This is a genomic window from Rhodococcus sp. IEGM 1408, from assembly GCF_033142235.1.
Lineage (GTDB): Bacteria > Actinomycetota > Actinomycetes > Mycobacteriales > Mycobacteriaceae > Dietzia.
This window is the reverse complement of record NZ_JAWLRW010000005.1, coordinates 57,672-114,373: the sequence shown is the minus strand read 5'-3', so window position 1 is coordinate 114,373 and position 56,702 is coordinate 57,672. Positions and strand designations below refer to the sequence as shown.

General features: G+C 71.4%; 52 protein-coding genes (2 of these 52 cut by a window edge). 37 read left to right on the top strand and 15 right to left on the bottom strand.

Annotated features, from left to right (window positions below):
* Together R4P08_RS09795 and R4P08_RS09790 are read left to right on the top strand one after the other, a co-directional pair.
* Positions 1–255 carry the end of a TlpA disulfide reductase family protein gene (locus R4P08_RS09795; RefSeq protein WP_317813813.1) on the top strand. 345 nt of this gene lie to the left of the window's left edge, so the window shows 255 of its 600 coding nt (coding positions 346–600); its start codon lies off the left edge, out of view; its stop codon occupies positions 253–255.
* Positions 252–1,115, top strand: a complete 864-nt coding sequence (locus R4P08_RS09790; protein ID WP_317813624.1) for a cytochrome c biogenesis CcdA family protein — start codon at positions 252–254, stop codon at positions 1,113–1,115. Before R4P08_RS09795 ends, R4P08_RS09790 begins: the two co-directional genes overlap by 4 nt.
* Positions 1,116–1,135: 20 nt before the next feature.
* On the opposite strand, the gene R4P08_RS09785 is transcribed toward R4P08_RS09790, so the two are convergent.
* Entirely contained in the window at positions 1,136–2,518 is a 1,383-nt protein-coding gene (locus tag R4P08_RS09785) for an HNH endonuclease signature motif containing protein (RefSeq protein ID WP_317813623.1), read from the bottom strand.
* 142 nt (positions 2,519–2,660) lie between these two features.
* On the opposite strand from R4P08_RS09785, the gene R4P08_RS09780 reads away from it, so the two are divergent.
* The 3 genes from R4P08_RS09780 to R4P08_RS09770 all read left to right on the top strand — a co-directional run bounded on the left by R4P08_RS09780 (position 2,661) and on the right by R4P08_RS09770 (position 5,844).
* Entirely contained in the window at positions 2,661–3,275 is a 615-nt protein-coding gene (locus R4P08_RS09780; protein WP_317813622.1) for a hypothetical protein, read from the top strand.
* Positions 3,161–3,922, top strand: coding sequence for a DUF3558 family protein (locus R4P08_RS09775; protein ID WP_317813621.1), 762 nt, complete (start codon positions 3,161–3,163; stop codon positions 3,920–3,922). Before R4P08_RS09780 ends, R4P08_RS09775 begins: the two co-directional genes overlap by 115 nt.
* A gap of 110 nt (positions 3,923–4,032) precedes the next feature.
* Positions 4,033–5,844: a WXG100 family type VII secretion target gene (locus R4P08_RS09770; RefSeq protein ID WP_317813620.1), complete on the top strand. Its 1,812-nt coding sequence runs from the start codon at positions 4,033–4,035 to the stop codon at positions 5,842–5,844.
* Here R4P08_RS09770 and R4P08_RS09765 read toward each other — a convergent pair.
* Both R4P08_RS09765 and R4P08_RS09760 read right to left on the bottom strand, forming a co-directional pair.
* The gene (locus R4P08_RS09765) at positions 5,816–6,274 is read right to left on the bottom strand and encodes a DUF6653 family protein (protein WP_317813619.1); all 459 of its coding nucleotides are present in this window, start codon (positions 6,272–6,274) and stop codon (positions 5,816–5,818) included. The genes R4P08_RS09770 and R4P08_RS09765 overlap by 29 nt on opposite strands.
* 388 nt (positions 6,275–6,662) lie before the next feature.
* Positions 6,663–7,625, bottom strand: a complete 963-nt coding sequence (locus R4P08_RS09760) for a WXG100 family type VII secretion target (RefSeq protein WP_317813618.1) — start codon at positions 7,623–7,625, stop codon at positions 6,663–6,665.
* Positions 7,626–7,830: 205 nt separating this feature from the next.
* On the opposite strand from R4P08_RS09760, the gene R4P08_RS09755 reads away from it, so the two are divergent.
* Together R4P08_RS09755 and cynS are read left to right on the top strand one after the other, a co-directional pair.
* The gene (locus R4P08_RS09755; RefSeq protein WP_317813617.1) at positions 7,831–8,685 is read left to right on the top strand and encodes a formate/nitrite transporter family protein; all 855 of its coding nucleotides are present in this window, start codon (positions 7,831–7,833) and stop codon (positions 8,683–8,685) included.
* A 54-nt stretch (positions 8,686–8,739) separates the two neighbouring features.
* Positions 8,740–9,189, top strand: a complete 450-nt coding sequence (gene cynS, locus R4P08_RS09750) for a cyanase (RefSeq protein WP_317813616.1) — start codon at positions 8,740–8,742, stop codon at positions 9,187–9,189.
* 122 nt (positions 9,190–9,311) lie between these two features.
* Here cynS and R4P08_RS09745 read toward each other — a convergent pair whose 3' ends face one another.
* Complete coding sequence (locus tag R4P08_RS09745; RefSeq protein WP_317813615.1) at positions 9,312–9,821, bottom strand: SRPBCC family protein; 510 nt, start codon at positions 9,819–9,821, stop codon at positions 9,312–9,314.
* 244 nt (positions 9,822–10,065) lie between these two features.
* Here R4P08_RS09745 and R4P08_RS09740 point away from each other — a divergent pair, with 244 nt between their 5' ends.
* From R4P08_RS09740 to R4P08_RS09715, 6 genes are all read left to right on the top strand, one after another.
* Positions 10,066–11,781 (top strand): cytochrome c biogenesis protein ResB, encoded by a 1,716-nt coding sequence (locus tag R4P08_RS09740; protein WP_317813614.1) that lies wholly within the window; start codon positions 10,066–10,068, stop codon positions 11,779–11,781.
* 59 nt (positions 11,782–11,840) lie between these two features.
* On the top strand, positions 11,841–12,887 hold the full coding sequence (gene ccsB / locus R4P08_RS09735) for a c-type cytochrome biogenesis protein CcsB (protein WP_317813812.1): 1,047 nt from the start codon (positions 11,841–11,843) through the stop codon (positions 12,885–12,887).
* Between the two features lie 160 nt (positions 12,888–13,047).
* Positions 13,048–14,307 (top strand): XdhC family protein, encoded by a 1,260-nt coding sequence (locus R4P08_RS09730; RefSeq protein ID WP_317813613.1) that lies wholly within the window; start codon positions 13,048–13,050, stop codon positions 14,305–14,307.
* 324 nt (positions 14,308–14,631) lie between these two features.
* Positions 14,632–15,678 (top strand): isopenicillin N synthase family dioxygenase, encoded by a 1,047-nt coding sequence (locus R4P08_RS09725; RefSeq protein ID WP_317813612.1) that lies wholly within the window; start codon positions 14,632–14,634, stop codon positions 15,676–15,678.
* On the top strand, positions 15,675–16,490 hold the full coding sequence (locus R4P08_RS09720) for an alpha/beta fold hydrolase (RefSeq protein ID WP_317813611.1): 816 nt from the start codon (positions 15,675–15,677) through the stop codon (positions 16,488–16,490). Before R4P08_RS09725 ends, R4P08_RS09720 begins: the two co-directional genes overlap by 4 nt.
* Positions 16,491–16,683: 193 nt before the next feature.
* Positions 16,684–18,279, top strand: coding sequence for an NAD(P)/FAD-dependent oxidoreductase (locus R4P08_RS09715; protein WP_317813610.1), 1,596 nt, complete (start codon positions 16,684–16,686; stop codon positions 18,277–18,279).
* A 14-nt stretch (positions 18,280–18,293) separates the two neighbouring features.
* On the opposite strand, the gene R4P08_RS09710 is transcribed toward R4P08_RS09715, so the two are convergent.
* Positions 18,294–19,874, bottom strand: a complete 1,581-nt coding sequence (locus tag R4P08_RS09710) for an HNH endonuclease signature motif containing protein (RefSeq protein ID WP_317813609.1) — start codon at positions 19,872–19,874, stop codon at positions 18,294–18,296.
* A gap of 492 nt (positions 19,875–20,366) precedes the next feature.
* The gene (locus tag R4P08_RS09705; protein ID WP_317813608.1) at positions 20,367–21,065 is read right to left on the bottom strand and encodes an XRE family transcriptional regulator; all 699 of its coding nucleotides are present in this window, start codon (positions 21,063–21,065) and stop codon (positions 20,367–20,369) included.
* A gap of 198 nt (positions 21,066–21,263) precedes the next feature.
* On the opposite strand from R4P08_RS09705, the gene R4P08_RS09700 reads away from it, so the two are divergent.
* The 14 genes from R4P08_RS09700 to R4P08_RS09635 all read left to right on the top strand — a co-directional run bounded on the left by R4P08_RS09700 (position 21,264) and on the right by R4P08_RS09635 (position 38,147).
* Positions 21,264–22,619 (top strand): cytosine deaminase, encoded by a 1,356-nt coding sequence (locus tag R4P08_RS09700; protein WP_317813607.1) that lies wholly within the window; start codon positions 21,264–21,266, stop codon positions 22,617–22,619.
* Positions 22,616–23,395, top strand: coding sequence for an ABC transporter ATP-binding protein (locus tag R4P08_RS09695; protein ID WP_317813606.1), 780 nt, complete (start codon positions 22,616–22,618; stop codon positions 23,393–23,395). Before R4P08_RS09700 ends, R4P08_RS09695 begins: the two co-directional genes overlap by 4 nt.
* Before the next feature lie 191 nt (positions 23,396–23,586).
* Complete coding sequence (locus tag R4P08_RS09690) at positions 23,587–24,357, top strand: ABC transporter permease (RefSeq protein WP_317813811.1); 771 nt, start codon at positions 23,587–23,589, stop codon at positions 24,355–24,357.
* Positions 24,358–24,556: 199 nt separating this feature from the next.
* The gene (locus tag R4P08_RS09685) at positions 24,557–25,729 is read left to right on the top strand and encodes an ABC transporter substrate-binding protein (RefSeq protein WP_317813605.1); all 1,173 of its coding nucleotides are present in this window, start codon (positions 24,557–24,559) and stop codon (positions 25,727–25,729) included.
* A complete protein-coding gene (locus R4P08_RS09680; protein ID WP_317813604.1) occupies positions 25,726–26,091 on the top strand; it encodes a nucleoside deaminase in 366 nt (121 codons plus the stop codon). Before R4P08_RS09685 ends, R4P08_RS09680 begins: the two co-directional genes overlap by 4 nt.
* A gap of 178 nt (positions 26,092–26,269) precedes the next feature.
* Positions 26,270–27,463, top strand: a complete 1,194-nt coding sequence (locus R4P08_RS09675) for an ABC transporter substrate-binding protein (RefSeq protein WP_317813603.1) — start codon at positions 26,270–26,272, stop codon at positions 27,461–27,463.
* A gap of 93 nt (positions 27,464–27,556) precedes the next feature.
* Positions 27,557–28,891: an FAD-binding oxidoreductase gene (locus R4P08_RS09670; RefSeq protein ID WP_317813810.1), complete on the top strand. Its 1,335-nt coding sequence runs from the start codon at positions 27,557–27,559 to the stop codon at positions 28,889–28,891.
* Positions 28,879–29,691 carry a creatininase family protein gene (locus tag R4P08_RS09665; RefSeq protein ID WP_317813602.1) on the top strand — a complete coding sequence of 271 codons (813 nt, stop codon included), beginning with the start codon at positions 28,879–28,881 and terminating at the stop codon, positions 29,689–29,691. The genes R4P08_RS09670 and R4P08_RS09665 overlap by 13 nt, the downstream gene beginning before the upstream one ends.
* The gene (locus tag R4P08_RS09660; RefSeq protein ID WP_317813601.1) at positions 29,688–30,311 is read left to right on the top strand and encodes a pyridoxamine 5'-phosphate oxidase family protein; all 624 of its coding nucleotides are present in this window, start codon (positions 29,688–29,690) and stop codon (positions 30,309–30,311) included. Before R4P08_RS09665 ends, R4P08_RS09660 begins: the two co-directional genes overlap by 4 nt.
* Before the next feature lie 73 nt (positions 30,312–30,384).
* Complete coding sequence (locus tag R4P08_RS09655) at positions 30,385–31,830, top strand: amidohydrolase family protein (protein WP_317813600.1); 1,446 nt, start codon at positions 30,385–30,387, stop codon at positions 31,828–31,830.
* A complete protein-coding gene (locus R4P08_RS09650) occupies positions 31,827–33,209 on the top strand; it encodes an 8-oxoguanine deaminase (protein ID WP_317813599.1) in 1,383 nt (460 codons plus the stop codon). The genes R4P08_RS09655 and R4P08_RS09650 overlap by 4 nt, the downstream gene beginning before the upstream one ends.
* A gap of 5 nt (positions 33,210–33,214) precedes the next feature.
* Entirely contained in the window at positions 33,215–34,099 is an 885-nt protein-coding gene (locus R4P08_RS09645) for an FAD binding domain-containing protein (protein WP_317813598.1), read from the top strand.
* Positions 34,096–36,780 carry a molybdopterin-dependent oxidoreductase gene (locus R4P08_RS09640; protein WP_317813596.1) on the top strand — a complete coding sequence of 895 codons (2,685 nt, stop codon included), beginning with the start codon at positions 34,096–34,098 and terminating at the stop codon, positions 36,778–36,780. Before R4P08_RS09645 ends, R4P08_RS09640 begins: the two co-directional genes overlap by 4 nt.
* Positions 36,777–38,147: an amidohydrolase family protein gene (locus R4P08_RS09635; RefSeq protein ID WP_317813595.1), complete on the top strand. Its 1,371-nt coding sequence runs from the start codon at positions 36,777–36,779 to the stop codon at positions 38,145–38,147. Before R4P08_RS09640 ends, R4P08_RS09635 begins: the two co-directional genes overlap by 4 nt.
* Positions 38,148–38,226: 79 nt before the next feature.
* On the opposite strand, the gene uraH is transcribed toward R4P08_RS09635, so the two are convergent.
* From uraH to R4P08_RS09595, 8 genes are all read right to left on the bottom strand, one after another.
* Complete coding sequence (uraH, locus tag R4P08_RS09630; RefSeq protein WP_317813594.1) at positions 38,227–38,550, bottom strand: hydroxyisourate hydrolase; 324 nt, start codon at positions 38,548–38,550, stop codon at positions 38,227–38,229.
* The gene (locus R4P08_RS09625) at positions 38,550–39,086 is read right to left on the bottom strand and encodes a 2-oxo-4-hydroxy-4-carboxy-5-ureidoimidazoline decarboxylase (RefSeq protein ID WP_317813593.1); all 537 of its coding nucleotides are present in this window, start codon (positions 39,084–39,086) and stop codon (positions 38,550–38,552) included. The genes uraH and R4P08_RS09625 overlap by 1 nt, the downstream gene beginning before the upstream one ends.
* Positions 39,087–39,136: 50 nt before the next feature.
* A complete protein-coding gene (locus R4P08_RS09620; protein WP_317813592.1) occupies positions 39,137–40,747 on the bottom strand; it encodes a GMC family oxidoreductase in 1,611 nt (536 codons plus the stop codon).
* Entirely contained in the window at positions 40,747–41,361 is a 615-nt protein-coding gene (locus R4P08_RS09615; RefSeq protein WP_317813591.1) for a thiamine pyrophosphate-dependent enzyme, read from the bottom strand. Before R4P08_RS09615 ends, R4P08_RS09620 begins: the two co-directional genes overlap by 1 nt.
* A gap of 53 nt (positions 41,362–41,414) precedes the next feature.
* Positions 41,415–41,915 carry a thiamine pyrophosphate-binding protein gene (locus R4P08_RS09610; RefSeq protein WP_317813590.1) on the bottom strand — a complete coding sequence of 167 codons (501 nt, stop codon included), beginning with the start codon at positions 41,913–41,915 and terminating at the stop codon, positions 41,415–41,417.
* A gap of 121 nt (positions 41,916–42,036) precedes the next feature.
* Entirely contained in the window at positions 42,037–43,545 is a 1,509-nt protein-coding gene (locus tag R4P08_RS09605) for an aldehyde dehydrogenase family protein (RefSeq protein WP_317813589.1), read from the bottom strand.
* Between the two features lie 68 nt (positions 43,546–43,613).
* The gene (locus tag R4P08_RS09600; protein WP_317813588.1) at positions 43,614–44,990 is read right to left on the bottom strand and encodes an amidohydrolase; all 1,377 of its coding nucleotides are present in this window, start codon (positions 44,988–44,990) and stop codon (positions 43,614–43,616) included.
* 109 nt (positions 44,991–45,099) lie between these two features.
* Positions 45,100–45,696 (bottom strand): helix-turn-helix domain-containing protein, encoded by a 597-nt coding sequence (locus R4P08_RS09595; RefSeq protein ID WP_317813587.1) that lies wholly within the window; start codon positions 45,694–45,696, stop codon positions 45,100–45,102.
* Positions 45,697–45,827: 131 nt separating this feature from the next.
* On the opposite strand from R4P08_RS09595, the gene R4P08_RS09590 reads away from it, so the two are divergent.
* Positions 45,828–46,907 carry an aromatic ring-hydroxylating dioxygenase subunit alpha gene (locus R4P08_RS09590; protein WP_317813586.1) on the top strand — a complete coding sequence of 360 codons (1,080 nt, stop codon included), beginning with the start codon at positions 45,828–45,830 and terminating at the stop codon, positions 46,905–46,907.
* On the top strand, positions 46,904–47,896 hold the full coding sequence (locus R4P08_RS09585) for a PDR/VanB family oxidoreductase (protein WP_317813585.1): 993 nt from the start codon (positions 46,904–46,906) through the stop codon (positions 47,894–47,896). The genes R4P08_RS09590 and R4P08_RS09585 overlap by 4 nt, the downstream gene beginning before the upstream one ends.
* A 95-nt stretch (positions 47,897–47,991) precedes the next feature.
* Here the strand turns inward: R4P08_RS09585 and R4P08_RS09580 are convergent, their stop codons facing one another.
* A complete protein-coding gene (locus R4P08_RS09580) occupies positions 47,992–49,533 on the bottom strand; it encodes an NCS1 family nucleobase:cation symporter-1 (RefSeq protein ID WP_317813584.1) in 1,542 nt (513 codons plus the stop codon).
* A 164-nt stretch (positions 49,534–49,697) separates the two neighbouring features.
* On the opposite strand from R4P08_RS09580, the gene R4P08_RS09575 reads away from it, so the two are divergent.
* The 8 genes from R4P08_RS09575 to ureC all read left to right on the top strand — a co-directional run.
* Positions 49,698–50,444: a GntR family transcriptional regulator gene (locus R4P08_RS09575; RefSeq protein WP_317813583.1), complete on the top strand. Its 747-nt coding sequence runs from the start codon at positions 49,698–49,700 to the stop codon at positions 50,442–50,444.
* 62 nt (positions 50,445–50,506) lie between these two features.
* Complete coding sequence (locus tag R4P08_RS09570; protein ID WP_317813582.1) at positions 50,507–51,253, top strand: aspartate/glutamate racemase family protein; 747 nt, start codon at positions 50,507–50,509, stop codon at positions 51,251–51,253.
* A complete protein-coding gene (locus R4P08_RS09565) occupies positions 51,250–52,665 on the top strand; it encodes a DUF6986 family protein (RefSeq protein WP_317813581.1) in 1,416 nt (471 codons plus the stop codon). The genes R4P08_RS09570 and R4P08_RS09565 overlap by 4 nt, the downstream gene beginning before the upstream one ends.
* The gene (allB, locus tag R4P08_RS09560; protein WP_317813580.1) at positions 52,662–54,101 is read left to right on the top strand and encodes an allantoinase AllB; all 1,440 of its coding nucleotides are present in this window, start codon (positions 52,662–52,664) and stop codon (positions 54,099–54,101) included. The genes R4P08_RS09565 and allB overlap by 4 nt, the downstream gene beginning before the upstream one ends.
* 43 nt (positions 54,102–54,144) lie before the next feature.
* Positions 54,145–55,191: an allantoicase gene (gene alc, locus R4P08_RS09555; RefSeq protein WP_317813579.1), complete on the top strand. Its 1,047-nt coding sequence runs from the start codon at positions 54,145–54,147 to the stop codon at positions 55,189–55,191.
* Between the two features lie 144 nt (positions 55,192–55,335).
* Positions 55,336–55,671 (top strand): urease subunit gamma, encoded by a 336-nt coding sequence (locus R4P08_RS09550; protein ID WP_317813578.1) that lies wholly within the window; start codon positions 55,336–55,338, stop codon positions 55,669–55,671.
* The gene (locus R4P08_RS09545) at positions 55,668–56,597 is read left to right on the top strand and encodes a hypothetical protein (RefSeq protein ID WP_317813577.1); all 930 of its coding nucleotides are present in this window, start codon (positions 55,668–55,670) and stop codon (positions 56,595–56,597) included. The genes R4P08_RS09550 and R4P08_RS09545 overlap by 4 nt, the downstream gene beginning before the upstream one ends.
* A gap of 23 nt (positions 56,598–56,620) precedes the next feature.
* A protein-coding gene (gene ureC / locus R4P08_RS09540) for an urease subunit alpha (RefSeq protein ID WP_317813576.1) crosses the window boundary here: on the top strand, positions 56,621–56,702 show its 5' end (the start). The gene runs 2,165 nt beyond the window's last position; only the first 82 of its 2,247 coding nucleotides appear in the window; the start codon lies at positions 56,621–56,623; its stop codon lies off the right edge, out of view.

The window sequence follows — 56,702 nt, the reverse complement described above, 5'->3', positions numbered from 1 at the left end:
ATCAATCTGCGCGACCCCAACCGGCAGAAGCCCGTCGACTTCGTCAAGGACAACGGAATCACGTTCCCCTCGATCTGGGACCCGAGTAACGCCGCTGTGGCCGCGCTCCGGGGCTTCCCGACGTCCGTTGTGCCGGCGACGATCATCCTGGACAAGCAGCACCGGGTGGCCGCGGTGTACCTGGCCGAGATCACCGACGACAAGCTGAGCGAGACCGTCACCGCACTCCTCGCCGAGGAGGTCGAACCGGTGTGAGCCCGGACCTGATTCTGCTCGCGCAGGGTGGTGTGGGCGAGACCTTTCAGCAGACCGTCGCCAGCGGCCCGATCCTGCTTGCCCTGGGCGCCTGCGTGCTGGCCGGGCTCGTGTCGTTCGCCTCGCCGTGCGTGATCCCGCTGGTGCCCGGTTACCTGGCGTACCTGGCCAGCGTGGTGGGGGCCGAGCGCCCCCCGGCGACCGCGGCCGCCGCGGAGCGCCAGCGGGCCGCCACCTCGACCCTGACCCTGGAGGAGCGCCGCACCCGCCGGTCGTCTCGGACCCGGGTGGTGATGGCGTCGCTGCTGTTCGTCGCCGGGTTCACCGTGGTCTTTGTGCTGCTCAGTGCCATGGTGCTGGGCACCGTGCAGTACCTGGCCCCGCAGCAGGAGCTGCTGCAGCGGCTCGGCGGCGTGGTGACGATCCTCATGGGACTCGTCTTCATCGGCCTGGTGCCCACGCTGCAGCGGGATACGCGTCTCCAGCCCAGGTCCATCTCGACGTGGGTCGGCGCCCCGATGCTGGGCGCCGTGTTCGCGCTGGGCTGGACGCCGTGCCTCGGCCCGACGCTGGCCGCCGCCCTGTCGGTGGCCGCCGGGACGGGTGTCGACGCGGCCCGGGGCGTGCTGCTGATCGTGGCGTACTGCCTGGGGCTGGGGCTGCCGTTCGTCGCGGTGGCCTTCGGCTCCACCTGGGCGATGCGGACCGTCGGGTGGCTGCAGAAGCACACCCGCGCTATCCAGGTCTTCGGCGGCGTCATGCTGATCATCGTGGGTCTGCTGCTGCTCTCGGGCGCGTGGGCGTTGTTCATCGACTGGATCCGCGACTTCGCGATTTCGGACACCACCCTCCCCATCTGATCCCGACTGCGCGCGCGGGGTCATGCCGCCGTCTCCCGGGGGCGATCGTCTGTACGGCCGTCGCGCGACCGCACCGTGATGGCGTGATCGAGGTCGCGGAGCAGAGCGAACGGCAGGATCGGCGCCTCGAGCGGGGTCAGCGGTGGCGGTCCGGGTTTGGGCGGCGGGGGCTTCTCGGCCCGCGGTGTGCCCGAGGGTGGAACCCATCGGACCCCTTGCGGCGCGCGGCGGTCGGGGACGGTGCTCCAGCCGGTGTCGTGGATCATGGCATGACAGTCCCCGCTGGCCAGCGCGAGTTCATTGATGTTGGTCAGCCCCCCGGCTGACCAGGGTTTTCCGGCGTGGTGGGCCTCGGTGTGGCGGGCGTCTTGATCGCAGTCCGGGTGGGTGCAGCCGCCGTAGGCCGCGAACAGGGCCAGGCGCTGGTAGCGCGAGGCCGTTCTCCGACTGCGGAACAGCCGCAGGTCCATCTCGTCGTCACACAGCGCCAGGAACCAGTGGTTGCCGCGCGCCATCGCCAACGCCTGGGGGACGGGGACGCGGATGCCGCCGTCGGTCTGCCCGCACCCGGCCAGGGTGGCGAGCTGGTCGAGATCCATACGCACCACGATCGCGGCCGGCGCCCCGGTCTTGCGGGCGTCGGCGGACAGGCCCAGTTGCAGCGCGTGCACCACCGCGTCGTGCATCCGCTGGCCGTCGGTGCGCGTGTCCTTGCTGTCCGGGTCGGGCCACAGCCGCCCGGGCTGGCCCCAGCGGGCGTGAACCTCGCGCATCAGGGCGGCGAGCTGCGGGTCCATGGTCATGTTGGCCGTGGCCATGAGGTCCAACCCTTGGCCACTGCAGGAGACTGATCGGCGTCGGGCCCGCTCGTCGGCACCTCGTTCTGTGCGGCCCGGATCCAACGCGTCGAGAAGCTGGTGCGCCTCTTCCTGCAGTTGTTTGGTCGTCGCCCGTTCGGCGGCGGAGAGAAGCTGCTGTTCCAGGCGGCTGCGTACCTCGTAGTCGCACTCATCAGGCAGCGAATCGAGTGCTTTGCCGATGATCCGCAGATGCCCTGCCGAGACCTTGCCCTCCGCACTCGCGCGCATGCGGGCGCTGTCGGCTATTCCGGCGTCGTCGAGCCGACCGCGGGCCTCTCCGGGGGACAGGCCCATCCCGCCGGTGAACATCTGGCGGTCGTTGATGAAACCCATCTCGCGGGCCGTCCCGGCCTGCCGCGCCGCCGCCACGACACGCGCCTGCGTGGCACGGATCCGCCGCTGGGCCTGTTCCAGCGCCACGAGCTCGGCATGCAGTTGCGCCGGCGACGACTCGGCCCAGTCTCGCCGGAGGTGCTGCTCCAACGCGACGAGGATGCTCGTCAACTCGCTGCCCGCCGTCGGGGCGCTCCGGGTCTCGCTCATGTGTTCGATTAGATCATCTGGGTACGACATTGAATGTTCGCGCTGGTCAGCGGGTGAAATCACCCGGAGGCCCGTCGCTGCCAGAGGTGCGCGCAACCCGCAATCGCCACCGAAACCTCGCCGTAGTGTCGATACTCGCAACATGATCCGAAACCCACGTTCGGCCAAGGTGTTCGGTGCGCTCGCGGCCGTCGCGTTCCTGGTGAGCGCGTGCGGCGGTCCGGCCGCCGAGGATGAGCCAGCCGCCACCGCCACCGCCACCACCCACACCTCGACCAGCACTTCTCCCTCCCCGTCCGCGACCACCTCTCCGACTGCCCCCACCTCGACCGCACCTCCGGTGGCGACGTCCGCGTTGGCGGCTGAAACGACCTGGGCCGCCGCAGTTGTGGGCGAGGGGGCCGAATGCGGACCGCGTGGGGCGGTGGCCGCATTCGCCGATGGCTCGACGGCGTACTGCGCGCGTTTGCAGTACACCGATGGCGCAGCGTGGTCGCGCGATCCGAATCTGGCCCCCAATCCGTCGGTGGAGGAGGCCATGCGCCAGGCGGGCCCGCAGATTGGCGACCAGTGCATCGGGGCGGACATTGGGCGTACCGCCGTCGACGCGTACGGAAACGCGATCCTCTGCGACAACTACCAATGGGTGTTGAACGTCGGGCAGGAACCCCGGCACCCATGGGTGGAGGAGCAGGTCAAGTGGACGGAGTGCCTCGAGGAGTTCACGGAGACCGAGTGCCAGGAGATGCTCAACTGATTTCGATCGGGCGGAACCAACCGGAGGCGAGGGCCGTCATACAGATCGTGGGGACATTCAGAGGAGTAGCTGCCGCGATCGCGGCATGCTTGGTGCTGTCAGGGTGCGCATCGGGTCAGGTGGGTGGCGAGACGACGACGACAAGCCCAGCCGCCTCTGAAACCCCGAGCAATCCCTGGGATCTTCCGATCGAGCAACGGCCTGCCCTCTTTGACCCGTGTGCGGAGATCCCGATCGGAGCCGTCGAAGCGGCGGTCGGCGCGCCACTGGAGTGGGTCGAGGATCTTGAAAACAGTCAGCCCGGTGGTCTTAAGACGTGCGGATGGGAAAACGGCGAAGTCAATTTCGGGCTGCTGTCCACTTGGAAGTCGCGAGATGAGTACCTCGCCGATCCGGCATTCAGGCTGAAGGATGCGCAAGCCGAGATAGGCGGAAGGACTGGGCTTCGACTTGCGGAGAAGGTCGACGCGTTCGATAGCACCTGTCTCCTGTTGTTCTTCACCTCGCAGGGGACTGTGTGGGTGAACTTAGACCTGGTCACAGGTCTCAACCAGTACAAGGGTCGGCAGCAGGCGAGCGCGTGTGACGCGCTCGATGAAGCAGCGTTGCCAATTGTGCAGTTCATTCCAGAGGGAGAATTTTTGTGACCGTTCACTTGGATTCTGATGCGGCGAGAAAATGCATTGCCTCTTGCGACCGCTTTGTCGACGCCCTTCGAGACTCCTTGGAGGTCGGACGGTACGAGTCGCAGGAATCGATGCCAGGTGCTTTCGATACCGCCCGCCAGATCGGGACCGTCTATTCATTGTTCGTTGGCGAGGATCTCCGCACCCTGCTGAATGGTTACGTGGATCAGGCAAAGGCCATGTCCATTCTGTTCGCCGCCGCGGGCGGGCTGATCGAGGCACAGGATGAGGCGGTGGCGGCTGCGCTGGGAAAGGCCGCCCAGGAACCGGCTGCACTCCAGAGTCTGGGCCTGCTGGGCTCGCTGGGGTCGATGTCGGCGATGCTCGACGCCGCCGATGGACAGAGTTCGCCCGGCGGGTACGACCGAGTGGGCCCCGAGGAGGTGTCCGGTGCCCCGTTGGCGCGGATGGTGTCCGGGGCGCAGGCGTTGGAGCCGGGCCAGTTCGCACAGGTGAGCAGGCGAGTCAGCACCGTGGCCGCAGAACTGCAGGCCGCTGCCTCCAATCTTCAGACGGGGCTCGGGAACGCCCTGGGCAGCCAGTGGCAGGGCGAATTCGCCACCCAGGCCAGCACCTCGGTGGGATCGTTCACCTCCTCCGTCACGGACCTCGCAACCGTTCTCGAGCAGGTCGCGACCAAGGCAGGCATCGCCGAGAACGGCTTCAGCACAACGCGGTCGCGGATCACCGAGGAGTCCGCCACGTTCCAGGCAACGCAGGTGAACACCCCGGGCTTCGGCCAGGTGTACGGCCCGCCGACGCGCGAGTCGGTCGCCGCAATGGCCACAGCTCAGGCAGCCGCCGAGGAGCAGGCCCGGGCGATCGTCAACACCGTCTACAGCCCAGCCGTGATGGACGCCAACCTCGCCGACCTGGACATCCCCACCCCGTATCGCGTCGTGTCGACGTCGGCGCTGGGCGGTGCGAGCGGGCTCGACCTGGTCTCGGCGTGGAACGTGGATGGCGTGGTGCGGCCAGCGGTCGCGGGAACGCCGAGCGAGGCGGCGATCGCCGCAGCCGGCGGCGGACGGAACGCGGGAGCCGGGACCGATGCGGTCGGCGGTGCTGTTGGACCAGGGGCGACGACGACGACCTTGCCAGTCGCCCGGACCGATGCCGCCACCGAGCAAGCCCTCCTGACTTCGCGGGGCGGAGGGGTCGACGGCGGGGGAGCAGGAGCGGCGTCGGCAGGGCACGCCAGCGCGGGCGGAGTCAACGCCGGCGGTCTGAACGCCACAACGACTGCGGCAGGCTCCCCGTTCCTCCCCGGCACCGCCGCCAATGGCCAACCGGCCGGAGCGGGAGCAGGCGCGGGCGCGGGCGGGACCCGGGGGATCCGCAACGGCAACAGCAACGGCAATCGCAACCGGGGCCGCGGGTTTGGCTCAGCGGCTGGCGTACTCGGCGGCGGTGGCGCAGCCGCGACAGGAGCTGGGGCCGCTCGGATGGGCGGCGCCGGAACGCTCGCGGGCTTCGGAACCCCGGGCGGCCCGGGAGCCGGCGGACCGATCTCGGGTGCGCCAGGATCGGGCGGCCTATCGGGGGGCGCAGGCTCTGCGGGCGGTCCGGCGGGGGCGTTCTCGTCGTCGTCGACTGGAGGTGCCCAGGCAGGTCGCGCGGGGATGATGCCGATGGGGGTGATGGGCGCGGCGGGCGCCGGGCAGAACGACGGGCGGCGCGGGCACACGCCGGCCAGTTATCTGACCAATGCCACCAATGCCTCGGCGATCGTCGGGAACCCGGTGAAGGTCGCCCCTGCGGTTCTGGGCAGGACCACGCCAGCCGAGGATGTGACGGCGGAACCAGACCGCAAGGCGGACGACCCATCTCCGGGACGGGTGATCGGACGGGGGTTCACCGGAGGTGGTGCGGCCCCTCGGTAGGACCCGTCCGACGCGTTTCGCGCGCGAAACGGTCCGCCCACAGTTTCCACTGCCACAACGTGAGCGCCCCGAAGGTCCCGGTGCCGGCAACCGCGCCGAACTTCCTGCGCTGATAACCGGCCACCATGGCTCCCACGAGCGACATGCTGGCGATGCCCGTCAGGGCCAGGACCACCGGCTCGGTCCGGGGGTCCCGAATCCAGGACTCCTCGCCTAGGATCGCGCGGGTCGCGAACGACGACACGTCGTGAGCCGGCGGAGTCATCACCGGGTTGACCGCAAACCACGCGCCGATGGGCACGTACAACCACCACCTCCGGGTCCACAGGGGGACCAGCAGCAGCGGTGCGGTCAGGAGCCTCGACCAGGCACTGAACGGATGAGCGTGCCGCCGGAACATGCGCGCGTAGGTGTCGTCCCCGGAGGTCACGAGTCCAGCCTGCCACCTTGTCCTCGCCCTTGTCGTCTCCCTTGTCGTCGCCCTTGTCCTCGAGCCGTACCCGCGTCGGGCAGTGCCCTCAGGTTGCCGTGCGTCGATCATCTGCGGAGCCGAGGGTGGTGACCCGAACGTCCACGGGCTCAGCGCCACAGCGCCGGGCTAGTCACCGAAGATGGCCACCCACAGAAGGCCGACGACCATGACCGCGCTATAGAGATAGATCCGGAACATGATCGTCGGATCATTCTCTCTGCTCCTGCGTAGCTCCCGCTTGTACGCGGCCCAACTTATCTCCCGCTTCCAGGTGCGGCGTCGTTCCGGATCCTCAGGATGCGTCATCAGTGATCAACCTCTTCCTCTGTGTTGTCTGTCCGTGTCATCACTCTGCGAATCGGCCATGGGCGAGCTCGGCGGTCCGCTGGCCGAGATAGCTTCCGACGGCGGCCCCGATCCCTGCACCCAGAATCACCCCGGCGGGGCCCAGGACCGTACCCATCGCAGCGCCCATCGCCATTCCTCCCACCGCGCCGCCCGCCAGAGTCCCGGTGGTTTCGACTGCCGCTTCGACGGCAGTCGCTTCGCCCCTCGCGTACCCCTCGACGCCGTCGTACACCGTGAGCCCCGTCCCCAGCGGGCCCGCGAGTCGTCCGAGCGTCCTGAGGCCGCCCGCCGCGCCCCGGCCGAAGTCGTCGGGCGCCGGGTTGAGCTTGTGTCGCCCCCGCGTCTCGGGGTCGAGTTCATCAGCGAGTGACGGATAGCCCTCGACCATGGCCACGGTCGCCGCGGTCACGGCGACTCCCGGCCACGGATCATCCGGCCCGGGAATCGGGGCCCTGTCGACTTCTGGCGGTATGGCCTGGTGGAACCGACTAGCGATGTCGTCGATGCTGGCGCCGTAGTGCTGGTCCAGGGATCGCACGGTATCCAGAGCCATGCCGAGCGCCTCGACATGACCGTCGACGACGTCCTGGGTGAGGTCGTCACGGCCGGGGGCGGGCCCCACGGAGTCCTCGCCCACCACGAGCCCGGCGGCCTCGGCGTCGGCGATCCGGTCCCGGACCGCCTGAACGGCAGGACCGAGGGCAGCGGCGGCGCGGTGGAGGGCATCGGCGAGATCCTGGAGACCGTCTTCGAGCTTGGCGAGGTGCGCCTTCTCGCCTGCGGCAGCATCCAGGACGGCGTCCGCGGCGATGCCGTCCCAGCCCTCGTCCAGCGCTTCGCGGCCCTCGGACAGGGTCGTCCGCGCCTCCGCGGCGATCGCACGGCGCTCGGCCACGGCGGAGCTCGCCGTCGTCACGCCCCCGGCTTCCCACCGTCTGACCCGGCCGATCGTGTAGCTCACGCCGATTCCCCTCTCCCGCGCCGTCACACTGTCTGACGGCCCGCCGGCCCGTTCGGTTCCACCCGAGTCCGCGACCCGTCTCACCGCGCGGCCGGCCTGCAGTGAGCGCTCGGTTACGGACCTGCGCTGCCCAGTAACGGCCGCGTCACATAGGGCGTTCACACTCGGGTCAGTACGCACCCGCCGCATAGCTGGAGGCAACAAAGTGTCCTACGTACAACCTCAGGACTTCACCCGCGCGATGATCGATGCCGGGGCCAAGAAGATCCGCATGTCGACCCGAGACACCCTCATCCGAGCCTTCATGGCGGGGGCGATCCTGGCCCTGGCCGCTGCGTTCGCCGTCACCGTCACCGTCCAGACCGGGAGCGCGCTCCTCGGGGCGGTGCTCTTCCCCGTCGGGTTCATCCTGCTGTACCTGCTCGGCTTCGACCTGCTGACCGGGGTGTTCACCCTGGTGCCGCTCGCGCTGCTCGACAAGCGGGAAGGGGCCACGGTCCGGGGAATGCTGCGCAACTGGGGCCTGGTCTTCCTCGGCAACTTCGGCGGCGCCCTCACGGTCGCATTCCTCATGGCGTTCATCGCCACCTACGGCTTCAGCGTCACCCCGGACGCGGTCGGCCAGCGGCTCGGCGAGATCGGCGAGGCCCGCACCCTGGGGTACGCCGAGCACGGGGCGGCCGGGATGGTGACCCTGTTCTTCCGCGGCGTGCTGTGCAACTGGATGGTCTCCACGGGCGTGGTCGCGGCGATGATGTCCACGAGCGTGACCGGCAAGGCGCTGACCATGTGGATGCCCGTGATGCTGTTCTTCTACATGGGCTTCGAGCACTCGGTGGTCAACATGTTCCTGTTCCCGACCGGATTGATGCTCGGCGGTGACTTCTCGTTGGGCGACTACCTGGTGTGGAACGAGATCCCGACCGTCATCGGCAACCTCGTCGGGGGACTGTGCTTCGTGGGCCTGACCCTGTACGTAACCCACGCCCGCACCAAGGCACAGCGACCGCTACCGGAGGGCGCAGGCGTGACGGCCGAGCGCGAGCCCGCCGCGGTCTGAGCCCGAGCCCGCTCCGTCTGAGCCCGAGCCCGCTCCATCGAAAGAGGAACGCCGATGACCCCCATCATGTCCAAGCGCGACGCCGCTTCGCACGTCGACTCCGCCCGAATCCGCCAGGGTCGCACCTGGTCGGAGCTGGCAGATCACCTCGGCGCCCCGCTGGTGTGGACCACCGCGGCCCTGCTCGGCCAACACCCGATGACCGCCGAACAGGCTCGGTCGGTGTGTGACCTCCTCGGGTTGGACGACGCCGTGGCGGAGAGCCTCGCGCTGCAGCCGAGTCGCGGCACCCCGGCCGAGGACATGGCGGACCCCACGATCTACCGGCTCACCGAGGCGCTGGCGGTGTACGGGCCGGCCCTCAAGGCCCTGATCCACGAGGAGTTCGGCGACGGGATCATGAGCGCGATCAACTTCACGGTCGACTTCAAGCGGCGGCCGGATCCCGACGGCGACCGGGTCGTCATCACGCTCGACGGGAAGTTCCTCGACTACCGCTGGTGAGGAGAACTACCGCTGGTGAGGAGAACCCCCGCTGGTGAGGAGTGAGAACCAGTAGAACGACGACGACGACGACGAGGCGGGCAGCGGCCGCACCACGGGCAGCCGCTCCCGATTCGCCCGGTTCAGCGGGGCGCGCCCGGATACCTCTCGGCCGCTAGCTTGCTGAGTCTGCGCAGGAAGTGGCGGAACAGCAGGTTCATCACCGGCCTGACCGCGGCGATCGACAGATTGGTCGCCGCGTTCCCGTGCAGCGCGAGGGTCCACGTGAGGTGACAGCCGCCGTCGGTGGGCACGACGTCGTAGGCCTCGGCGAAGGCGCGGACGGCGCTCATGGAGCAGGTGTCAAAGCGGAAGGCCATGTGACGCTCGGGTTCCCACGCCAGGAACTCCTCCTCGCCGACGAGGCCGCCGAGCATGTGCACGGTGCGGGTGGTGCCCACGCCGTAGGGCGGCTCGCTGGTCCAGATCACCTTGGTGATCACGCCTGCCCACCGTGGCCACGAGTCGGCGTCGGCGAAGATCTCGAACAACTGCCGTGGCGAGGCGGGGATCGCCACGCTGTTGGAGAAACGGAATCTGGCGGTGTCGGTGTAGGAGATCTCAACTGGCTCGCAGGGATGCATGGTGGCCATCGCCGCTCCTTTGACTCAACTGAACAAATGTCGGCGTCCCGACTGATCGGAAGTCGGTGTCCCGACGCCACGAGGGTAGAACACGTTCTCGATGATCGCGCGAGATCGAGGTGCGCGCCCCTCACAGAAACCGCTCAGGACGGCCCGACTAGCCTGGTTCCACACCAGCGCCGCACCGGGTGGGCACCGGGTTCGCAACCCTGTCCTCGCCAGGTCGGCACGCCGCGACCCGCAGATGGACCCCATGCCAGAGCCCAGAACCGCCGACGCCCGCTCCGCTGCCCGATCCCCAGTGGGCGCCGTCATCGCTTTCCTCCGCAACTCCTGGCGCACCCTCACCGCCATGCGTACGGCGCTGATCCTGCTGTTCCTGCTGGCCGTCGCCGCGATCCCGGGGGCGCTCCTGCCGCAGCGCAGCCTGAACCAGGGCAACGTCAACGAGTACATCGCCTCGAACGGCTGGCTGGGCGAGACCTACGACAAGCTGCAGCTGTTCGACGTGTTCTCCAGCTGGTGGTTCACCGCCATCTACGTGCTGCTGTTCGTCTCGCTGGTCGGCTGCCTCACCCCGCGCTGCTTCGAACTGGTCCGCCAGCTCCGCACGCCGCCGCCGCTCACGCCCCGCAATCTGAGCCGCCTGCCCCACCACGCCGCGTACCGCACCACGGCCACGCCCGAGCAGGCCGCGGACCAGATCCACAAGGCGCTCAGGGGCCGGGTCCGGCGCAACAACGGCGACGGCCGCGTCCCCGGCGCCATCGAGCTCTCCTCCGAGCGCGGCTACAGCCGTGAGGTGGGCAACATCGTCTTCCACTTCGGACTGCTGGCGCTGCTGATCTTCTTCGCGGCCGGCAAGTTCGTCTACGCCGAGGGCATGCGGGTGATCATCGCCAACGCCGAGTCGCCGGCGTTCTGCAACACCACCCCCAGCGCCTACGACGCGTTCCGCGCGGGCCTGCTGGTCGACGGCACGGATCTCGAGCAGTTCTGCATCAAGGTCTCCGACTTCCGCGCGGACTACCTGCCCAACGGCCAGGCCGAGATGTTCACCTCCAACGTGCGCTTCACCGAGGAGGTCACCACCACGGACCCGGACACCTGGCAGCCGTACGAGATGCGGGTCAACCACCCGCTGCGGGTCGGCGGCACCCGCGTCTACCTGCAGGGACACGGCTTCGCGCCCACGTTCACGGTCACCTACCCGAACGGCGAGACCCGCACGGACACCCAGCAGTGGCAGCCCACCGAGCTCCAGACCTTCTTGTCGTCGGGGATCGTGCGCTTCGACCCGCCGGCCGGCCTGTACCCGGAGCTGGCCGAGCGGCGCGAGAACCAGATCGCCGTCCAGGGGCTGTTCGCGCCCACCGCGTCGTTCGACGGCACCATCCTGAGCTCGCGTTTCCCGCGGATGGACGACCCGGCCGTGGCGATCGACGTCTACCAGGGCGACGCCGGGCTGGACACGGGCCGCCCGCAGTCGGTTTTCTCGCTGGATTCCGACCTCATCGAGTCGGGCGTCCTCGAACGCCAGGCCCGCGTCAACCTCTTCCCCGGCGAATCCACCACCCTTCCCGACGGCACACAGGTCCGGTTCGACGGCGCCGAGGAGTTCGTCAACATCCAGGTCTCCGAGGACCCCACGCAGATCTGGGTGGGCGTCTCGGCCGCGGTGATGATGGCCGGGCTGGTGCTGAGCCTGATGGTGCGGCGTCGCCGGATCTGGGCGCGCGTGACAGTCGACGACGACGGGGTGACCCGCGTCGACCTGGGAGGCCTCGCCAAGACGGACCGATCGGGCTGGGGTTCGGAGTTCGACGACCTCCGGAACCGGCTGGTCGCTGCGCCGGCCGTCACACCCGTCTTGCCCGACGGTGCTTTGCACGAACGTGCCGAGTCGGGCCACACTTCACCTAGTCGCGGCACGACCGGCGACGACCCGCGGAAGGACGACACCCGGTGATCACACTGACTCTCGCGCAGAGCCTGCCTCTCGCGCAGGGAATGACCCTCGCCCAGGGCATGCCCGTCAACGAGACGCTCTCGGGCTACAGCGACCTGGCATTTCGCACGGCGTTCGGCCTCTACGTATTGGCGCTGCTGGCGTCGATGATCTACTACGCGGGCTTCCGCGTGGCCAAGCTCTCGGAGCGCGAGCTGGTGGGGGTCGGCGTGCCGGGATCGTCCGCGGCCGGGTCCCCAGCGGCCGGGTCCCCAGCGGCAGGGTTCACACCGGCCGGGTCGACCGGCGCCGAACTGACCGAGTCCACCTCGCTCACCGACACCGGCGACGAGGACCGCGCCTCGGCGGGCAGTCTGCGGTGGGCGCGGATCGCGCAGTTGTTCGTGATGGTCGCGTTCGTGTTCCAGGCCGCGGCGCTGGTGCTGCGCGGGATCGCCACGGACCGCTTCCCGTGGGGCAACATGTACGAGTTCATCCTGGCCAGCACGCTGCTGGCCGTGGGCGCCGGGCTGGTGTTCCTGCGTAAGCCTGCGCTGAAGGTGGCGTGGCCGTTCGTGCTGGTGCCGGTGCTGGCGCTGCTGTTCTTCGGCGGGACGCACCTGTACTCCGAGGCCGCTCCCGTGGTGCCGGCGCTGCGCTCGTACTGGCTGCCGATCCACGTGTCGATCATCTCGCTGGGCTCGGGGATCTTCCTGATCGCCGGCGTCGCCTCGATCATGTACCTGCTGCGGGTGTGGCAGCCGCAGGGCGCCGAGCACGGCTATGGCGCGGGACTGGCACGCCCGCTGCCGCACGCCGACACCCTCGACCGCCTGGCGTACCGCACCACGGTGATCGCCTTCCCGATCTTCGGCGTGGGCGTCCTGCTCGGTGCGGTGTGGGCCGAGAGCGCGTGGGGCCGCTTCTGGGGCTGGGATCCCAAGGAGACCGCGTCGTTCGTCTCCTGGGTTCTGTACGCCGGTTACCTGCACGCCCGCGCGACCAGCGGCTGGGGCGCCAAGAAGGCGGCGTGGATCAACCTCGCCGGGTTCGCGGTGCTGATCTTCAACCTGTTCTTCATCAACATCGTCGTCTCGGGCCTGCACTCCTACGCGGGCTTGAACTAGCCGCGGCGCTGTCCGCCTCGACGACCGCCACTCCGCCTACTGCCTCACCCTGCCCCGTCGCTGCTGCCACCGCTGACCTGGTACGACTGGCGAGCCACCCGTAACAGCCAGCGCGGCCCGCCGAAACACCGGCGAAACGTGGCGCCGTGATGCTGTCCGCATGGACATCGTCGCGGAGACACTGGTGGGGTGGCGAGCTGCCGGGCAGTGCTGCGCGCTCGCCCGGGTGCTCGGTACCGGGCGGTCGGCGCCGCTGGCCCCGGGGTCGGCGATGGCCGTGTCCGACACCGGGGAGCTGATCGGCGGCGTCTCTGGCGGGTGCGTAGACGCCGCCGTGTATTCCATCTGCCAGGAGGTCATCGCCGACGGGCGGCCGACCACCGCCGTCTTCGGCCCCGACGGCCACGAGCTCTTCTCCGTCGGACCCACGTGCGGCGGCACCATCGAAGTCCTGGTGGAACCCATCGGAGTCGTGCCCGGCCTCGCGGGTGCTGCCTCTGACCTCAACGGCCCCATCGGTGTCGACGCGCGCCTCTGCGGCGTGGCGCCCCATCCGATCGACCGGGTCGTCGCGGCCCGGCAACAAGGCCGGGCGGTGGTGGTGGCCACCGTCGTGGACGGCCCGTGCGCTGGCGAGTGGGCAGTGTGGGACGGAGACGACGACGAGGTGCCGCAGTGGGCCCGCGGGCCGGTGGCCGAGGCCGTGGCGCGCACCGGCGGAATCGCAGCAACCCCCGCGGACACCGCCACCGACCCCGACCCCGCCACCGACCCGACCGCCGCCACCGCCGCCGCCGCCACCGCCGCCGCCGACCCCGCCGCCGACCCCGACCCCGCCGCCACCACTGCTAACACCGCCGTCCTGGAGGTCCCTGTCGCGGGGGCGCCGGCCCGGGTGTTCGTGCAGGCGCTCACCCCGCCGCGCCTGCTGGTGTTCGGTGCGACGGCGTTCGCGGAGGCACTGGTCCCGCTCGGCGCCCTGCTCGGCTATCAGGTGACGGTGTGCGATGCCCGGCCCGTCTTCGCCCGCCCGGAGCGGTTCCCCGCGGCCGCGGAGGTGGTGCGGTGCTGGCCGCACGAGTTCCTCCGGCGGACCCCGGTGGATTCCTCGACCGCGATCTGCGTGCTGACGCATGACCCCCGTTTCGATGTTCCGCTGCTGGTGGAGGCGCTCCGGACCAATGCCGGGTACATCGGGGCGATGGGCAGCAGGCGCACCCACACGGAGCGGGTGCAGAGCCTGCGCGCGGAGGGGTTGGCCGAGGCCGACCTGCAGCGGTTGTCGTCACCGATCGGGCTCGATCTGGGGGCGCGCACCGCGGCGGGGACCGCGCTGTCGATCGCGGCCGAGCTGGTCGCCCACCACCGGGGAGGAACTGGCGCGCGGTTGAGGGACTCAGCTGTCGCAATCCACCGCTGAGGTCCTGGCACGGACGTGGTCCACAACCCGGACTCGGGAGTCCGGGTCGGGTTCCTCGCTCCGCGCGGGGTTGGGATGCCTCCGCGGATGCGATGTCGTCGTCGTCGTGGTCGTCGTCCGTCCTGTCGCCGTCCGTCCCGTCCCAGCCTTAACACGCGGGTCACACACCGGTGACGGTGGCGGAACCGCCTGTCGATACAACAGAGTCGATACACAAGTAGTGCACCGACAGCGGCGCGCCCCGGCCAGACCCCGGGCGGGCGTCGGCGCCCGGCACCCCGGCCCCCGTCACCTCGGCCGGCACCTGAAGCCTCAGGAGTCTTCATGACTACTCGCCCCCAGTTCCGAGTCCCGACCGTCGACATCTCGCCCTATGTCGGCGACGGGTCGCCGGGAGACCGCGCACGCGTCGCCCGAGAGATCGACGCGGCCTGCTCGGCCGTCGGGTTCATCCAGATCGTCGGCCACGGGGTGTCGACTACCGCCATCGACGGCCTCACCTCCGCCATCGACGACTTCTTCGCCCTGCCCGCGGACACCAAGACGGCCTATCGCGTCAGTGGCGCCAACCGTGGGTACAGCCCGCCCAAGAGCGAATCGCTCAGTCTCAGCCTGGGCGTGGAATCCGCCGACCGGATGAACGACTTCTTCGAGGCGTACAACGTGGGCGTCGAAGCCCGATCGTTCTCCGGCCTCGACTTGAGCGAGGCGGACTACGGCATCAACGTCTGGCCCCAGCTGGCCGGGTTCCGCGAACGAATCGACACCTACTTCGCTGAGGCGTCGCGCGTCGCCCGGACGCTGACCCGCATCTTCGCCGACGCGCTCGGGCAGCCCGCAGAGTTCTTCGAGGCGCTCACCGACCACTCGATCGACGTGCTGCGGATGGTCAACTACGCGCTCGACGAGGGCCCGGTGACCCTCGACGGCGACCTCAAGGGCATGGGTGAGCACACGGACTTCGGCCTGGTCACGGTGCTGTGGGCCGACCGTGTGGCGGGCCTGCAGGTGCTCGGCGCAGACGGGAGCTGGCATGACGTCCAACCTGTCGAGGGCGGCCTGCTGGTCAACCTCGGCGACCTCACCGCGCGCCTGACGGGCGACCGGTGGATGTCGACCCTGCACCGCGTCGCTCCGCCGATCGTCGACGGCACGATCGTCCGGCGTCGCTCCGCAGCCTTCTTCCACGACGGGAACGTCGACTCGATCGTCGCCACCCTTCCGGAATTCGTGAGCGCGGAAGGCGCGGCCTACGAGCCCATCTCCGTGCGCGACCACATCGCCGCCAAGCTCGCCGGTTCACGGCACGGGAAGGCCAACACCGCGGCGGTCCGCGAGGCCGCCCGGGTGCTCGCGGCGCTCACACCATGACCGACGTCGTCCTGGTCCACGGCGCATGGGCCGGTGGTTGGGTGTGGGACACCGTCGTCGGACCGCTGCGCGCGGTCGGCCACCGGCCACACGTGGTGGAACTCCCGGGCGTGGGGAGGGGCAACGACAACGACAACGACAACGACGAGGTGGTCGAAGTGGTCGACCTCGACGCCCTGGTCGCGCACGTGGGCGCACTGGTGCAGGGACTGGAGGGGCCCGCCGTCCTCGTCGGCCATTCGGGCGCTGGGGTCGTCGTCACCCAGGTCGCCGAGCTCATGCCTGAGCGGGTGGCCGGGATCGTCTTTGTCGCCGGGATGATGCTCCCCTCGGGCACCGACTTCGGCGAGCTCTGCGCCGGGATCGGCCTGCCGGCGGACGTGGGGATCACCCGGTGGCTCGAGACGAGCCCCGACGGCCGCGTGACCTCCGTCCCCCCCGAGGCCGCGGTCGCGGTGTTCTTCCACGACGCGCCGGCCGCGGACGCGATCGAGGCCGCCCGTCGGCTCCGACCGCAGGTCGAGACCGCGCGGCTGATCGCGCCCATCTGGACCGTCGGCCGATTCTGGGGCCTGCCGCGGCTCTACGTGGAGGCCACGGGCGACCGCACGGTGCCGATCGAGGCGCAACGCCGCATGCAGCAGCTCACCCCGGGCGCCCGCGTGGTCACCCTGGACACCGGTCACGTACCCCAGTTGTCCGCTCCGGCTCTGCTCTGCGCTGCGCTCACCGGATTCGTCGATGAGGTGGCGACGCGGCAGCGAGTATCGCGGCCTCTCGTCGAACGCCACACCGGTCTCACGTCGGCGTAACACGCTGGTAAGACGCTGGTGCCACACTCGGGGTCGACACCACGACGGTGCGGTCGGCCCAGCCGGCCCGGCCGCCGGGCGACAGACGCCGGGCGGGCGAGTCATCAGTCAGGCAGCGGCGCGGTGTCCGCCCGGGCACAGGACCCGGGCCGGCCCGTGAGCGATTCCGGGCCCCTAGCCACAGGAGAAGTCCATGACCTCCGTGACCCCCTCGCCGCCCGTGACCCCGGCGCACCTCAAGGCCCCAGCGACGCCCGTTCCCTCGGCGACGCCAGCGCCCCCCGCGCCCGTGCGCACCGACCCGGCCCCCACCTCACGCCGGCTGCCCGACTCAGAGTCCCGCCTGGCCGCGCTGGCGGCGCGGGTCCGGCAGGACATCGCCGCGACGAGCCACGCCCGGGACTGGATTCCGCGCGAACCGGGATCCGCGCAGCTCGACGTGCTGGTGATAGGTGGTGGGCAGGCCGGCCTGGGCACCGCGTTCGCGCTGAGTCGGCAGCGGATCGACAGGGTCCTGGTGGTGGACGACGGGCCCGACGATCTCGTGGGCTGCTGGGACCGTTTCGCCCGGATGCACACGCTGCGCAGCCCCAAGCACATGCGAGGCATCGAGTTCGACGTGCCGTCGTTGCACGTGCAGCGGTGGTTCGAGGCGACCTACGGCGAGCAGGCGTGGGAGTCGATCGACCTGGTGCCGAGGCTGGACTGGAACGACTACCTGCGGTGGTACCGCTCCACCACCGGCGTCGAGGTGCGTCACCGGACCCGGGTGACGGCCGTGCACCGGCCCGCGACCCCGGACGGGCCGTTCACCGTGGATCTGACCAGCTCCGATGGAGGTGACTCGACGCTGACCGTGCGCCGGATCGTCTTTGCGCTCGGCCTGAACGGTGGTGGCGGGCCGCGGGTGCCGGAGATGGTCAGGGCGTTGCCGCGCGACATGTGGTTCCACACCGAGGACCCGATCGACTTCGACGCACTGCGGGGACTGCGGGTTGCCGTCCTGGGGGGTGGCGCCTCCGGCTTCGACAACGCGGCCACGGCGCTCGACCACGGCGCCGCTAGCGCCCGCGTGTTCCTGCGCCGTGACTCCGTCCCGGATTCCAACCCCCTGCGCTGGATGGAGTTCCCCGGCATGCAGGAGCGCTTCTACGATCTTGATGACCGGCGCAAATGGGACTTCAACATCCTCAGCGGAGGGCTCCCTCAGCCGCCCACCCAGCACACGGTGTGGCGGTGCTTCGCCCACCCCGACTTCTCGCTGCACACCGGGTGCGGTTGGGAGGGGGTCGCGGTGGTCGAGGACAGCGAGGGCCGCCGCGAACTGGCGATCGACACCGCGGCCGGCCGCTTCCGCGCCGACGTCGTGATCTCCGCGACCGGTTACGAGGTGGACCTCAGGCTGCGACCGGAACTCGACGAGGTGGTCGGCGACATCGCACTCTGGTCGGATGTACACGACTTCGCGGCCGACCATCCCGCCGGCCGCAGCCCCTACCTCGGCCCGGGTTTCGAGTTCACCGAGCGCGAGCCCGGCACCGCCCCGTGGGTGACCCGGCTGCACCACTTCTCGACCGGGGCACGCACCTCGATGGGCGTCACGGGCAACCAGCTGTCCGGCATCTTCGGTGGTATCAGCCGGATCGCAGGATCGATCACCACCGCGATCACTCGTGAGCACTGGGACGACCTGGCCTCCGACTTCGCCGAATTCGAGTTCCGCGAAGTCCGCTCGATCGGGCCGCACCGACCCGGAGACGGGTGGTACCCGTCGAGTCCGCGGTACTGACGCCGCCCGCCCCATCAGAACGGCGGCGCATCGTCTGACGCGGACACCGGCGGTGTCGTCTGCTGCGGGGTCGGCCCGGTCCGCGGGGCGCGGCGCCGTTCTCGCGCCTGGGCCCGGAGGTTGTGGCGTTCGGCGGCGCGGCGATGACGCAGGTGGGGGCGTCGCCGAGAACCGGAGACGCCGCTGCCGGTCTTGCCTGCTTCAGCCGCCTCCTGCTGGCGCCGGCTGGTCTCGGGATGCTGTGGAGCCGCGTGGCCTGCGAGCGGCCCGGAGGGAGAGGTGACGACGCGGGTGTCGGCCGCCCTGGCGGGGTGGTTGGGGCCGTGGAGCCACACGTAGGAACCGTCTGTGTCCCGGTAGTAGGCCCAGATCCCGTCGGTCTTGAGGCGGTGATGGCAGCGGCAGAGGCTGCCGAGGTCATCACTCGTGGTGCGGCCGCCCTGGTCAGGCTGGTCGTGGTCAAAGGGTATGATGTGGTCCAGGTCCGCGTTCTCCGCAGGTGTCTGACAGCCGGGGAAGACGCAGGTGCCGTCGCGGCCCCGGCAGAAGCGGGAGAGTGCTTCTGACGGGCTGTAGCGCTGGGCGGCGTCGGAGTTCGGGTCGGCGAGATCGGAGATGTCGTCGATCCTGCGCCTCGCACTTCGTTCGATTTCGTCGGCCGTGTGGCCAGTGATCGGTCCATAACCGGTCAAGGTCACCCCTCGGTTGTCCGTGGAGCCGTCGTCGTAGGCGTGGATGATCACCCGGCGTGCTGCGGCCTGGGCGTCCGGGTCGGTGGGATGCTCGCCGTACAGATCGGGGAGGCAGGTCCAACCACGGCTGAGGGCGAGTAACCCGGCAGCCCTGAGTTGACCGATGGTGCGAGGGTCGTCCGGGGACGAGGAGCGGGCGAGGGCCTCGACTCGATCGGCGATCTCGAGGGCATTCTCGGCGGTGAGGGTGGCGGTGATGAGCGCCCGGTCGTCCCGCAATGGCATCATCTCCACGTCCTGATCGCGTCTCGCCTGCTTGGCACGGGCGTCGGCGCCGATCGGGTCGCAGGCGGTGACAGTCTTGGTGAGCATCTTGCGCAGCGGGCCGAGCCGGGGCGGGTGGGTGCGGCGCCTGGTGGGGGCCAGTCGCTCGCTGATCTGCCGGTCGAGTTCGGGCATGAGCTCGTCTGCCACCAGGGCGGTCTCCTCAGCGATGGTGTGGGCCGCGAGGATGCCGATCCACCCGGTTGTCAGTAGTGCGGCGGTGCGGGGGAGTCGCTCGGTCATCTCAACCGCGGTGGTCACCAACCGGGTAGCGGAATGGCGGGACAGGGCCATTGAGGCGCCGATCATGGAGGCCGCGGTCTCCCACGGGTCGCGGTAGCGGTCGCGATCGCCAGCTGTCCGCACACAGGAGTACGCGTAGGAGAGGGTGCGGCCCTCCGCCGCGTTGACCTCCCGCTGTGCGAGATAACCGCGTTGTTGGCCAGGGTCCCACCGGACGAATGCCTCGGGGACCAGGACGTCGACTGCCGGTCCTGTAGCAGTGGTGAATCCGGGAGGCGGAACGAAGGCGTCCTGAGCATCGGAATCGTGAGTGGTGGGCGTCTCTGTGGTGGTCATGGGTCGATCGTACGTTCGACCTACGACACTCCAGGGGCGTGCGTTGATAGTCCCTGTGGGCTGCGGTGCCCTGCTCGGCCCCTGCAGGGCACTGCAGGTCAGGAGGTCGCGGGTGGCCGATCAGGCTCGCCGGGATCTAGCGCCCAGAGCCAATCGTCCCCGGCTCCTCGGTCTGGCCGCCGCCGGGATCGTGCCGGTGGTGGGGTAGAGGGCTGGGTGACGTGCTCGGGCCGTCGTTCCGACCTGCGGTGCCCTGCTCGGCCCCTGCAGGGCACCGCAGGTCAGAGAGTTGACCAGGGGTGGGCCGAGCTCCGCCACGTCCGGCGCCCGACGCCCGCCGCCCGGTGCCGGGTGCTCACCGCTCCTCAATCCCTCGCCTCCCGGCCCCGCGCACTGGCGGTCAACCGTTCTGACCTGCGGTGCCCTGCTCGGCCCCTGCAGGGCACCGCAGGTCAGGGGGTGGGCCCGCGCTCGGCCCGCGCTGGGCCGGCGCTAACCCGGCCTCGACACGATGAGGCACGCCTCGCCGCCCTCGGGCACGTACCAGCGATGCTGGAGCGTGCCGTCGTAGCGGGCGACGTCACCGGCCTCGAGTCGGCTGAGCGAGTCGCCGACCTCGAGCAGGACCGTGCCTCTGGTGACATACAGCCATTCGCGACCGGGGTGCTCGAAGAATCGGCCCGGAACGTGGTTGGTCTCGACGAACTCGAGGAACTGCGTGTCGTTGGGTCCGCCCGGCAGCAGGCGGGTGTGTCCGCCGACTGTGCCCTCGGAGCGGGTGAGCGTCGTGCCCTCGGCCGCGCGCTGCACGGCGACCGGGCTTCCTGGGCCGGAGCTGGAGCGGGAGCGGGAGCCGGAGCCGGAGCCGACGCTGCCGCTGCCGTCGCTGCCGCCGTCGCCGGCGTCGCCGTCGGCGTCAGCGTCGGTTGTGGCAGGGGCCGGTGTTTCGCCGACGTGGGGTCGCGAATTGACCGCGTCCAGCAGGTGCGCCTGCGTGGTCCCCAGGGCGTGGGCGAGTCCCTCGAGAGTCGACATGCTCGGAGCCGCCTTGCCGCGCTCGATCTGGCTGAGGAAGGGCTGCGAGATCCCGGCCTCCCCGGCCACCTCGACCAACGTCAACCCCAGGCCACGCCGCAGGTGGCGGATCCGCGCACCGATGAGTCCAAGGCCGTCGCCGCGTTCGGTCGGCATGTGTCCCCCCTGATCAGGTCCTGACGATTGCCCGGTTCCTGACGGTTACACAGCGGAACCGTCAGGTAATGCCCCGGAAACACGGGGCCAGCAGACTGCTCGTTATTGACGAGGTCAATATCCCGCGTCGGTTTGGGAAGCGCAAGAGCGCCAGCCGATCCGACGAGGGAATGTCCGGCAGAGGAGGAGCATCCAGCCGTGGACACACTCACACGATCGCGGAGCGACGTGGTTCCGACCCGCGCCGTTCCGACCGGCGCTGGTCCGGCGCCCGGGCAGGTCGACCGCATCGCCGGGGTCCGACTGCTCGACGGCCGGGTCGTCGACGTGGACATCTCCGGCGACACGGTTGCCGCGGTAAGCCCGGCCGGCACCACTGAGCCGGAAGGCCCTGCGGTGATCGACGGCCGCGGGTACCTGGCACTGACCGCGCCGGCCGAACCGCACGCGCACCTGGACAAGGCCCTGAGCTGGGGCGCCACCCGTCCGCCGGGCGGCGACCTGGGCGCGGCGATCGGCGCCTGGCGGGCCTTCGCGGTCACCGTGGACGAGGACGAGATCTACGGCCGTGCGATCACCGCCGCCCGGCGGCTGGTGGCCAACGGCACGACGGCCGTGCGGAGCCACGTGGACCTGCACAGCGAGGGTGACCCGCTGCGCGGGGTGCGCGCCCTGGTCCGGGTCCGCGCGGAACTGGCAGACGTTCTGGACCTGCAGATAGCAGTGATGGTCCGCGACGCGGACCCGGCGGAGGTGGCCCGGGCCGCGATCGCCGCCGGGGCCGACCTCGTCGGCGGTGCTCCGCACATCGCGCCCGACCCCGCCGCGGAGACCCACCGGCTCATCGACCTGGCAGAGGAGCTCGGCACCGGCATCGACCTCCATGTGGACGAGTTCCTCGACGGCGACCACGGCATGCTCACGGTCTTCACCGACCGCGTGTCGTCGTGGGCGCCGGACCGCGGCCGCACCGCCGGGCACTGCTGCCGGATCGGCGCGCTGACCGCCCCCGGGCAGGCGGCCGCCGCGACCGCGCTGAGCACCGCGAATGTCGGCGTGGTGACTTTGCCCGTCACCAACCTCTACCTGCAGGGGCGCGGGCAGACCACGTCCACCTCCCGGGGGCTGCCGCCGGTGCGGGCCCTGCTCGACGGTGGCGTCACCGTGGCCGCGGGCGCTGACAACGTGCGTGACCCGTTCAACCCGGTCGGCCGCTCCGATGCGACCGAGACCGCGATGCTGCTGGTCGTCGCCGCCCACCTGGACCTGGAGACCGCGTGGCACCTCGTCACCGACGGCGCCCGCGAGGTGATGGGTCTGCCGCCCGCCGGCCCGCTGCCCGGTCGCCGCGCCGATCTGCTCCTGGTGCAGGCCGGCGGGCTCGACGAGGTGATCGCCGACGCGCCCGCGGCCCGGATCGTGCTGCACGCAGGCCGCGTGGTGTCGGCGCGCGAACTCGTCGTCGTCGTCGACCCGTGCGTCCCCGCGCCCGTCCCCGTCCCCGTTCCTGTTCTTGTTCCCACCACTGTTTCCACCAGCGAGGAGACCTCATGACCACCATCCCTACCGACTCGAGGGCGGTGGAGGCCGTCCGTCCCGGAGCCGAGATCCTGGGCTTCTCCGGTGTCGGCGTCACCTACCCCAACGGCACCCGCGCGCTCGAGGGCGTGGACCTGCGGATCCGCGCCGGCGAGCTGGTCAGCGTGGTGGGGCCGTCCGGGTGCGGCAAGTCGACGCTGCTCAGCCTGGCCTCCGGGCTCGCCACCCACACCGACGGCTACATGCAGACCGGCACCGACCGCATCGGGTACGTGTTCCAGGACGCGACCCTGCTGCCGTGGCGCACGGTCGCGCAGAACGTGGAGATGCTCGCCGAACTCGACGGACTCTCCCGCGCGGAACGGCGTGAGCGCGCGGCGGCGGCGATCGACCTCGTCGGCCTGGCGGGGTTCGAGGACTCACTGCCGCGGGAGCTGTCCGGCGGCATGAAGATGCGCGTCTCCCTGGCCCGGTCGCTGACCCTGGATCCCGAGCTGTTCCTGTTCGACGAGCCGTTCGGCGCCCTCGACGAGATCACGCGGCAGCGGCTCGGCGACGAGCTGCTGGGGCTGTTCGCGGCCAAGAAGTTCGCCGGGTTGTTCATCACCCACTCGGTCGCCGAGGCCGTCTACCTGTCCACCCGCGTGGTGGTCATGTCGGGCCGGCCGGGGCGCATCGTCCACGAGGTCGAGGTGCCGTTCGACGTGCCCCGCGACCCCGAGATCCGCTACACCGCGGACTACATGAACCTCGTCGGCGAGGTTTCCCAAGCACTCGAGGAGGCACACTGATGGCCGGAATCACCGCCCGCGACGCCGGGGCCACGGTTGCGAGAGAGACCGTAAAGAACCAGAACGACGACGACGAGGGGTTCGTCCCCACCGGCGGCCACGACCCGGGTCTCGACCTGGCAGGGGGGTCCGCCGCCGCGCCGGTGGCCCCGGCCCGCAGGGGGCCGCGGTTCTCGGTGGACGGACCCGTGGTGCGCTTCGGCGGCCCGCTGGCGGTGCTCGCGGCGGTGCTGGGGGTGTGGTACCTGGTCAGCTACGGGGTGCTGGAGCCGTCGCGACGCTTCCTGCTGCCGCCGCCGCACGTGGTGATCACGGACGGGCTGTTCGGGCCCAACGTCCCGGCGATGTTCGAGGCGCTCGGGCGCACCACGGTGGTCGCCCTGACGGGACTGGCGATCGCGTTCGTGATCGGCGTGGTGTGGGCGATCGCGATGAGTCAGGAGCGGTGGGCAGAGCGCGCACTGTTCCCGTACGCGGTGGTCCTGCAGTGCATCCCGATCCTGGCGCTCGTGCCGCTCATCGGGTTCTGGTTCGGCTTCGGGTTCACCGCTCGCGTCTTCGTGTGCGTGCTCATCGCGCTGTTCCCGATCGTGTCCAACACCCTTTTCGGGCTCAAGTCCGTGGATCCCGGCCTGCGCCGGCTGTTCACCCTGCATCACGCCAGCCGGTTGACGGTGCTGCGCAAGCTCGAGGCGCCGGCGGCGCTGCCGGCGGTGTTCGAGGGGTTGCGCGTGGCGGCCGGGCTGTCGGTGGTCGGCGCGATCGTCGGCGACTTCTTCTTCAAGCAGGGCGAGCCCGGGATCGGCATCCTCATCGACACCTTCCGCGCCCGGCTGCAGTCGCCGGAGCTGTTCGCCTCGATCCTGTTGGCCTCGCTGCTCGGTGTGCTGGTCTTCCTGGTGTTCGGCCTGCTCTCCCGCAAGGTCGTGGGGCGCTGGTACAACCCGGACGACTCGCACTGAGCTGGTCGCCCAGTTCGTCACGTCAGCCGTTCGTCACGACAGCCGTTCGTCACGACAGCCGAGCTCGTTACAGCACTCGTCACCACCCGCAACACCGCCGAAACACGGGAGCGGTTGACTCGTGAGTATTGATCACGTCAATACTGCCTCGGCAGTCAGCTCGCCCGCCCGTCCCGCTCGCACCACTCCAGGAGAAGCCATGCGCCGTTCCGTCACCCCCCGCGCCGCCGTCTCGGTGGCCGCGCTCTGCGCCCTCGGCGCCGTCACCCTCACCGCCTGCGGTGGGGACTCCGAATCCGCAGCCTCCGGCTTCAGCGGGGAGATCGGCGCAGTCGACCTCAGCGACGTCTGCCCGGCCGAGATCGTCATCCAGACCGACTGGAACCCGGAGGCCGAGCACGGCCACCTCTACGAACTCCTCGGCCCCGATCCCGCGGTCGATGCCGGGGCCAAGTCCATCTCGGGCCCGCTGTTCACCTCGGGTGAGTACACCGGCGTGGACGTGGAGGTCCGGGCCGGCGGCCCGGCGATCGGCTTCCAGCAGGTCACCGCGCAGATGTACCAGGACCCGGATATCACTCTCGGCTACGTGGACTCGGACCAGACCGTCCAGACGTCGCTGGACAACCCGACGATCGGGGTGTTCGCGCCGCTGGACATCAACCCGCAGATGATCATGTGGGACCCCGAGACGTACCCGCAGGTCAAGGGGATCGCCGACCTCAAGGAGACCGGCGCGCGCGTCCTGTACTTCGAGGGCAACGTCTACATGAACTACCTCACGAGCAAGGGCATCCTCGACCCCGCGCAGGCCGACGGCAGCTACGACGGATCGCCGTCCAACTTCGTCGCCGGCGGCGGCAAGGTGGCCCAGCAGGGCTTCGCCAGCGCCGAGCCGTTCATCTATCAGAACGAGGTCCCCGCCTGGGGCAAGCCGGTGAGCTACCAGCTGCTCCACGACATCGGGTACCCGATCTACAAGTCCATGGTCTCGGTCCGGTCGGCCGAGCTGGAGGAGCAGTCCGCGTGCCTGGAGAAGCTGGTCCCGGTGCTGCAGCAGGCGACCGTCGACTACATGAGCGACCCCGCCGAGACCAATGAGCTGATCACCGACATCGTCGAGCAGTACGCCACGGGCTGGGTCTACAGCCCCGAGCTGGCCGCGCACTCCCACCAGACGATGCTCGAGCTGGGACTGGTGGGCAACGGACCCGACGACACGATCGGCAACTTCGACGACGCCCGCGCGGCCGAGATGGTCGAGATCCTCAAGGACGCCTACGGCACCCTCGGCGTGGAGCTCGCTCCGGACGTCTCGCCGGAGACGGTGCTCACCAACGAGTTCATCGACCCGTCGATCGGGATGAAGTGACCTCGACGGCCGTGCGGGACTGGGCGCCCCACCTGCTCACCGCGGTGGACGTCGCCCGTCGCTCGCGCGCGGAGGGCAACCACCCCTTCGGCGCGATCGTGGTCGACGCCCACGGCGAGGTGGTGGCCTCCGCCACCAACACCGTCGGCAGCGAGCACGACCTCATCGGCCACGCCGAGACCAACGTCGTCCGGGCGGTGGGGCAGCGGTACGAGCCCCACGAGCTGGCCGGGATGACCCTGGTGTCCAGCGCCGAGCCGTGCGTGATGTGCGCCGGGGCGACGTACTGGGCCGGCCTCGGCCGGGTCGTCTACGCCCTGTCCGAGACCGACCTCGCCGTCCTCACCGGTGACGACCCCTAGAACCTCACCATGGCGATGCCGTGCCGCGAGGTGTTCGCCCGCGGCCGCCGGCCCGTCGAGGTGATCGGCCCGCTGGACGTCCCCGGAGCGCATGACGTCCACCAGGGGTTCTGGCGACACGCCTGAGCCTGCTCGACCCTCCCGTTCTCCTCCACTCGCCCGACAGAAAGGCCCAGCCATGAACCTCCGCCCGACACGCGCACGGGGCACCGTCCGTCACCTGACCACCGGAGCCGTCCTCAGCGCGCTGGCCCTCTCCACCCTCACCGCCTGCGGTGGGGACTCCGGTTCCGCCGAGGCCTCCGGCTACAGCGGGGAGATCGGGGCCGTCGACCTCAGCGACGTCTGCCCGGCCACCGTCGTCGTCCAGACCGACTGGAACCCCGAGGCCGAACACGGCCACATCTACGAGCTCCTGGGCCCCGACCCGAAGATCGACGCGGGTGCCAAGAAGGCTTCCGGTCCGCTGTTCAGCTCCGGGGAGTACACGGGCGTCGACGTGGAGATCCGCGTCGGCGGACCCGCCATCGGCTTCCAGGCCGTGTCAGCGCAGATGTACACCGACCCGGACATCACGCTCGGCTTCGTGGACGCCGACCAGGCGATCCAGGTGTCCTCGAGCAACCCGGTGACCTCCGTGTTCGCCCCCTTCGAGATCAACCCGATGATGATCATGTGGGACCCGGAGACCTACCCGGATGTGAAGGAGATCGCCGACCTCAAGGAGAAGGAGGCCCGGGTCCTGACCTTCGAGACCGACACCTACTGGCGCTACCTGACCGGCGCCGGGATCCTCGACGAGGGCCAGATCGACGGCAGCTACGACGGGTCGACCTCCAGTTTCGTGGCCGATCAGGGCAAGTCCGCCCAGCAGGGCTTCGTCTCCAGCGAGCTGTACGTCTACGAGAACGACCTGCCCGAGTGGAACAAGCCGATCGCCTACCAGCTGGTCCACGACGCCGGCTATCCCAGTTACAAGTCGGCCGTGAGCGTGCGCTCCGGCGAGGTCGAGGAACTGACCCCGTGCCTGGAGAAGCTGGTCCCGGTGCTGCAGCAGGGCGTGGTGGACTACCTCGCCGACCCGCAGCCGACGACCGACCTGATGCTGGACATGGTCGATCAGTACTCGACCGGCTGGGTCTACTCGCAGGAGCAGGCCGACTACGGGCTCAAGACGATCCGTGAGCTCGGTCTGGTCAGCGACGGCACCAACGGCACCATCGGCGACTTCGACCCCGCGCGCTGGGAGCGGCTCATCGAGCTCAACCGCCCGATCTTCGCCGAGGCCGGCATCGAGATCGCCGAACCCATGACGCCGGAGACAGTCATGACCAACGAGTTCATCGACCCGTCGATCTCGCTGGGGTACTGAGCTGACCCGGGCTCTTCTCCCGGCCGTGCCCACCGGCCACGTCCATCACTTCCCGCCCCTCGTCCCGGAGGACCACCCATGACCCGCACCCCGATGCCCGCCGCCGGCAACGTCGGCGCAGTCGGCACCGCCGAACCCGTCGCTGACATCGCCGGACTGGTCGCCGACCTGATCGAACTGGTCGGCCCGGACGCCGTCCACACCGACGACCGCACCCTCGACAAGGCTTCGGTAGACGGGTCCTACCTGAGTCCGATCCTGCGGGAGCAGTGGCCGCTCGGCCGCCCGGAGGTCGTGTGCAGGCCGGTCACCGTGGAGCAGGTCCCGGCGGTGGTGCGCGCGGCGGTGCGGCGCCGGGTGCCGATCACCTCCCGCGGCAAGGGCACCGGGAACTACGGGCAGGTGATCCCGTTGCACGGCGGACTGGTGCTGGACCTGACGGCGCTGCGCGGGATCGACCAGGTCGACCCGGAGGCCGGGACCGTCACCGCCGAGGCCGGTGCCCGCATGCTCACCCTGGAGAAGCAGGTGGCGGAACACGGTAGCCAGCTGTGGATGTACCCGTCCACGGTCCAGTCGACGCTCGGCGGGTTCCTCGCCGGGGGCTCGGCCGGCACGGGGACGATCGTCCACGGCCGCAACCACGAGGGGTTCGTCGAGGCGCTCGACGTGGTCTTCGCGCACGAGTATGCCGAGATCGTGCACCTCGAGGGCGCTGACGCCCAACCGTTCGTCCACACCTACGGCGTGGCGGGGATCATCGTCCGCGCCACGGTGCGGATCGAACCGCTGCAGGACTGGCGCTGCGTGTACGCCAGCTTCGACGACCACCACGACGCGTTCGCCGCCGTCCAGCGGGTGCACAGGGTGGAGCCGGCGCCGCGGTTGTGCTCGGCCGACGGCGCACACGTGGCGTCGTGCCTGCCCGCCGACGACGCCATCCCCGCCGGGCGGGCGAGCCTGCGGGCGATCGTCGACGTCGCCGCCGTCGACGAGGTCCGGGCCATCGTCGCCGAGGCCGGGGGAGTGATCGAGGCGGTGCGGTCGGGGGTCAACGAGTCCATCAAGGTCTCGACGCTCTCCTACAACCACCCCACCCACTGGCTCCAGAAGGCCGAGCCCGACACCTGGTTCCACATGGAGGTGCAGGGCGACACGCTGGTCGAGCGTCTCGACGAGGTCGAGGCCGTCTACCCGGGCGGCACGCTGCACCTGGAGGCCGGTCACGGTCGGATGTTCGGCATGCTCAACGGCCACTACTCCACCCCGGAGGCCGCCTACGCCGGCGTGCCGGCGCTCGAGGCGCTGGGCGTGCTGGTGCACTCGCCGCACCAGTACCGCGTGGACCACGGCACCGAGGCCGTCCGGGTGCTGGCCGCCCGCACCGACCCGTTCGGCCTGCTCAACCCGGGGCGGTGGGAGGCGTGATCGGACCGGGGCGGCGCTACGCCGACCTCACCACCACCGAGGCCGGCCGGGTCGGGGCGGGCGATCCCATCGCGGTGATCCCCGCGGGCGCGATCGAGCCGCACGGGCCCCACCTGCCGCTCGCGACGGACCTCCTGGTGGCCGAGCACGTGGCCGCCCACGCGGTGGCGCTCGCCGCCGCCGGGACAGCCGGGACAGCCGGGGTGGATGCCTGGCTCATGCCCCCGCTCGGCTACACGAAGAGCGACGAGCACGCCAACCTTCCCGGCGCCCTGTGGATCTCGGCCGACACCCTGTTCCGCCAGGTCGTCGAGCTGGGCTCGGCACTGCGGGCGAGCGGGTTCACCCGCGTGCTGTTTGTCAACTGCCACGGCGGCAACTCCGCGCTGCTCGAGGTGGCGCTGCGCGAACTGCGTCGCCGGTTCGGGCTGCGGACCTTCCTCTACGCCGGTAAGGCCACGCCCGGCCCCACCGAACTGGGCATGGGGATCCACGCGGGCTGGGCGGAGACGTCGATGATGCTGCACCTGCATCCCGAGCTGGTGGACATGACAGAAGCGCAGGCCCGGGTGCCGGCGGCGCTCGCGGACTGCCAGCACATCGGCTTCACCGGCCCGGTCCGCTTCGGCTGGCTGGCCGACGACCTGTCGGACACCGGCGTGATCGGCGACCCCACCGGCGCCGACGCCGCGACCGGGGAGCGACTGGTGGCCGAGCACGTGGCCGTTGTGGCGGGCGCGCTGGCCGAGATCGCGGAGTTCGCCCCGGCCGCCTCGGTGATGTGGGGAGTTCGGAGATGACGGAGGCGGAGATGAGAGAGGCGGAGATGATGACGACGACGAGCATGCCCCGTCCCTGGGACGACCCGCTGGGCGCGATGGTCGCATGGCTGGCGATCGACCCCGCAGCTCCGCCCCTGGGGGTCCTGGCCACGGTCGGCCCCGACGGCACGCCGCACTGCCGGCACCTGCTGGTCTCCGGCGCGACCACCGAGGGACCCACCTTCCACACGGACTCGCGGTCACAGAAGGTCCGCGACCTCGAGGGTGAGGCGCGCGCGACGCTGGTCGTGCTCTCGGAGGACCGGACTCGTCAGCTGACGGTCACCGGCACCGTGGTCCCCACCGACCCGCAGGAGCAGTCGGCGAGCTATCTACTGCGCAGCGACTACCTCAAGCTGCTGGCCTGGACCAACGACGCCGCCACGGCCCTGCTCCCGCCGCCGGGCAGGCGGCGGATGTGGGCGGGTGCCGTCGAGCGGTTCGGGCCGAGTCCGGAGCAGGCGCCCGACACCTGGCTGGGGCTGCGCCTGCGGCCCGAGACCGTGACCTTCTGGACGGCCGGGATGGACGAGCCCTCCCACCGACGTCGGTTCCAGTCGCGAGACGGCAGCTGGCACGCCGAGGAGCTCCCGGGGTGACCGGCCGCCCTGTGGCCCGCCCTGTGGCCCGCTGATTCCCGACGACGGCTGATACCGAGAGACGAGAGAACCCATGATCACCTTCACCGACGCCCTGGTCCTCCCGGTCGCGGCCGACCCGGCCGCCCCGCGCTGGTTCCACGGCTGGGTCCACGTGGACAGTCGCGGCATCATCGCGGATCTCGGGCCCGGCGACCCGCCCCCGGGACTGCCGGGCACCGTCCACGACCTCGGCGGGGCGATGCTCGCGCCCGGGTTCGTCTCCGCCCACAGCCACCTGTTCACCGCCGGCATGCGCGGGATCGCACCGGACTCCACGCTGTACGACTGGGTGAGCCGCATGGGCGAGATGTTGGTCGGCGCCACCGCGGAGGACCTGTACTGGCTCACCCTCGCCGGCAGCCTGGACTTCCTGCGCAACGGCGTGACCAGCGCCTACAACTTCACCCAGAGCCGGGTGGTGGCGGTGTTCGACCACTCGACCTCGACGCTGGTAGCCGAGCGCGTCCACGACGTGGACTTCCTCACCCGCCAGGTCGACGCCCAGGCAGACTCCGGACTGCGCTGCGTCACCTCGATCCGGCTGGACGACGAGCAGCTGCCCGAGCAGGACTCCTTCGACGCCTTCGCCCACGTCACCGCCCACCGGCTCGCCACCGTGCCGGCCGCACTCGACCTGGGCGGGTCGGTCTTCGGCTCGGTGCAGTGGTCGTCCTCGCCGGTCACCGCCGAGCGCGAGCGGGAGATGATGGCCCGCCACGCGGTGGGCAACCAGGCCCACTTCGTGGAGACCGCCGAGCACCTGGAGGTCCAGCGGGCCAAGTTCGACTGGTACGACCACGCCGGGGTGCTGGGTCCGGACTTCTCCTTCGGGCACTTCGTCCACCCCACCGAGCACATGGTCCGCCGGGTCGCCGCCACGGACACCGCCGTGATCTGGCAGGCCACCTCCAACGGGCGACTGGGCTCGGGCATCGCCGACATCACCGGGTACCGCGACGCGGGCATCCGGATCGGCATGGGGCTCGACGACCAGTCCTGCACCGACGTCTCCGACCCGTTCCAGAACATGCGGATCGGCCTGTACACCCAGCGCGCCGCCCGATCGGATGCCACCATCCTCAGCGCTGACGAGGTGTTGCGGATGCACACCCTCGGCGGCGCGCAGGCCCTCGGCATCTCGGACCGGGTGGGGTCGATCGAGGTGGGCAGGCACGCGGACCTCGTCGTCGTCGACCCCACCAGGCCCGCCACCGGTCCGATCTGGGACCCGGTCGCCACCTACGTCCTGGCCTGCTCGCTGCGGAACCTCACCCACGTCTACGTGGGCGGCCGGCTGGTCGCGGAGGGCGCGCGGTCGCTGCACCCGCTGGCGGACGAGGCCGACGCCCAGCTCGCCGAACGGATGATCCGCTCCGCGGGCGCCCGCGGATTCGTGCCCGCCTACCAGCGGCCCGGCTCGCTCACCCGCACCGCACAGCCCACCACCCCCACCTCCCTGATCGGAACCCGCTCATGACCCCGTCCCGTCCCGTGTTGATCGAGAACTGCGCCGTGGTGACCATGGACGGCCCGGGTGCCGCCGGCGCCGAGTACGCGGACGGGCACGTGCTGCTGGTGGGCGGGCGGATCGCGGCGGTCGGCCCGGGCCGGTGCGATGCGTCGCTGGTGCCCGAGGGCGTCGAGCGGGTGGACGGCTCGGGCTGCGTGGCCACCCCGGGCCTGGTCAACACCCATCACCACCTGTACCAGTGGCTCACCCGCGGCCTGGCCGTCGACTCGACCCTGTTCGAGTGGCTCACCACGCTCTACCCGGTGTGGGCGGGGATCGACGCCGACGATGTGCGCACCGCTGCGCTGGGCGGGCTCTCTCACCTGGCGCTCGGCGGGTGCACGACCACCACGGACCACCACTACGTGGTGCCGGCGGACGCCGGGGACGTCTTTGCCGCCGAGATCGAGGCGGCCGCGGCCGTCGGGCTGCGGTTCCACCCGACCCGCGGGTCGATGGACCTCGGACGCCGCGACGGCGGGCTGCCGCCGGACTCGGTGGTGGAGACGACCGACGCGATCCTGGCCGGCACCGCCGACGTGATCGACCGCTTCCACGACCCCGCCTCCGACTCCATGTGCCGCATCGCGGTGGCCCCGTGCTCGCCGTTCTCGGTGACCAGCGAGCTGATGCGTACCAGTGCGGAGCTGGCCCGCGAGCGGGGCGTGCGACTGCACACCCACCTGGCCGAGACCGACGACGAAGAGGTGTTCTGCCGCGAGCGCTTCGGCAGCACGCCCATGGAGTACATGGAGTCGGTGGGCTGGGTCGGCCCCGACGTGTGGTTCGCCCACTCCATCCACCTGGACGATGCCGCGATCGCCGCGATGGCCGCCGGCGGCATGTCCGCCGCGCACTGCCCGGTCTCGAACTGCCGCGTGGGCGCCGGGATCGCGCGGGTGCCGGCGATGCTCGCCGCCGGGATCCCTGTGGGGCTGGGCGTCGACGGGTCGGCGAGCAACGAGTCGGGAGTGCTGTGGGAGGAGATGCACACCGGGCTGCTGCTGGCTCGCGGGGTCGGCGGCCCGCGCGCGATGGACGTGCGCACCGCGCTGCGGATGGCCACCGTCGGCGGGGCGACCGCGCTGGGCCGCGACGGCGAGATCGGGCGGCTCGCGCCCGGATACCTGGCCGACGTCGCGCTCTGGCGACTGGACGCCCCGACCCACACGGCGATCGACGACCCGGTGGCCGCGCTGGTCCTCGGCTCGCGGCCGCCGATGGCGGGGGTGTGGGTCCAGGGCCGCCGCGTGGTGGACTCCGACCGGGTCGTGACCGTGGACGCCGAGGCCGTCTCCCGCGACGTGGTGGCCGCCCGGCGTCGGTTGCTCGCGAAGGCGGGGTGAAGGCGGTGGACCTGGTGACGGTCACCGAGCTGCATCGTCCGCGGGAACGCGCCGACGTGCACGCCGCGCTGTTGGGCGGGGCGACCCCGCTGGCCGGCGGGACCGCCCTGCACGGCGAGCGGCACGAACACCTCTCCGGGCTGGTGGACCTGCTCGACCTGGGCTGGCCGGACGTGGAGGCGCTGGACGACGGTGTCGAGGGTGGTGCCGGCCTGCGGGTGGGCGCCACCGCGACCCTGCGGACCGTTCTGGACCACCCGCTCACCGCGCCGATCCGACCGTTCCTGCACGACGCGTTCTCGTGCCTGCTGGCCTCGTGGAAGATCTGGTCGCGCGGCACCTGGGGCGGCAACCTGTGCGCGGCGCTCCCGGCCGGCGCCGGGACCGCCGCCGCGTGCACCCTGGGCGCGGTCGCCGAGATCTGGACCCCAGGCGGCAGCACCCGGATGCTCCCGGCGACCGGGTTCGTCACCGGGCCCGGGACCACCGCGTTGGCCCCCGGCGAGGTGTTGCGCGCCCTGCGGATCCCCGCGTCGAGCCTGCGGGCGCGGTACGCGGTGCGCCGGCATTCGCTGGTGCCCAGCGGGCGCTCCGGGTCGCTGGTCACGGGGCGGCTGGACCGGGATGGCCGGCTCACCCTCGTCGTCACGGCGGCCGTGCCCGCGCCCGAGGTGCTGGTGTGGGACCGCCCGCCCACCCCGGCCGAGGCCGCCGAGGCCGTGCGCGCGCTGCCGCACTGGTACTCCGACCCGCAGGGCGACCCGCGCTGGCGCCGCCACGTCGCGGGCGTGGCCGCCGCGGCCGTGGTGGAGGAGCTCGTGGGGGAGCTCGTCGGGGAACCGGCGGACGAGGTCAGTCCCGGGTCTCACGGACGGAAGGAGTCACGATGAGAGTCGTCATCGACGGACAGGACGTCCAGCTCGACCCACGTCCGGGCCAGTGCCTGCGGACGCTGCTGCGCGAGTCCGGGGTGCACGCGGTCAAGAAGGGCTGCGACACCGGGGACTGCGGGGCGTGCACCGTGCTGCTCGACGGCGTCCCCACCCACTCCTGCGTGCTGCCCGCGCACCGCGCGGACGGCGCCGAGATCCGCACCGCTGCGGGTGTCCCGGCGCGGGTCCCCGAGGCGTTCGCCGCGGCCGCCGGGTTCCAGTGCGGGTACTGCACGCCCGGAATGGTCACCACGGTCACCGGGCTGGATCGGGCGCCGTGCGCCCGCGACGGCCGGCCGGCTGCTCGGGTGGCCGCGATGAAGGGCAACCTGTGCCGTTGCACCGGCTACCGCGCCATCGAGGACGGGATCGACGGCGCAGTGTGCGCCCACCGCTCGGGCCGGATCGGCGACCCGGTGGCGGCGCCCGCCAGCGACCGGGTGGTCCGCGGCCGCGAGCCCTACACGCTGGACACCGACCTCACCGGCTGCGCCCACCTGGCGGTGCTGCACTCCCCGCACGCCCACGCGCGCATCACCTCGATCGACGCGAGCCGGGCGCTGGCGATGAAGGGTGTGGTCGCGGTCCTGACCCACCACGACGACCCCGGCGTCCCGTTCTCCGCGGCCCGCCACCAGAACCGCTCCGATGACCCCGACGACACCCGCGTGCTCGACCAGGTGATCCGCTATCGCGGACAGCGGGTGGCCGCGGTGGTGGCCGAGACCGTGGCGATCGCCCGGCGGGCCTGCCTGGAGATCGACGTGGAGTACGAGGTGCTGGAACCGGTCCTCGAACCCGAGGCCGCCCGCGCGCCCGGCGCCCCGCTGCTCCACTCGGGCGCCGGGGCCGACTCGCGCATCGCCGACCCGTCGCGCAACGTGGTGGCGCAGTTCCACGCCGAGCACGGCGACCTCGCCGCCGGGATCGCCGCGGCCGCGCACGTCGTGGAGGGCACGTGGAGCACCGCGCGCGTGCAGCACGCCCACCTTGAGACGCATGCGGTGATCGCCCGCCTGATCGATGGGGGACCGGGCGGCGGCGGACCGGGCCAGGGAGGTTCGGCGGGTGGCGGCTTGGGTGACGGCGGCACCATCGACGTCCGGTCCTCCACCCAGGTGCCGTTCCTGGTCCGCGACGAGCTGGCGCATGTGTTCGGCCTGGACCGCGACGACGTGCGCGTCCACGCCGCCCGGGTGGGCGGCGGGTTCGGCGGCAAGCAGGAGATGATCGTCGAGGATCTGGCCGTGCTCGCCGCGCTGCGGACCGGCCGGGACGTGGTGTGGGAGCTCAGCCGTGAGGAGCAGTTCACCTCCGCCACCATGCGTCACCCGTTCCGGGTGTCGGTCACCGCGGCCTGCGACGCCGACGGCTGCCTCACCGCGCTCGCGCTGGACGTGCTCTCGGACGCCGGCGCCTACGGCGGACACTCGACCGGCGTGATGTTCCACTCGGTCACCGAGTCCATGGAGCTGTACCGCAGCCCCGCCAAGCGCGTCGACGCCGAATCCGTCTACACCACCACCGTGCCCTCGGGGGCGTTCCGTGGATACGGGCTGGGCGAGGTCGAGTTCGCGCTGGAGAGTGCGCTCGACGAGCTCGCGGACCGCGCCGGACTGGACCCACTCGAACTCCGCAGGCGCAACGTGGTCCGACCCGGCGACCCGCTGATCAGCGCCGCGGGCGTGGACGACGAGCTGTCGCTGTCCTCCTACGGCCTCGACCAGTGCCTGGACCACGTCGAGCAGGCCCTGGCCTCCGGTCGCGGCGACCAGGCACCGGACGGCTGGCTCGAGGGCCGCGGCGTGGCGCTGTGCATGATCGCCACCACCCCGCCCGGCGGCCACCACGGCTCCGCCCGGGTGGAGGTGGCCGCCGACGGCACCGTCCACGCCTACGTGGGCACCGCGGAGTTCGGCAACGGCACCGCCACCGTGCACACCCAGATCGTCGCCGAGGTGCTGGGCGTGGCGTCGGACGCGGTGGTGCTGCACGCCGCCGACACCGACCTGCTCGCCCACGACACCGGGGCGTTCGGCTCGGCGGGCACGGTGGTCGGCGGCCGCGCACTGCACCGCGCGGCGACCCGGGTCGCCGCGCTGCTGGAGGCGGGCGCCTACCTCCCGGTCTCGGCGGAGGGCTCGACCGACGGGCTGCGGCGCCAGGCCGCGTTCACCGTGCAGGGTGTGCGCGTGGCCGTCTGCCCCGACACCGGAACCGTGCGGGTCCTGCAGAGCGTGAACGCCGTGGACGCCGGGCGGGTGCTCAACCCGCAGCAGCTGCGCGGGCAGATCGAGGGCGGGGTCGCCCAGGCGCTCGGCGCGGCGCTGTACGAGCAGGTGCTGCACGACGACGCCGGCGCCGTCACCAACGCCACCTTCCGCCACTACCACCCGCCGCGCATGGGGGACGTCCCGCGCACCGAGGTGTTCTTCGCCGACACCGTCGAGTCCCAGGGCGTCCTGGGCGCCAAGTCGATGTCCGAGGCCCCGTACTGCCCGGTCGCGGCGGCCGTGGGGATCGCGGTGGCCCGCGCCACCGGGGTCCGCCAGGAGTCGATCCCGCTCACGCCCGACAAGGTCTGGCTGCGGAGCTTCGCCGGGGCCGAGGCCCCGACCAGGGTCGGAGCGCGGGCATGAGCGGTTCCGTGCTGCGCGTGACCGGCGCGTCGGCGGTGTGGTCGCCGGGGTGGGAGGAGTCGACGGTGACGTCGACGACCTCGCTGACCTGTGTGGACGGCGAGGTTGTGGAGAGAGGCGAGCCGACGACGACGACGAGCCCCGCCCTCGAGACCCTGGACGCCCGCGGCGGGGTCATCACCCCGGGCCTGGTTAACGCCCACCACCACCTCCTGCAGAGCGCCTTCCGGACCCTGCCCGGGACGCGGGGTGTGGCGATGGCCGAGTGGCTGGGCGTGATGCGCGCGGCGTACGCGAGCGCGCCGGTCGACCCCGAGCTGGTGTTCACCGCCGCCCGGGTGGCACTGGCGGAGTCGCTGCTGTGCGGCGTGACCACCGTCGGCGATCACCACCTGACCTGGCCTGCGGGACTGGATCCGGTGCAGGTCGCCGGCGCCGCCTTCGGCGCGGCGGAGTCGGTGGGCGCCAGGCTGGCGTTCGTGCGCGGTACCGCCGGGGACGACCCGGACGCGGCCGCCGACTCGGTCGAGGCGATCGTGGCCGCGCACCTGCCGGACGCCGGCGCGCGCGGTGCAGGTGTGCGCGGAGCAGGCGCACGCGGCGCCGGCGGCGTCAGCGCGGACGGATTCCGGCAGCTCGCCGTGGGGCCGTCCGGGGTGCACGCCGACGGACCCGAGACGTTCGCCGCGCTGCGCGAGGTCGCGGCGCGGCACGGCCTGCGGCGCCGGACCCAGTCCAACGAGCAGGTGGACGTGGAGCGCGCGGCCCGCGACTACGGCCGGCGCCCGCTGCACCTGCTGGACGAGTGGGGCTGGCTCCAACCCGACGTGACCCTGGCGCACCTGTGCGACGTCACTCCGGACGAGGTGGCGCTGCTCGCCCGCCGGGGCGTGACCGCGACCCACGCGCCGGCGTGCGATCTGCCGATGGGCTGGGGGATCGCCCCCGTCGCGGCCCTGCTGGACGCCGGGGTGCGCGTGGGCCTGGGCACCTCCGGCGGCGGCAGTAACGACGCCGGACACCTGCTGGCCGACGCGCGCCTGGCGATGCAGGTGGCGCCGCTGGTCGGCCGGCCCCTCGACGCGCTCGAGGTGCTGACCATGGCCACCGCCGGTTCCGCCGACGGCTTGGGTCGCCCCGAGCTCGGCCGGCTCGACCCGGGGTGCGCGGCCGACCTGGTGGTGTGGGACGTCTCCGGGGTCGCCGACGCCGGGGTGGCCGACCCTGTCCGCGGGCTGCTGTGGGCCTCGCCCGGGCGGCGACCGCGACACGTGGTGGTGGGCGGCCGCGTGGTGGTCCGGGACTACGAGTTGGTCACCGCCGATGAGTACGTGATCGCCACCGAGCTGCGTCGTATAGCGCCCTGACCTGCGGTGCCCTGCGCGGCCCGTTCAGGGCACCGCAGGTCAGAGGACCAGACGTCAGTGGGCCGGGCCGCCTCGCGCGTCAGGACCCGCGGTAGGTGCTGTAGCCGAACGGCGAGAGGATGAGCGGGACGTGGTGGTGCGCCGCCGGGTCGGTGACCTGGAAGCACACCACCGCCTCGGGGTAGAAGCCGGTCTCGCCGCGCGCCAGCTGGTACGCGCCGGTGTCGAAGGTCATGCGGTAGACCCCGGCCGGGACCGCGACGAGGTTCAGCTCCGGGCCACGGCCGTCTGCGTCTGTGACGCCCGAGGCGATGACGCTGCCGGAGTCGTTGGCGAGCGAATACGCAAGACCGATCGCGGGGGAGCCGGCGGCGGTGTCCAACACGTGGGTGCTGATCGACATCAGAGTGTTCCGCTCTCGAGTAGGTGGTCCAGGCGCAGTGCATTGATGCGGGCCAGGTGCTCGCGGGTGGCGGCGAGGTCCTGCTTAGGAGTGAGGGCCAGTCGGCGGCGGACCTCGGCGAGGACCTGTTCGGCGGTCAGGCCCGTCGCGCAGACCAGGAAGCCGTGGCCGAAGTGCTCGGCGTAGCGCTGCTGGCCCTCGGCCAGGCGGCGGGCGGTGTCGGCGTCCGCGCGGGCGGCCGCACTCTGCTCGCGGGCCGATGCGGTGCTCACCGGCCCGCTCGTCCCGATCGGAGGGTGTGCGTCGACGGCCGCGATCACCTCGTCGTCGTCCTGACATGCCAGTACGTCCCTCGCGGTGGTGTGCAGGGCCTCCACGGTGGGGAACGGGCGCGCGTCGACGATCGCGCGCGCCCATGCGGCGGAGCCGGACAGGTCGGTCAGGACGGGCGTCAGCCGACCCGCGTCGGCGGCGTTCAGTCCGTCCAGGCCCGCGGCCGGTGGGTGGGCGTCGTGGGTCGTGCGGGTCTCGGTCATCGGTTCCGTCCATGGAGCGTCGGGTCGGGATGGGCGCCGTGCAGGCGACTCTATGTGCAGGTGGCGAGCAGCTCGGCCGCTCGTTCGGCGATCGCGATGGTCGGGGCCTGGGTGTTGCACGTGGGGATGGACGGCATCACGGAGGCGTCGGCGACCCACAGGCCCTCGAGGCCCCGGACCCGCAGGTCAGGGTCCACCACGGCCAGCTCGTCGGTGCCGATCCTGGCGGTTCCCGAGCAGTGGAAGAACGAACCGATGTTCTCCCGCACGAACCGGGTCCTGGCGGCGGTGTCCGATCCCGCCGCGGGCGTGAGCGGGCCCTCCGCCAGGTCGGCGTAGGCCGAGGTCGCGACGAGGTCCTGCACCGCGTCCACGGCCTCGACCATCGCCGCCAGGTCGGTGGGGTCGGCGAGGTAGTTGGGGTGGAAGTCCGCCGGGACGGTGGGGTCGGCGGAGCGGACCCGCACCCAGCCGACACTGCGCGACCGGTACAGCCCCGGCACCAGGGCGAACACCCGGTTCCCGGACAGGTCGTGCGCGGCGTGGAGGGCCTCGTCGCCGCGCGAGCCGTGCGCCACGACGGCGTGCAGGTCCGGCCCGTCCTCGGCGTACGAGCTGCGCCAGTTGACCATCGTTCCGCCGCCGTTGCCGATCACCGGACCGAGGTCGGCGCGGGCGCGGAAGTTCATCCCCAGGATGAGCGGGTGGTCCTGGAAGTTCTCGCCCACCCCGGGCAGCGGGTGGGTCACGGTGATGCCCGCGGCGGCCAGACGGTCCGGGTCGCCGATTCCCGACAGCTGGAGCAGACGCGGGGTGTCCAGGGCTCCGGCCGCGAGGACCACCTGATCGGCCAGGGTGTCCACGAGCTCGCCGTGGGCACGCGTGCCGGGGCCACGGTCGCCTTGGACACGGTCGCCCTGAACACGGTGCCGCACCCCGGTCACCCGGGTGCCCGACATCAGCACCGCGTGGACCGGGGAGTCGACGACGACGTCCAGGTTCGGCCGGTCCAGCGCCGGTTCGAGGTAGCCGCGGGCGGCGCTCCACCGTTCGAACCCGCCGTCGGCGCCCTCGATGGCGTTGTAGTCGGCGTAGACCGCGCCCTCGTTGGACGCCGCGTTGGCGTCGTCCAGCACCGGCAGGCCGCGCTCGGCCGCGGCGTCGAGCAGGGCGTGCGCGATGGGGTGCACCTGCGCAAGCGGGGCGACGCGCATCGGGCCGTCCAGGCCGCGGTGGGCCGGGTCCCCGCCGGGGCGGGATTCCGAGCGGCGGAAGTAGGGCAGCAGGTCGTCGTAGCCCCAGCCGGTCGCGCCGGCCCGCTCCCAGGCGTCGTAGTCGGCGCGGTGGCCCCGGTACCAGAGCATGGCGTTTGTCGACGACGAGCCGCCCAGCACCCGGCCGCGGGGCATCGCGATCGAACGCCCGAGGACGTGCTCGGTGGGCCGCGACCGGTAGCCGTGGTCGTACCGCCCGCCGATCAGCGCGTCCCAGTGCGCGGCGTCGAGGACCTCGCGCAGTCCCCGGTGGTCGGGGCCGGCCTCGAGGAGCAGCACCCGCCGGTCGGGGTCCTCGGTGAGGCGGGCGGCCAACACGCAGCCGGCCGCGCCGCCGCCCACCACGATCGTGTCGTAGTGCGCCGAGGGCGCGCGGACGACCGGCATCAGTTGTGCTCGCTCGGACCCATGATGGAGATGCCCTCGGTGGCCTCCACGTGGCGGACGAAGATGTACTTGTCCTCGCGTCCGTCCGAGTGCTTGCGACGGATCCCCGGCTCCAGGATCCCGTCGGTCTTGGCCACCACCAGGTAGGGCCCGGTGGCGGCGAGACCGGCCGCGCAGTGGGCGTCGAACTCCTCGAGCGTCTGCGCGGTGAAGGCGTTGTCGATCCCCGCGCCCCGGGCGATCGCCGAGAGGTCCACCCGGCCGGCGGCGGTGTGGGTCCGGGGGCCGCCGATCGACTGGTACTGCTCGTTGTCCCAGACCACGATGAACAGGTTCTCCGGCTGCTCGTTGGCGACCGTGGCCAGGGCGCCGAGGTTGAACAGCAGCCCGCCGTCGGTGTCGAGGGAGACGATCCGGCGGTGGGGCAGGCCCGCCGCCAGCCCGAGCGCCTCCGGGGTGACGCAGCCGAGTTGCTGCTGGAACAGGCTCGCCTCGCGCATGTGCGGGGCGGCGTTGTACCACTCGTCGACCGCCCCGCCCAGGGAGAGGATGACCAGTTCGGTCTCCAGTCGCGCGCCGAGCAGCTTCATCGCTTCGAAACGGGAGTAGCTCACAGGCTTTCCTTTCTGACCGCGGTTAGGGTCGCGGTTCTGGTCAACGGGCCCGGTCATCGGACCAGGTCTCCGGCCAGGACGATCGCGGTGTGGTGATAGGAGGCGTAGGCGGTGTCGTAGGCGCGGACGATCGCGGTCTCGATCTCCTCGACGTCGCGCACGATGGTGTACGGGGTCCGCAGGGTCTGGAGCAGCGGTTCCATGGTCACCCCGTGCGGAATGGCCCACCAGTTGTTCTCGCCCATCTCGCCGCGGTAGCTCATGATCATCACCACGGGGATCCCGGCGCCCAGCCCCAGGCGGGCCAGGTGCTCGGTCGCGGCGCGGAGGCCGGAGTTCTCCATGACCAGCACCGCGCGTTTGCCGGAGAGGAAGACCCCTCCGGCTAGGGCCGCGCCCTCGCCCTCGTTGGTGACCGGGATGGTGCGGATGTCGGGGTCCGCGTCCAGGGCCGGGTACAGCTCTTTCAGCAGTGAGTCGGGCAGGTAGGTGGCGATGCTCACCCCGGCCTTCTTCAGACCGGCCAGTACGGCCTCGACGGCGTCGGCTCTCATGGGTGTGTTCCCTTCTGGTGGGTATCCGCGCTGCGGGTGGCGGGCGGGAGGTGGTCGGTCGGGTGGTGGTCGGTGTGGCGGTGGTCGGTGTGGTGGCCGGCAGGGTTATCGGTTCGGCGGGTCACACCAGCGCCACCACGGTCTTGGTCTCCAGGTAGTTCTCGAGCCCCTGCGCGCCGTTCTCATAGCCCCAGCCCGACTCCTTGTGGCCGCCCTTGGGCAGCTCCGGGCCGAGGAAGGAGTGGCAGTTCACCCACACCGTTCCGGCCTGGATCCGGGCGGCGAGGCGGTGCGCGTGGCTCAGGCCCTCGGTCCAGACGCTCGCGGCCAGGCCGTACTGCGAGTCGTTGGCCCAGCCGATCACCTCGTCGACGTCGTCGAACGGGGTGACCACCGCGACGGGGCCGAAGACCTCCTCGCGCATGAGCCGCATGTCGGCGCGCACGTCGGTCACCACCGTGGGGGAGTAGAAGGTCCCGGCGGGCCCGGTGAGCTCGCCGCCGCTGACCACCGTCGCCCCGTCGGCCCGCCCCTCCTCGATGAACGCGGCCACCCGCTGGGCCTGGGTCTGGCTGACCAGCGGGCCCAGGTCCGCTCCGGCGTCGAGTCCGTGCCCGAGGCGGAGTCGCTCCCCGAAGGCGGCCATGCCGTCCACGACGTCCCGGTACACCGAGCGGTGGGCGTACACGCGGGCACTGGCCACGCAGACCTGGCCGCCGTTGTCGAAGATCCCGCGGGCGATGCCCTCGACAGCGGCACCCAGGTCGGCGTCGGGCATCACCAGGGCGGGGGACTTGCCGCCGAGCTCGAGGGTGCACCGCTTGAGATCGGCGGCGGCGGTCCGCACCAGCTGCTTGCCGACGGCGGTGGAGCCGGTGAACGCGATCTTGTCCACCCCGGGGTGCTCGGCGAGGGCCTGGCCGGTCTCGGCGCCGAGGCCGGTGACGATGTTGACCACGCCGTCCGGCACGCCCGCCTCCTGGAGTAGCCGGCCCAGGTACAGGGCGGTCAACGAGGTGTTCTCGGCGGGTTTGAGGACGACCGTGCAGCCGGCGGCCAGCGCGGGGGCCAGCTTCATGGCCGCCATGATCAGCGGGGAGTTCCACGGGACGATCGCCGCCACCACCCCGACGGGTTCCCGGCGGGTGTAGGCGAGCACCTGCTTGCCCGGAGGGGTGCGGCTCAGCGAGGTGGGGATGGTCTGGCCGAGGATCCTGGTGGGCCAGCCCGCGTAGTAGCGGAACTGGTTGATCGCCGCCGGGACCTCACCGAAGCGGGAGGTCCGCAGGTTCTTGCCCTGATCGAGGGTCTCCAGCTCGGCGAGGTCGTCCAGGTGCTCCTGCATCAGGTCGGCGATCCGCCACAGCAGCGCGCCGCGGTCCGCCGGGGTCATCGTGGCCCACTCGCCGCCGAGTGCGGCGCGGGCGGCGGTGACCGCGCGGTCGATGTCGGCCGGGTCGGCTCTGGCGATGTCGGCCAGGTGGGCGCCTGTCGCGGGGTCCACCGTGGGCAGGGTCTGGCCGCCAACGGGCTCCAGCCAGCGTCCGTCGATGAGCAGACGCCCCGGATCAGCGGAGAGGAAGCGGCCGATGCGCTCGCGATAGGCGATGGCCGGGATCTGGATGGTCATGGTGATCCTCGTGTCTGGTGAGAGGGGAGGTGCGCGTGAGTTCCGGGACGGGCGGGGCGGGGCCGGGTTCAGCCGTGGAACAGCCCGTCCGGGTCCTGGTTGGCCTCGAGCCAGGCGGATCGCCGCTCGAACAGGTCGGGGACCAGGGACCGCACACGGTCGATGAGCTCGGGCAGGTCGGCGTTGACCAGCCGGCCGTCCCGGACCACGATCTCGCCGGCGACCATCGTCAGGTCGACGTCGGAGCCGCGGACGGCGTGGACGAGGTTGTGGTGGATGTTGGGGTACGCGCCCTCGGGGAGCAGCGGCGTCATGCGTGGGGTGTCGGTGCGCACGGCGATCAGGTCGGCCGCTCGGCCCACCGTGAGTGCGCCGAACTCGTGGCCCCGGCCGATCGCCGCCGCGCCGCCGCGGGTGGCCATCTTCAGGACCTGCCAGGAGTCCATGGCGGCGGCGTCCATCGTGCGGAGCTTGCCCAGGAGCGAGGCGACCTTCATCTCCTCGAACATGTCGAGGTTGTTGTTCTCCTTCTCGCCGTCGGTGCCGAGCCCTACGTTGACGCCGGCCGCCAGCATGTCGGCCACCGGGGCCATCCCGCTGGCCAGCTTCATGTTGGACACGGGATTGTGGGACACGCCCACGCCCCGGTCGGCGATCACTTCGATCTCGGCCTGGTCCAGCCACACCGCGTGCGCGATGAGTGCACGGGGGGCGTCGAAGAAGCCCAGCTCGTCGAGCGCGAACATCGGCCGGCAGCCGTACGCGGACAGGAAGTCCGCGATCTCGATCTCGGACTCGCTGCAGTGCGTGTAGATGCCGGTGTCGTAGTCCTTGGCCATGGCGATCGCGCGCTGCTGGCCCGCGGCGTCGGCGTAGAACGGATGCTCGAGCCCGACCCACGGCATGATGCGGCCGTCGGCCGCGCCCGTCCACTCGCGGAGCATCTGCTCGTTCTGGTCCAGGGTGTCGAAGTAGTCGAAGTCGGGGTGCTCGCCCACGTAGTTGACGGTGACCAGGCGGTTGCCGAGGGTCGAGGCCGCGCGGGCGGCGCCGTCCATGTAGCGCCACATGTCGACGACGGTGGTGGTGCCCGAGAGCAGGCCCTCGGCGTAGCACAGCCAGGCGGCGGCTTCGGCCTCCTCCGGGCGGAGCACCCGGTGCATCGGGTCGATGTGCAGCCGCAGCCACTCCCACACCGGGAGGTGCTCGGCGGTGCCCCGCAGCATCCCCGAGTGATGGTGCGCGTTGACCAGCCCGGGCATGATCAGCCGGTCCGGCAGGTCGACCCGTTCGGCGTCGGGGTGGGCGAGCGCGAGCTCGTCCGGGTTGCCGATCGCGGTGATCACTCCGCCCTCCACCAGCACGGCGGAGTCCTGCAGGATCGTGAGCTCGTCGTCCATGGTGACGACCAGGTCGGGCACGAGAAGGCGGGCGGGATGCGGCATCGGTGACTCTCTTCTGTCGGCTGAAACCGATAGTAGGAGTCAATCATTTATTGCATGTGCCAATATTATTACGGCGGTGTTGCGCTTCCGGCGAGCCCGGAGGGGTGTCTCAGCGGTCGCTCGCGTACACGAGGATGATGCGGACCGGATCGTCCCCGACCACCGACCACCTGTTGCGCACTCCGCCGGGATGGGTCAGCGCATCCCCGGGCCCCAACTCCCAGGAGCCCCCGCCGTCGAGGTCCACCGCGATGGTGCCGTCGATGACGTAGACGCTCAGCTCGCCGTCGGACTCGAACCAGTCACCCAGATACTGTCCCGGCTCGATCCGGTACTCCTGGACGTTCGCCAGGCCCGTGGAGATGACCCGCGTGGTACCGGCGTTCTCCTTCTCGCTGATCGGCACCCAGGTGGCATCAACGGCGCGGGCGAGGTGGACGGGCGCGGGGTCCGGGTCGGCGGGCAGGAGTTCCGCGGGGGAGATCCCGAGCACCTTGGCGATCCGGTAGAGCGTCGCCAGCGACGGCATGGTCTGGCCGGCCTCGATCTGGCTGAGGAAGGGCTGGCTCATCTCCGCCGACGCGGCGAGCGCGCGCATGGAGAGTTTGCTGGCGGTCCGTGCCTCGCGGATCGACCGGCCGAGGGACGCGCTGATGTGGGGCTCGACCGGCGAGTGGCCGGCGCCGCGGCGAGTGGAGTTGGGCACGCGTCGACGATAACCGAGCGCCATGCGGCCCGGGGAGACGAAACGCGCCCGTAACCCGATAGATCCTTACTAATAAATATTGCTACTTACGATCACGGGTGTCGCTCACCCCGCCACCACAGGGAGTTCCCATGTCTCTACTGAGCCACCCGTCCCCCGAGCTCGACGCCGCGCCGGAACTCCTGCCGCTGCCCCGCAAGCTGACGTTCACCCCGGACGACTGGCAGATCCTCGCCCGCTTCTGGTTCCCGGTCGCCACCTCCACCGAGGTCACCGAGGGACCCCTGGGCGCGACCCTGCTGGACGTCCCCCTGGTGGTCTACCGCGTCGGGGGAGACGTGGTGGTGGCGGACGACCTGTGCCCCCACCGCGGGACCAAGCTGAGCATGGGGGAGGACCAGGGCGACGGCGAGGGCATCAGGTGCCCGTATCACGGCCTGAGGTTCGGTGTGGCGGGGAAATGCACCTCGATCCCCGCCCACCCGGGAGGGACGATCCCCGAGCGGATGCACCTGCGCACGTACGGCGCGGTGGAGAGGTACGGCCTGGTGTGGACGTGCCTGGCGGCGGCCCCCGGCGACGAGCCGTCGATCCCGCCCGTCCCGCACTGGGACGATCCCGGCTTCCAGCAGATCAACTGCCCGTGGATCGACATCGAGGCCTTTGCCGGTCGCCAGCTGGAGGGCTTCCTGGACGTGGGTCACTTCGCCTTTGTCCACCACGAGACTTTTGCCGACCCCGAGAACCAGGTGGTCCCCGAGTACACGCCGGTGCAGACCGCGGACGGGTTCGAGGCCGAGTACTGGTCGACGGTGTCCAACCTGCCGCCCGGGACCGCACTCGAGGTCTCCGACGATTTCCTGTGGCTGCGGCACTACCGCCTGCACGTCCCCTTCACCGGGACCCTGGTGGTGTACTTCCCGGACGGCATCAGGCTCAGCCTGATGAACGCGGCCTCGCCGGTCTCGGCCACCAGGACCCGGCTCTTCGACGCCCGCTGCCGCAACTTCGACACCGACCAGCCGCTGTCCGAGGTGTACGCCTTCAACCTGCAGGTCTTCAACGAGGACCGCCGGGTGGTGGAACACCAGAAGCCCGAGAACCTCCCGCTGGACCCGAAACTCGAGGTACACATCCCCGCCGACCGGTCCTCGATCGCCTACCGCCGGGCCCTCCGCGCCGCCGGCCTGTCCCAGTTCTTCTCCGCATGAGCGCCGCCGGACTCGTCGAGGTCGTGGTCCACTCGCTCACCTCGGACGGCGACCGGGTGCTCCTGGTGGACCTGCGCCCGGTGGACACGGGCGCGGTGGGCACCGATGCGAAGTTGCCGCCGTTCGAGGCCGGGGCGCACCTCGACCTCCACCTCGACTCACCCAGCGGATCCGTCGTCCGGCAGTACTCGCTCATCGGGCCGGACGACGACACCAGCCGCTATCTCATCGCGGTGCTGCGCGAGCGCGACGGCCGGGGAGGCTCGGCCGCCGTCCACGGGCTCGCGGTGGGGACCCGGCTGGCGGTGTCGCCGCCGCGCAACAGCTTCCGGCTGGACCCGGGGGCCGGGCACAGCGTCCTCCTCGCCGGCGGCATCGGGGTCACCCCGGTCGTGGCGATGGCCGAGCGACTGCACCGCCAGGGCGCCTCGTTCGAGCTGCACGTGTACTCCGCGACCCCGCAGACCCTCCCGCTCGCCCGTCACCTCGAGGGCCGACCGTGGCGCGACCGGGTGGTTCTCCACTACAGCTCCGCCGGGGACGGGTTCCGGGGGAACGCCCAGTCGGTGATCCCCCGGCACACTCCGGGTCGGGCGCTCTACGTCTGTGGCCCGCTGGGGATGATCGCCTCGGCGACGGCCTGCGCCTCGGCGCGGGAATGGCCCCGGAGCGCGGTCCACACCGAGCAGTTCGCCCGGTCCCAGGCGGTGGAGACCGCCGGGGAGGAATTCACCGTCGTCGTGGCCTCGACCGGTCGGGAGCTCGCCGTCGGGCCCGAGGAGACGATCGCCGCCGTACTGCGGCGCCACGGCATCGAGACCACCCTGGCCTGCGAACAGGGGCTCTGCGGATCCTGCCTGACGCCGGTCCTCGCCGGGATCCCCGATCACCGCGACGAGGTGCAGTCCCCGGCCGAGCGGGAGACCAACACGCTGATCAACGTGTGCTGTTCGCGGTCCCTCAGCCCGTCGCTGACCCTCGGGATCTGACGATGCGACACGCGTACGCCGACGCCCCCGCGAGAGGTGGGTATCTCGCGGGGGCGTCGGGGATGAGCGGTGCTGTGAGAAGCCAGAGCCGGGGTTCAGCCCTGGGCAACGCCTCCGTCCACCCGGACCGACGGCTCGAGCTCGTCGTCGGTCGGCAGCGGAGCTGTCTGCGGCCGGACCCGCTCGAGCAGGTAGAAGGCCAGCGCACCCACGAAGCAGGAGACGAACCAGGAGAAGTTGCCCAGGTCGCCCATCGCGGGGATCAGCACGAAGCACATGCCCACGACCGCGCCGATCACCGTGGCGGCCACGGCGTTGGTGTTGAACCCGCGGGTGTACCAGTACTTGCCGGTGGGCGAGGACGAGAAGAGGTCGTCCACCTTCACCCGCTGCTTGGCCGCGACGAAGTAGAAGGTGATGAGCACGCCGAACAGCGGACCGATGAAGCAGGCCAGGATGCCGAGGGTGTACTTGATGACGTCCGCGGAGTCGTAGAGGTTCCACGGCGTGAGCAGCAACGAGCCGACGGCGGCGATCATGCCGCCGGTGCGCCAGCTGATCTTGGTGGGCGCGACCTGCGAGAAGTCGAAGGCCGGAGCGATGAAGTTCGCCACGATGTTGATGCCGATCGTCGCGATGATCACCGTGAGCGCGCCGATCACCACGGCGGTGGTGCTGTCGATGGCCTCGATGGTCTCGACCGGGTCGGTGATGATCTGGCCGTAGACCGGCAGGGTGGCCGCGGCGGTCACCACGACCAGGGCCGAGAAGAACAGGATGTTGACCGGCAGCCCGAGGAAGTTGCCCAGCTTGACGGCCTTGTAGGACTCGCCGTACCGCGAGATGTCGCCGAAGTTCAGGCTGGGCCCGGAGAAGTAGGACACCATGATCGCGATCCCGGCGAAGAAGGCGAACACCGCCTCCCGCCCGGAGAGGGGCTCGCTACCGAGCGAGAAGTCCAGCGCGCCAAAGCCGCCGGCCTTGACCACCAGGTACCCGGCCAGCGCGAACATCACCACGTACACGGCGGGGCCCGCCACGTCGATGAAGCGGCGGATGGCCCCCATCCCGCGCCAGAACACCAGAATCTGCAGGCTCCACATGATGAAGAACGCCAGGTAGCCCACCGGGTGCAGGCCCAGGAAGGAGTACTGGGCCTCGTCGGCGTAGGGGGCCATGGACGGCCACAGCTTGAGGATGAGCATGACCAGCACCTGGGAGGCCAGGTAGGTCTGGATGCCGTACCAGGCCACCGCGATGATGCCGCGGATCAGGGCGGGGATGTTGGCGCCCTTGATGCCGAACGCCGCCCGACAGATCACCGGGAACGGGACGCTGGTCACCTGGCTGGGCTTGGCCACCAGGTTCACGGCGAGGTTGACGATCAGGATCGCCACGATGATCGCCAGGAACACCTGCCAGGAGGCCAGCCCCATGGCGAACAGCGAGGTGGCCGTGACGTAACCGCCCACCGAGTGCACGTCCGACATCCAGAACGCGAAGATGTTGTACGCCTTCCAGCGCTGCTCCTTGAGCGGCGCCAGTTCCTCGTTGACCAGCAGGGGGTCGTAAGCGCCGAACGGCGCGGGCGGCGCCGCACCGGCCGCGACTGGTGGACTGTCGGGAGCGATGGTCATGGGTCCCTCCGGGGGTCTGGGCTCACGGTGTGCGAGCACGCTTTTCACGGCCTCGGTATACCCTCGCCGCCTGAAATCCCGCCTTTCCGGGATCCTTCGAGGTGTCGTACTCTCAGTGGCGAACGTTGGTATACCAGCGACGTGAATGAGAGTGAGCGTGTGCGATGACCGAACCGTCAGCGTCAGGTAACGAATTTGTAAATCCGGTGGGGACGACGACGACGAGGCCGGACGACTCCTCGTCGGAGCTCAATCTCGTGGACCGCGTGTACCGCCGGCTCCGGAGCGACATCATCGACGCCCGGATCGACGCCGGCACGCCGCTCCGGGAACGCGAGCTGGCCGAGCGATTGCAGGTCTCGCGCGTCCCGGTCCGCGAGGCCCTGCCCCGGCTCGAGGCCGGGGGGTTCGTGCGCATCGAGCCGCGGCGCCCGGCCGTGGTCACCCACGTGTCCTTTGACGACCTCGACGAACTCTTCGAACTGCGGGGCCCGATCGAGGCGACCGTGGCCCGGCTCGCCGCGGCCCGGGTGGCCGAGGGTGCCGACCCGGCAGCGCTGCTCGCGATCCTGGCCGAGGCGCGGTCCGCCCTGGACGACCACACTCACGATGACGCCCACGAGCACTTCATGTGCTGCAACGGGCAGCTCCACGCGGAGATCGTGGCGCTGGCCGGGAACCCCCTGCTCGACCGGGTGATGGCGCCGCTGGCCGACCGCACCGACCGGCTCAACGGCGTCAGCCAGCACCACGACCGCGAGAGTCGTCACGAGGAGCACGTGTTCCTGGTGGAGGCCATCACCACCGGCAACGCCGACCTCGCGGGCTCGTGCGCGGTCGTGCACATCGAGCGCGAGCGTCGCCGGGCCATGGCCGCCCTGCCCTCCCACCCCCACTTCGCGGGCCGGTGATCCCGGTGCCCGCGCTGACTCCCGCCCCAGCCCCAGCCCCCGCTCCCCGAGAGGAGACCACCATGAGACTCCTCGTGGTCAACGTCAACACCACAGAGGCGATGACGGCCGAGATCGACCGTGCCGCCCGCCTTGCCGCCTCGCCGGGCACCGAGATCGTGGCGCTGACCCCCGACTTCGGCCCCGCCTCGGTGGAGGGCAACTACGAGAGCCTCGTGGCCGGCGTGGCGATGTGTGAGCGGGTCGCGCGCTACGACCAGCCCTACGACGGCGTGGTCCTCGCCGGGTACGGCGACCACGGCCGCGAGGCGCTGCAGGAGATCTGTTCCGTCCCGGTGATCGACATCACCGAGGCCTCGGCGATGACGGCGATGCTGCTCGGGCACCGCTTCGGGGTGGTCACCACCCTGGACCGCACCGTGCCGCTGATCCACGACCGGCTGCTGGTGGCGGGGCTGACCGCCCGCTGCGCCGGTATCCGCGCCGCCGACGTGCCCGTGCTGGCGCTGGAGAACGCTCCCGAGGCGAGCCTGGACCCGATCGTCGAACAGGCCCGGCTGCTGGTCGAGCAGGACCGCGCCGAGGTGATCTGCCTTGGCTGCGGCGGCATGGCGGGGCTGGCCGACCGGATCCGCGACGAGCTGTCGGTCCCCGTGGTCGACGGCGTGGCCTCCGCGGTCGCGCAGGCCGAATCGCTGGTGCGACTGGGACTGACCACCTCGCGCGTCCGGACGTTCGCCGCGCCGCTGCCCAAGCACGTCACCTTCCCGTCGGGCGCGCCCGCGCTGAGGGCGGGGGTCGGCGCATGACCGCCCTGCAGCAACGCCTGTGCGCCGACGCGGATGCGGCCCTGACCGACGCCGACGCCGAGCTGGCCGCGCTCTTCCCCGGCACGCCGGCCACCCGCCAGCCCGTGCACACGCTGTACCTGCCGGCCGAGCGCGTCTCCGGGGACGTGATCGCCGAGGTGGGCGCCGCCGCGCTCGCGGTATTCGACGAGCACCTGCCGGATGTCGACGCGCTGCTGCGGATATTTGGTCACGACCAGTTCGGCGGCGACCCGCTCGGCCACGCCGTGGTCGATCCCGCCGAGGCGCCGGCCCTGCACGCGCTGGTGCGGGCCAAGCTGGAGGGGGAACCGGTCGAGGATCTGCGCATCGACTTCGAGGACGGCTTCACCCAACGCGGCGTGCCCGCCGCGGGCCGCGACCGCGACGAGGACGCGCACGTCGACAGGGTGCTCGCCGAGCTGCTCACTCCGCGATCCGCGCAGCCACCGGGCGACGGGACGGCCTCGTCGTCGTCATCGTCGTCGTCCCTCCCGCCGTTCTGGGGCCTGCGGTTCGGCTCGCTCGATCCGGTCACCCGGAGGCGCGGCATCGCGACGTTCACGCGCCTGGTCGCCGGGCTCGCCGACGCTCCCGACCGCGACGCGCTGCTCGCGGGGTTCCGGCCGACGCTGCCCAAGGTGACCTCGGTCGACCAGGTGCGGGCGATGGTCACCCTGTGCCGCGAGCTCGAGAGCGCGTGCGGCCTGCCCGAGCGCGCCCTGCGGTTCGAGATCCAGATCGAGACGCCGCAGTCGATCTGCGCTCCCGACGGATCAGCACTGGTGGCGCGGCTGCTCCATGCCGCCGCCGGGCGCTGCATCGGGCTCCACTACGGGACCTACGACTACTCGGCCGCCTGCGGGATCGCCGCCGAGTACCAGGCCATGGACCACCCGGCGGCCGACCACGCCAAGGCCGTCATGCAGGTGGCGGCCGCGGGCACCGGCGTCGCGCTGTCCGACGGCTCGACCAACCGTCTGCCCGTCGGTGACGCGGAGGCCGTGCACGAGGCGTGGCGGCTGCACGCGCGGCTGGTCGACCGGTCGCTGCGCCGCGGCTTCTACCAGGGCTGGGACCTGCACCCGGCGCAGCTGGTCTCGCGGTACGTGGCCACCTACGCCTTCTACCGCCGCTCCCTTGCCACCGCGTGCGCGCGCATCGCCGCCTACCTGGGCACGGGGCCGGACGCGGGATACCTCGATGAGCCGGCCACCGCCCGCGCCCTGGCCGACTTCCTTGTGCGCGCGCTGGACTGCGGGGCGGCCACCGCCGCCGAGATCGCCGAGTCGGCCGGCGTGGACCGCGCCGCGCTCGACCGCTTGCGGCGCCCGGGCGGCGGACAAGCCCACGACGACAACGACAACGACGACAACGTGAGGACCTCGAGATGACTGCACATACTGGCGGGGTCGAATCAGCCGGAGCCGGGGCCGGGGCCGCGACGCCCGGCGGCGACCTGGTCATCCGCGCGCGCAGAGCGGTCGTGGGTGCGGTGGTCGTTCCCGCCACGATCACCGTCTCCGGCGGGCTCATCAACGCCGTCGACACCGGCCCCGGCGCGCTGACGGCCGCCCCGCCGGCGGGCGCGACCGTGGTGGACCTCGACGACGACGAGGTCCTGCTGCCCGGCCTGGTCGACACCCACGTGCACGTCAACGAGCCCGGCCGCACCGACTGGGAGGGGTTCACCAGCGCCACCCGCGCCGCGGCGTGCGGCGGGGTGACCACCCTGATCGACATGCCGCTCAACTCGAGCCCCGTGACCACCAGCCCGGACGCCCTCGACGCCAAGCTGGCCAGTACGGCCGGGAAGCTGCACGTCGACGCCGGGTTCTGGGGCGGCGCGGTGCCGGAGAACCTGGGCCGGCTGCGCGAGCTGTGGGACCGCGGGGTGTTCGGGTTCAAGTGCTTCCTGCTGCACTCGGGAATCGACGAGTTCCCGCCCCTGGACCCGGAGCAGATGGAAGCGGCCATGGCGGAGATCGCGGAGTTCGACGGCCTGCTGATCGTGCACGCCGAGGACGCCGGGACCATCGACGCGCAGTCCGAACCGTCCGGGCCGGCGTACGCGGGGTTCCTGGACTCCCGGCCGGTCGCCGCCGAGATCCTGGCGATCCAGCAGGTGATCGACGGCGTGCGGCGCACCGGTTGCCGCGCGCACATCCTGCACCTGTCGGCCGCGGCAGCGCTCCCGCTCATCCGCGCCGCCAAGGCCGAGGGCCTGCCGCTGACGGTGGAGACGTGCCCGCACTACCTGTCGCTGTTCTCCGAGGAGATCCAGCCCGGCGCCACCCACTACAAGTGTTGTCCCCCGATCCGCGACGCGGGCAACCGCGAGGGACTGTGGGAGGGGCTGCGCGACGGGACCATCGACATAGTGGTCTCCGACCACTCGCCGTGCGTGCCCGAGCTCAAGCGCTTCGACACCGGTGACTTCGGTCAGGCCTGGGGCGGGATCGCCTCTGTGCAGCTGGGCCTGCCGATCATCTGGTCCGAGGCCCGGCGGCGGGAGATGGGACTGCCCGACGTGGTGCGGTGGATGGCCTCGGGTCCCGCTGAATTCGCGGGTCTGGCGGACCGCGGCGCGATCCGGCCCGGAGCCCGCGCCGACCTGGTGGTCCTGGCCCCCGACGACGCCTTTGTGGTGCTGCCCGAGCGGCTCCAGCACAAGAACCCCGTCACCGCCTACGCCGAGCGAGCCCTGGCCGGCGTGGTGCGCGAGGTGTACCTGGCCGGCCGCCGCGTGGACCTCGAGCGTCCCGCCGCGGGCCATCCGGTGTTCCGCCCGGGCGCCCCCGGCGACCGCCCGGCACCGCACCGACCCTGAGACCAGCCCTGTTGTGACCCCTTCTGCGAACGGAGACCCCCGAATGACCGCATCAGATCTCACCGACGCACCCTTGACCGCAGGGCCCGCCTTCCTCGCCCTGCCCGACCTGGCCTCGCGCGCTCTGGCCGGCGCCGTGGTCCACGCCGACGACGAGTTCTTTGCCGAGAAGGAGAACCTGCTCCTGCCCGGTGCCCCGATCTTCGATCCCACCCTGTTCGGCCACAAGGGCAAGATCTACGACGGCTGGGAGACCCGCCGCCGCCGCACGCCGGGCGAGGACTCGGCGACCGTGCGACTCGGCGTGCCGGGCGTGGTCCGGGGCGTGGTGGTGGACACCGCCTTCTTCCGCGGCAACTACCCGCCGGAGGTCGCTCTGGACGGCGCGTGGGTCGAGGGGTACCCGGACGCCGCGGAGCTCGCGGCCGCACCGTGGCGCCCGCTGGTCCCGCCGTCCCCGGCGCAGGGCGACGCCCTCAACACCTACGAGGTGGCTGACGAGGCCCCGGTGACGCACGTGCGCCTGCGGATGATCCCCGACGGCGGGATCGCCCGGCTGCGCGTGCACGGCCTACCGACCCCGGACCCGCGTTTCCTCGCCGGGACCGTCGACCTGGCGGCCGCGGAGAACGGCGGCCGGATCGTGGACTGCTCGGACCTGTTCTACTCGTCGCCGGCCAACATCATCGGTCCCGGGCGCTCCCGCAACATGGGTGAGGGCTGGGAGAACGCCCGCCGGCGCGACAACGGCAACGACCACGTGACCGTGGCCCTGGCCGGCGCGGGCACGGTGGACCACGTGGAGATCGACACCTCCTACTACGTCGGTAATGCCCCCGGGTCGGCGTCGTTGCGCGGCATCCGCAGCGCCGAGGACCTGGACCGGCCCGAGGCGTGGATCGAGCTGGTCCCGCGCACGCGGCTGCAGCCGGACTGCCGTCACCGCTACCTCGTGGAGCCCGGGGCGGAGCCGGTGCAGTTCGTGCGCGTCGACGTCTTCCCGGACGGCGGCATCGCGCGCCTGCGGGTGAACGGCCGGCTCACCGCGGAGGCGCTGGACGCGCTCGCCGCCCGCATCCCGCGCGCCTGAGCGGAGCCCCCGCCGGCGCAGGTGGCGGCGCAGGTGGCGGCGCACAGGCCGCAACTGGCGGCGCCGTGCTGTCACGTAACACGGCCGACACACTGCGCCGCTAGCGTGATCCACCGTCACCCAAGCGCACGAGAGGACCCGTGGATGAAGCTCACCCCCCGCGAGCTGGACAAACTCACGCTGTTCACCGCCGCCGAGGTCGCGCGCCGCCGGCTCGAGCGGGGGGTGCTGCTCAATGTCCCGGAGGCCACCGCGCTGATCTCGTGGGAGATCGTCGAGCACGCCCGCGACGGCCGGACGGTGGCCGAGTGCATGAACCTGGGCCGCCAGGTGCTCACCGCGAACCAGGTGATGTCCGGGGTGGTGGAGCGCGTGCCCATGATCCAGGTGGAGGCCACGTTCCCGGACGGGACCAAGCTCGTCACCGTCCACGACCCCATCGGTCACGGTTCGACGGGCGCCGCGGAGCAGCAGGCATGACGCACGGCCACGAGCACGACAACGGCCACTCGCACGGCCACGAGCACGACAACGGCCACTCGCACGGCCACGAGCACAACAACGGCCACGACCACGTGCACGACCACGCGCACGGCCACCAGAACGCCCCTGATCATCGCGACCCCGCCTCGGCCCGGGTGGTGGCGGCGATCGGACCCGAGTCCGAGGCGATGCCGGAGATCGGCATCCCGTCCGCCCGGCCGGGTCGGGGCTTGAGCGAACTCGTGGAGGCGGAGTCGGCGGCGGCGGGGGAGGGCGGCGTCGTTGTCGTCGTCCCCCTGACCTTCGGTCGCGCGCCCGCGATGATCGCCGACTGTTCCCGGACGTTGCGCGACGTCCGGCCGCGGCTCGCCCCGGGGTCGCTGGTCCTGGCCGCGCCGCTCGGCGACGCGACGCTGCTGGTCACGCGCCTGCGCGCCGCGATCCGCCGGCACAGCGTCAACGGAAACAGCGTGGCGGACACCGCCGGGGCCGAGTCGGTGCTGGTGGTGAGCCCGTCGATCGACCCCTTCGCCGACGCCGAGCTGTTCCGGCTGGCGCGGCTGGCGCGGCAGTACGGCCGGCCCGGGCTGGTGGAGGTCGCCTTCCACGGCGGCGCGGAGCCCGACCCCGACGTGGCTGCCGGGCTCGCGCGCGTCGAGGCCCTCGGCGGGGGTCGGCCGCTGCTGGTCAGCGCGACCCTGGCCCCGGCGCCCGCGCTCGGCCTCGACCTGCCCGGGGAGGGCGCGTACCTGCTGGGGCCGGCGGTGCTGCGCAGCGTGCTCGACACCCGCGTCCGCGACGCGGTCCACCAGCTCGACCACGGCGACGACGGCATCGACGCCGCCCTCGACGCCGAGGACGGCCACGGCTACGCCCACTCGCACGTGGCCGCCGACGGCACCGTCTTCACCCACTCGCACTAGCCCGACGAACCCAGGAGCGACCCATGTCCGGATCGGTGCCCTACCAGTACGGCAGCGGCGACATCACCCTCGCGGCCGGCCGCGCGACCGTCGAGGTGCGCGTGA

Excerpts from the sequence above, each read along its gene's own strand:
- R4P08_RS09785 (WP_317813623.1), bottom strand. The coding sequence starts at position 2,518 with ATGAGCGAGACCCGGAGCGCCCCGACGGCGGGCAGCGAGTTGACGAGC.
- R4P08_RS09780 (WP_317813622.1), top strand. The coding sequence starts at position 2,661 with ATGATCCGAAACCCACGTTCGGCCAAGGTGTTCGGTGCGCTCGCGGCC.
- R4P08_RS09775 (WP_317813621.1), top strand. The coding sequence starts at position 3,161 with ATGGGTGTTGAACGTCGGGCAGGAACCCCGGCACCCATGGGTGGAGGA.
- R4P08_RS09770 (WP_317813620.1), top strand. The coding sequence starts at position 4,033 with ATGCCAGGTGCTTTCGATACCGCCCGCCAGATCGGGACCGTCTATTCA.
- cynS (WP_317813616.1), top strand. The coding sequence starts at position 8,740 with ATGACCCCCATCATGTCCAAGCGCGACGCCGCTTCGCACGTCGACTCC.
- R4P08_RS09745 (WP_317813615.1), bottom strand. The coding sequence starts at position 9,821 with ATGGCCACCATGCATCCCTGCGAGCCAGTTGAGATCTCCTACACCGAC.
- R4P08_RS09740 (WP_317813614.1), top strand. The coding sequence starts at position 10,066 with ATGCCAGAGCCCAGAACCGCCGACGCCCGCTCCGCTGCCCGATCCCCA.
- ccsB (WP_317813812.1), top strand. The coding sequence starts at position 11,841 with ATGCCCGTCAACGAGACGCTCTCGGGCTACAGCGACCTGGCATTTCGC.
- R4P08_RS09730 (WP_317813613.1), top strand. The coding sequence starts at position 13,048 with ATGGACATCGTCGCGGAGACACTGGTGGGGTGGCGAGCTGCCGGGCAG.
- R4P08_RS09725 (WP_317813612.1), top strand. The coding sequence starts at position 14,632 with ATGACTACTCGCCCCCAGTTCCGAGTCCCGACCGTCGACATCTCGCCC.
- R4P08_RS09720 (WP_317813611.1), top strand. The coding sequence starts at position 15,675 with ATGACCGACGTCGTCCTGGTCCACGGCGCATGGGCCGGTGGTTGGGTG.
- R4P08_RS09715 (WP_317813610.1), top strand. The coding sequence starts at position 16,684 with ATGACCTCCGTGACCCCCTCGCCGCCCGTGACCCCGGCGCACCTCAAG.
- R4P08_RS09710 (WP_317813609.1), bottom strand. The coding sequence starts at position 19,874 with ATGACCACCACAGAGACGCCCACCACTCACGATTCCGATGCTCAGGAC.
- R4P08_RS09705 (WP_317813608.1), bottom strand. The coding sequence starts at position 21,065 with ATGCCGACCGAACGCGGCGACGGCCTTGGACTCATCGGTGCGCGGATC.
- R4P08_RS09695 (WP_317813606.1), top strand. The coding sequence starts at position 22,616 with ATGACCACCATCCCTACCGACTCGAGGGCGGTGGAGGCCGTCCGTCCC.
- R4P08_RS09685 (WP_317813605.1), top strand. The coding sequence starts at position 24,557 with ATGCGCCGTTCCGTCACCCCCCGCGCCGCCGTCTCGGTGGCCGCGCTC.
- R4P08_RS09675 (WP_317813603.1), top strand. The coding sequence starts at position 26,270 with ATGAACCTCCGCCCGACACGCGCACGGGGCACCGTCCGTCACCTGACC.
- R4P08_RS09670 (WP_317813810.1), top strand. The coding sequence starts at position 27,557 with ATGCCCGCCGCCGGCAACGTCGGCGCAGTCGGCACCGCCGAACCCGTC.
- R4P08_RS09660 (WP_317813601.1), top strand. The coding sequence starts at position 29,688 with ATGACGGAGGCGGAGATGAGAGAGGCGGAGATGATGACGACGACGAGC.
- R4P08_RS09655 (WP_317813600.1), top strand. The coding sequence starts at position 30,385 with ATGATCACCTTCACCGACGCCCTGGTCCTCCCGGTCGCGGCCGACCCG.
- R4P08_RS09650 (WP_317813599.1), top strand. The coding sequence starts at position 31,827 with ATGACCCCGTCCCGTCCCGTGTTGATCGAGAACTGCGCCGTGGTGACC.
- R4P08_RS09640 (WP_317813596.1), top strand. The coding sequence starts at position 34,096 with ATGAGAGTCGTCATCGACGGACAGGACGTCCAGCTCGACCCACGTCCG.
- R4P08_RS09635 (WP_317813595.1), top strand. The coding sequence starts at position 36,777 with ATGAGCGGTTCCGTGCTGCGCGTGACCGGCGCGTCGGCGGTGTGGTCG.
- uraH (WP_317813594.1), bottom strand. The coding sequence starts at position 38,550 with ATGTCGATCAGCACCCACGTGTTGGACACCGCCGCCGGCTCCCCCGCG.
- R4P08_RS09625 (WP_317813593.1), bottom strand. The coding sequence starts at position 39,086 with ATGACCGAGACCCGCACGACCCACGACGCCCACCCACCGGCCGCGGGC.
- R4P08_RS09620 (WP_317813592.1), bottom strand. The coding sequence starts at position 40,747 with ATGCCGGTCGTCCGCGCGCCCTCGGCGCACTACGACACGATCGTGGTG.
- R4P08_RS09610 (WP_317813590.1), bottom strand. The coding sequence starts at position 41,915 with ATGAGAGCCGACGCCGTCGAGGCCGTACTGGCCGGTCTGAAGAAGGCC.
- R4P08_RS09605 (WP_317813589.1), bottom strand. The coding sequence starts at position 43,545 with ATGACCATCCAGATCCCGGCCATCGCCTATCGCGAGCGCATCGGCCGC.
- R4P08_RS09600 (WP_317813588.1), bottom strand. The coding sequence starts at position 44,990 with ATGCCGCATCCCGCCCGCCTTCTCGTGCCCGACCTGGTCGTCACCATG.
- R4P08_RS09590 (WP_317813586.1), top strand. The coding sequence starts at position 45,828 with ATGTCTCTACTGAGCCACCCGTCCCCCGAGCTCGACGCCGCGCCGGAA.
- R4P08_RS09585 (WP_317813585.1), top strand. The coding sequence starts at position 46,904 with ATGAGCGCCGCCGGACTCGTCGAGGTCGTGGTCCACTCGCTCACCTCG.
- R4P08_RS09580 (WP_317813584.1), bottom strand. The coding sequence starts at position 49,533 with ATGACCATCGCTCCCGACAGTCCACCAGTCGCGGCCGGTGCGGCGCCG.
- R4P08_RS09575 (WP_317813583.1), top strand. The coding sequence starts at position 49,698 with ATGACCGAACCGTCAGCGTCAGGTAACGAATTTGTAAATCCGGTGGGG.
- R4P08_RS09570 (WP_317813582.1), top strand. The coding sequence starts at position 50,507 with ATGAGACTCCTCGTGGTCAACGTCAACACCACAGAGGCGATGACGGCC.
- R4P08_RS09565 (WP_317813581.1), top strand. The coding sequence starts at position 51,250 with ATGACCGCCCTGCAGCAACGCCTGTGCGCCGACGCGGATGCGGCCCTG.
- allB (WP_317813580.1), top strand. The coding sequence starts at position 52,662 with ATGACTGCACATACTGGCGGGGTCGAATCAGCCGGAGCCGGGGCCGGG.
- alc (WP_317813579.1), top strand. The coding sequence starts at position 54,145 with ATGACCGCATCAGATCTCACCGACGCACCCTTGACCGCAGGGCCCGCC.
- R4P08_RS09550 (WP_317813578.1), top strand. The coding sequence starts at position 55,336 with ATGAAGCTCACCCCCCGCGAGCTGGACAAACTCACGCTGTTCACCGCC.
- R4P08_RS09545 (WP_317813577.1), top strand. The coding sequence starts at position 55,668 with ATGACGCACGGCCACGAGCACGACAACGGCCACTCGCACGGCCACGAG.